This is a genomic window from Pelagimonas phthalicica, from assembly GCF_004364805.1.
Lineage (GTDB): Bacteria > Pseudomonadota > Alphaproteobacteria > Rhodobacterales > Rhodobacteraceae > Pelagimonas > Pelagimonas phthalicica.
Genome location: NZ_SOAP01000001.1, coordinates 394,420 through 451,240, shown reverse-complemented (window position 1 = coordinate 451,240; position 56,821 = coordinate 394,420). Strand labels below are relative to the sequence as shown.

Below are 56,821 nucleotides of genomic sequence, written 5' to 3'. Positions count from 1 at the left end.
ATTTACCTGATCTTGCCCCTGAACTGCGTTACATCACCTTGAAATACAACCAGTATTTCTGCGTCGATGTGCCTTGTCAGAAACAAGATCAGGTAAACCAGTGGCGTCAAATCAATGCATCCTGACCCTAGGGATCGCCTGGGGGGCTTTGTCTTGTATCTTGGTGAAGGCCGCTATGGCGTTGCGCGAATGGTGATATCGGCGGGCAGGGGGGCGTCTTGGATGGCGCGGGCATTGACCAGATCGTTCTGATTGGCGCGGGCAATCGCCTTGTCCTTGCTCAGCCCATGATCGAGCCAGCGCTGGATCAACCGTGTCTCGAGCACATCCATGGGGATGTCGAGGCGCAAGGACAGATCCCAAAGCGGCGCGAGGTCCCGCCAGATCGGCGCATCAAAGAGCAGGTAATTGCCTTCGATGATCACCGTTTCACAATCCGGGCCAATGCGGCCCGCCGCGGCAATGGCAATGTCACGGGCGCGGTCGAAATCGGGGTAGAACACCTCTTCTTCGTCGGGCAGACGGCGCACCAGGCTGAGAAAGCCCATGCTGTCAAAGGTATGCGCTGCGCCTTTGCGATTGAGCCAGCCGCGATCCGCCAAGGTGCGGTTGTGCAGGTGGAACCCATCCATTGGCACCACCTGAGCGGTTTGCCCCTGATCGCGCAGCTGGTCGGCCAGTTGATCGGCCAGCGTTGACTTGCCGCTGGCCGGGGCCCCGGCCAACGCGATGAGGCGTCGCCGGGTGCGCAGGGGTGTTGACAGGATACGCTCGGCCAGTTCGGGCAGAGACGGGGAGAGGGTCGTCATGCTGCTTGCGGGGCCTCTTTGGCACCGGTCATGAAGGCCACCGCGTCGGACATGGTGTAATCTTTGGGGTCGATGACGCAGAGCCGTTTGCCCAGGCGATGCACATGGATGCGATCCGCCAGTTCGAACACATGGGGCATGTTGTGGCTGATGAGGATGATCGGAATGCCACGGGATTTCACATCCTGGATCAGTTCCAGCACCTTGCGGCTTTCCTTGACCCCCAGCGCGGCGGTGGGTTCATCGAGGATGATCACCTTGGAGCCAAAGGCGGCGGCGCGGGCCACCGCTACCCCCTGGCGCTGGCCGCCTGAGAGGGTTTCGACCGCCTGGTTGATGTTCTGAATGGTCATCAGCCCAAGCTCGGTCAGCTTGTCGCGGGCGAATTTTTCCATCGCGGGGCGGTCGAGCTGGCGCAGATAGCGCCCGCGCCAACCGGGGCGGCGCAGCTCGCGGCCCATGAACATGTTATCGGCGATGGAGAGGGCGGGGGACATGGCGAGGGTCTGATAGACGGTCTCGATCCCGGCCTCGCGGGCCTCGATGGGGGAGGAGAAGCGCACTTCTTGCCCCTCAAGCGTAACGGTGCCCTCATCGGGGGTGACCGCGCCGGAGACCGCCTTGATCAGGCTGCTTTTACCGGCGCCGTTATCGCCAATCACCGCCAGGATTTCACCGGGCATCAGGTCAAAGTCGCAATGGTCCAGGGCGGTGACTTTGCCATAGCGTTTGACAAGGCCGCGGGCTTTTAAAATCGGTTCCATCAGGCGGCTACCTTTCTGATCCATTGGTCAACTGCAACGGCGGCGATGATAAGCGCACCGATCAAGAGGAAGGTCCATTGGGCATCGGCCCCAAGCAGGCGCAGACCCAGGGTAAAGACCCCAACGATTAGCGCGCCAAAGAAGGTGCCGAGGATCGAGCCGCGCCCGCCAAAGAGCGAGATGCCGCCAATCACCACGGCGGTGATGCTTTCGATATTCAGGAGCTGGCCGGAGGTCGGGGAGACCGAGCCGATACGGCCAATCAGGGCCCAGCCGGCAAAGGCGCAGATCAGGCCAGCGATGGCGTAGACCGAGATCAGCGTGCCTTTGACATTCACACCGGAAAGCTCGGCGGCCTCGGGGTCATCCCCCACCGCATAGACATGGCGCCCCCAGGCGGTGTGGCGCAGCACATAGGCCAGGATCAGCACAAGGCAGAGCATGAAGATCACGCCAACGGTGAACACGGCCCCGCCGATTTTGAATTTGGCCCCAAGCAGCTGCAAGAGCGGCGCATTGGCGGCGATGTCCTGGGAGCGGATGGTTTCATTGGCGGAATAAAGGAAGTTCGAGGCCAGAACGATCTGCCACATGCCTAAGGTAACGATAAAGGGCGGCAGCTTCATCGCGGCGACGAGCCAGCCATTCAGCGCGCCAATCGCGGTACCAAAGGCCAGGCCACAGGCGATGGAGATCTCGACCGGCAGGCCGTAGCGAAAGGTGAATTGCCCCATCACGACCGAAGAGATCACGGCGATGGCTCCAACCGAAAGGTCGATCCCGGCGGTGAGGATCACCAGGCTTTGCGCGGCGGCGACAATGCCGACGATCTGCACCTGTTGCAGGATCAGGGTCAGCGCGAATGGCGAAAAGAATTTTGATCCCAGAAGCAGGCCAAAGATGATGATCGCCGCGACGAGCACGATCAGGGGCACAAGGGCGGGGGTGGTGTGGAGCGCGTGGTGAAAGCGGCCGACAAACCCTTTGCGCGTATCTTCGAACGAGGCGATTTCGGATTTGCTGCCGCTGGCAACCGCCTCATACTGGTCCGTTTGGGACATTTTTTCCTCCTGGAAAGGTGTGATCGGGGGCGATCACGGGGGAAGCTGTGATCAGGGAGTGATCACGGGGGATGTTGTGATCAGGGAGTGATCACGGGAAAGGCGTGATCTGGACGGATCAGGGGGAGGTGTGACCCGCAAGACCCGCGCAACAGGCGCGGATCTGTGACGATCCTTGGTCGGGGGAAAGGCAGGGAGTGACCTGCCTTTCCCTTTCAAAGGTTTAGCTGCGGGTTAGCCCCAGCAAAGATCAGTGCCCTTGGCGCTGTCAATGCTTTCTACACCATCGGCTGGCTTGTCGGTGATCAGGGCAACGCCTGTATCAAAGAAATCCTTGCCATCGGTGGCGGCGGGCTTGGTGCCGTCCTTGGCCCATGCGGCAATCGCTTCGATGCCCTTGGAGGCCATCAAAAGTGGGTATTGCTGCGATGTGGCGCCGATCACGCCGTCTTTGACATTGGCCACACCGGGGCAGCCGCCATCGACGGAAACGATCAGAACATCATTTTCACGACCAATCGACTTCAGCGCCTCATAGGCACCGGCGGCGGCGGGTTCGTTAATGGTGTAGACCACGTTGATCATCGGATCTTTGGCCAGAAGGTTTTCCATCGCCTTGCGGCCACCTTCTTCGTTGCCCGCTGTCACGTCATTGCCGACGATGCGCGGATCGGTTTCATCACCCCATTTGTTAGGATCACCCAGATCGATGCCAAAGCCCTTGAGGAAGCCCTGATCGCGCAGCACACCCACGGTTGGCTGGCTGACGGCCAGGTCCAGCATGGCGATTTTGGCGTTTGCGGCATCGTCACCCAAAGCAGCAGCGGCCCATTGGCCAATCAGCTCACCCGCCAGGAAGTTGTCGGTGGCAAAGGTCATATCCGCTGCGTCAATCGGCTCAAGCGGGGTGTCCAGAGCGATGACCAGCAGGCCCGCATCACGCGCCTGTTGAACGGCTGGCACGATGGAGCTGGTATCGGATGCGGTCAGCAGGATGCCCTTGGCACCGCTTGCGATGCAGGTTTCGATCGCGGCCACCTGCGTTTCGTGGTCACCGTCAACCTTGCCCGCAAAGCTGGACAGGGTCACGCCCAGTTCAGCAGCCTTGGCCTCGGCACCTTCGCGCATTTTCACAAAGAACGGGTTGGTGTCGGTCTTGGTGATCAGGCAGGCCCCGACTTCGTCAGCCGAAGCTGCGCCAGCCATGGCTGTCAGTGCGATTGCGGATGTAGCGAGAAATTTCTTCATATTGTCCTCCCATAGATAAAAACGGACTGATCCTTGGACTGACCAGCACGCAAACCTGAGCGCCTCCTCGCGGCAGGTTGGCCCTAAGGAAGCCTGATTCCAACGCGGCTGTCAATAAATAAATAAACTTGATTTATTAATAGGCGGCAGGCATCTTTCCTATTGTGGAGGAGACAAGTATGGTCGGCATCATGGATGGCGAACATGTCAGAGAACGTATCGGAGGCGTGAACCAAAGCGGGGTTCGCGACTATAACGAACGTCTGCTTCTTTCTATGTTGCAAAGAAACGGTCCGGCGGCGGGGGGCGACATGGCGCGCCGCGCTGGGCTGTCGCCGCAAACCGTGTCGGTGATCCTGCGCAAACTGGAACGCGACGGCATCGTCAAACGGGGCGAGCCGGTGCGCGGTAAGGTCGGCAAACCCTCAATCCCGATGGAGCTGAACCCGGATGGGGTGTTTTCCTTTGGGCTCAAGGTGGGGCGGCGCAGTGCGGATCTGTCCCTGTTGGATTTTACCGGGCAGGTGCGCAAGCAATTGCACTTGTCTTATACCTACCCGATGCCGCAAGAAGTGTTTGGTTTTCTCGAAACCGGTGTGGCGCAATTGGCTGCGGATTTGGACGAGGACGCGCGGGCGCGCCTCTGTGGGATCGGCATTGCTGCGCCCTTTGAGCTTTGGAAATGGCATGATCTGGTCGGCGCGCCCGAGCAGGATTTCCTGTCCTGGCGCGAGCTGGATATCGCTCAGATTGTTGGCCAGTTCAGCGACCTGCCGGTCTTTGTTGTCAATGACGCCACCGCCGCCTGTCGTGCAGAACATCTTTTCGGAAAAACAAAGGATTACCGCGATTACGCCTATTTCTTTATCGGCTCGTTTATTGGCGGCGGGGTGGTGCTGAATGGCACTGTCTATGAGGGCAATCAGGGCAATGCCGGGGCGCTGGGCTCGATGCGCAGCACCGGGCCCTTGGGCGAAAGTCGCCAGTTGATTGACGTGGCTTCTATCCACTTGCTCGAACGCCGCCTGGTCGAGGCGGGGCTGGATACGGATATGCTTTGGGGCCATCCGCAAGATTGGAGCCAGTTGTCGCGTTACGTCGACCCCTGGATCGGGGAAACCGCGCAGGAGCTGGCCAAGGCGGCGCTGTCGATCTGCTCGGTCATCGATTTTGAGGCGGTGGTGATCGACGGGGCCTTTCCTGAAAATGTGCGCGAAGAGCTGGTCGAACGGGTGCAGCGCTATCTGGCCAATCAGGATGTGCGCGGGCTGATCCCGCCTGAAATCTGCGAAGGCAGTATTGGCGAAAACGCCCGCAGCATGGGTGCCGCAAGCAGCCCGATCTTTACGCAATTCCTGCTGAACACAAATGCCGGGCTGTCGTCGATTTAGCGCCTAGGCTCTCAATCGCGGAAGACCGGGTTCAACCAGGCGCGTTTGCCCGCACTATCAATGATGCTGACCCGCAGCCATGGTGATTTGGCGAAACGCTGCAACAGAAGACCTGGCCGGGCAGGGCGAAAAAGTCGGTTGTCCTATGGGGCTCTTCTTCTCGCGTAAGTGTCGCGAAACTGTTGCAACCCGCCTGTAAAACCCGTGTGAAAACGAGGCAGGATATGGCAGATTTATCGGCATTGCCCTCCTTTCTGCAGGCGCAGGATTGGGAGAAGGCAGAACAGCTTTTGCGCCGCGCGGCCAAGGCCGAGGCGGCCCCGGCTGAGGTGTTTTACAACCTCGCCAAAGTGCTGGAAGCAGCGGGTAAACCCCGGCAGCGCAAGGTTTGGCTGCAACGGGCGATACAGGCGCGCCCTGGCTATGGGCTTGCCTGGTTTGAACTGGGCCGCATCAGCCTCGAAGAAGACGATCTCGAGGCCGCCTGGTTGGCGTTTTCCCGTGTGGCGGCGCTGGATCCCAGCGATGGCGATGCGCGTCGCAACCTGGGCCGGGTCGCTTTGCGGCTGGGCTATTGGGACGATGCGCGCCTGGCCTTTATGGGGGCGACGGATCGCGAGGCCAAAGAGGCGCAATACCGTATCGCTTCGGAAATGGGCGAAGACACCACCGCCCTGCGCGATGAATTGCTGCAAGACAAGGAAAACCGCGCCGAGACCCTGCGCAGCCTGACCCGCGCCTCAAAAGGCAGCCTGCCTTTGCGGCTGTGACGAAACTTCAGGGTTTCTTTGGACTAAAATATCCCGGGGAGTCCCGAGCTTGCTCGGGGCGGGGCAGCGCCCCTCCCACCTCTTGACAGATATCCCACCTGCGATAGGTGTTGCGATACACCGGTTTCCAACTCGATCTGCTTTTGCACCGGGGGGAGCTGGGCAATGGGGGTGCCCTTGGCGATCACTCCCTCAAATTCGCGCAACTGATGGGCCGGAAAATGCACATGGCCGTCCCGAAACCGCTCCGTATCCACCACGCCGGTCAAAGTGGTAAAGGGCAGGTCTGGATAGCCAATCGGATGTTGCACCAGCAGGAACCAGCCCGGCGGGGTCAATAGGCGAACACCTTGACGGTGCTGGACAAGGTCAGCGCGTCGCTAGCTTTTGGGATGGCATGCGGTCCTATAAAACCGTTGAGCGCGGTCCTACGTACCTTCGGTTGAATGTGACATAACCTCAGGTTGCGTTACAAATGTGCAGCAAATCTTTAATCTTCGTGATTCATTTCTGTCACGTAAGAGACATGCACCCCCCGTACTTCGCCCCAAGAAGTTTTGGGGGCGTATATGCTGAAGATCGACAAACTGACCAAGCGCTTTGGTGACAAGACCGCCGTTGATAGCGCCAGCTTTGACGTCGACAAACCGGCGATGATCGGGATTATCGGGCGCTCGGGGGCGGGGAAATCCACGCTGCTGCGCATGATGAACCGCTTGTCCGATGCCAGCGAAGGCAGCATCACGTTCAATGGTCAGGAAGTCACCACGCTGAGCGGTTCCGCCAAGCGCGCCTGGCAGGCCCGTTGCGCGATGATCTTTCAGCAGTTCAACCTGGTCCCGCGTATGGATGTGGTGTCGAATGTGTTGCATGGCACGCTGAACCGCCGCTCGACCGTGGCGACCATGTTCAACCTCTATCCAACCGGCGACATTCACAAAGCGATCGAGATCCTTGATCGTCTGGGCATTGCCGAACATGCCGCCAAACGCGCCGAAGCCTTGTCAGGTGGTCAACAGCAGCGTGTCGCCATTGCGCGCGGGTTGATGCAGGACCCCGAGATTATTCTGGCGGATGAACCCATCGCCTCGCTTGACCCGATGAATGCCCAGACCGTGATGGAGGCCCTGCGCCGCATTCACGAAGAGGATGGCCGCATGGTCATCGCCAATCTGCACACGCTGGACACGGCGCGCCGCTATTGCGACCGCGTCATTGGTATGCGCGATGGTCGCATCGTCTTTGACGGCACGCCTGCGCAGCTGACCACCGGCGTGGCGCGCGACATTTACGGCGCGGGCGCGGATTTTTCCGAAGCCGCCACCAGCACCGAAATCGAAACACTCGACAGGTCGGAACCCGTTCCTGCGTGATTTGGCCTGATTTCGTTTGAAGACCCGAACCTCTCTTTCCAACCCGGAGAAAACTCATGAAAAACGCAATTGCTCTGGCTCTGTTCGCCTCGACCGCTCTGGTCTCGGCTGCAAGCGCTGAAGGTATCAAAGAATTCCGCATCGGCATTCTGGGCGGCGAAAACGCCCAGGACCGTATGAATTCCTACCAGTGTCTGGCGGATTACACCACCGAAGCGCTGGGCGTCGAAACCAAGCTGTTCGCCCCTGCCGACTATAACGGTGTGATCCAGGGCCTGCTGGGCGGCACCATCGATATGGCATGGCTGGGCGCGTCCTCTTACGCGGCGACCTTTATCCAGGATCCAGAAGCGGTTGAGCCTGTTCTGATCAAGGTCAATGTTGATGGTTCTATCGGCTACCACTCCATCGGTTTTGCCCGCAAGGATGCGGCGATTGCCTCGCTGGACGACATGCAGGGCAAGGTCTTTGGCTTTGGTGATCCAAACTCCACCTCCGGCTACCTGATCCCATCCATCGAGATCCCTCAGTACAAAGAGGGCATCACCATGGACTCAGGTGACTATTTCGGTGAGGTCAAATTCACCGGCGGTCACGAGCAGACCATCGTTGCTGTGAACAATGGCGACATCGACGGCGGCGTGACATGGGCTGACGGTCAGGGCAACTGGGAAGACGGCTATAACTCTGGCGCGCTGCGCAAGGCGGTTGATGCGGGTCTGGTTGACATGAACGACCTGGTGCAGATCTGGAAATCTGCTGTGATCCCGGAAGGCCCAATCGTTCTGCGCAAATCCCTGCCAGCCGATGTCAAAGCCAAAATGACCCAGCTGGTTGACGAGCTGCACGAAAACGACGCCGATTGCGCCTATGGTGTTGCTGCGGGTGAAACCCTGGGCTTCCAGCCGGTGACCCATGACACCTATGTGTCCATCGTTGAGGCCCGCAAGGCCAAGATGAAGAACTAATTCCTAACAATTCAGGGCCATCCGCATCTCTGTGGGTGGCCCTTTGCTATATCGAGCTTTCCCATGACCGACGCCACTGCACAGATCAAAGCCAACTATATGGCTTTGACCAGTCGCCGCCGCCTTTATGGTGGTTTGACCCTGCTGATCTTTGTGCTGCTGATGGCCAGCGGCTTTTCAATTGCCGAAGACCGCAATGCGGGTGGGTTTTGGGAAGGCTTGCATCGCCTTGGGGATTACCCCGCCGCGGTTCTGTCCGAGGCGTGGGAGAAACGCGCCGATCTGCCGATGCTGCTGGTCAAATACCTGCCCTCGCTGATCGAGACCATCAATATCGCCGCCGTGTCGACCCTGATCGGGGCGATGGGGGGCTTGGTCCTGTCGCTGCTGGCCACCCGAGGGTTGGCGCGCTGGCCCTGGGCGATCCCGCTGGTGCGTCGGGCGCTGGACATCATGCGCGCCGTGCCCGAGATCGTCATCGCGCTGGTGCTGATCTTTGTCCTGGGCGGCGGGCCGGTGCCTGCGATGATCGCCATTGCCATTCACACGGTCGGCGCGCTGGGCAAGATGTTTTCCGAAGTCGCGGAAAACGCCGATCTGAAGCCAGTTGACGGGTTGAAATCCACCGGCGCAAGCTGGTCGCAGCAGATGTTGCTGGGGGTGATCCCACAGGTCGCGCCCAACTATCTGAGCTATACCCTGCTGCGCTTTGAAATCAATATCCGCGCCTCGGCCATTCTGGGCTTTGTTGGCGCGGGTGGCATTGGGTACGAGCTGCGCAACTCCATGGCCTGGGGGCCGGGGCGCTTTGACGAAGCCGCTGCGATTTTCATCCTGCTTTTCGGCACCATCGTTTTGTTTGACCAAGTGTCGAGCCGCTATCGCAACCGTCTGACCGAAGGAACACAGTGATGGCCGATCTCAGCCTGTTGCAACAAGAAACCGACGCCCTGTTCAGCCGCAAGAAATGGATCGGCTTTGCCGTTCCTGCGGTGATCCTGACCTATTTTGTCTATGTGTTCTTTGCCTTTGACATCCCCGGCCTCGCACAGCGGGCCAAGATGGAAAACGCGGTGATCCTGGCCTCGGATAGCTGGAGCTACAAGACCCATGTCACCCGCTCTCACCGTGATGGTGCGATTGATTACGCCATCGAGGGCGAGCGCAAGGGTCGCTATCCCGAGGGCACCCGCCCGGATTGGGTGAGCGGAGAGGATGAGGTTGTGGTTGATTTGGGGGACGGTGCGATCGTGACCTTGTTCCCGGACAATTACACCGAGATTGACGTGCCCGGCTTTGGCAAGATCGAAGCGCAGCTGGAGGGCGGCAAGATCACCACAAATCGCGGCAATGACGTGCCGGATTGGATCAAGGCCGGTCCGCGCCGGGTGAGTGTGTTCACCGAGAATGGCCGCGTGACCCTGACCCGCTCCAAGACCGAGATTTTCCGCTATGCGGGCGGTTGGGAGCTGTTCTTTTTCACGCTGGCCTCGCCTTATCATGGGGTTGGGCTGGGCAAGATCCTGTTTGGCGATCAGATCGACCCGGAGCGCAGCAATCTACAAGGCGCGTGGCAGGATTTTTGGGGCAACCCCATGTGGCGCCATGGAGATGTTTTGTGGGCCATTGGCGAAACCATCCTGATGGCGTTCCTGGGCACCTTTGGCGCCGCCATGGTCGCCTTGCCACTGGCCTTTCTGGCGGCGAAACGCTTTACCCCGATCCTGGCCTTGCGCTTTGGGATGCGGCGGATCTTTGACTTTGTACGTGGGGTTGACGGGCTGATCTGGACCATCGTTCTGGCCCGCGCCTTTGGCCCCGGCCCTATGACCGGCGCACTGGCGATCCTGATCACGGATACCGGCACCTTTGGCAAGATGTTCTCAGAAGCCTTGGAAAATGTCGACAACAAGCAGATCGAAGGCGTCTCATCGACCGGGGCCAAGCCGCTGCAACGCTATCGCTTTGGCGTTATTCCACAAATCGTTCCGGTTTTGATTGCTCAGGTGTTGTATTTCCTTGAATCCAATACACGATCCGCGACCATTATTGGCGCGATCACTGGCGGCGGGATCGGGCTGCTGCTGACCCAGGCCATGCAGACCCAGAAGGACTGGGAAGAGGTCGCCTATTACATCGTGCTGGTGATTGTGATGGTCATGGTGATGGACTGGCTGTCAGGCTGGTTGCGCGGGCGCTTGATCGGAAAGAAAGACTAGTGGCGAGGACTCTGCTGACCGGAGCAAACCGGGGAATTGGGCAAGCGCTGGCCGAGGTTGCGCGGGCCCGTGGCCATGAGGTGATCGGCACGACCCGGGACGGGCAGGGGGATACTCTGGCCTTACAACTGGATGATCCTTCGACAGTTTCGGCGCAATTGGCGGAGCAGCTTAACGGCCTTGGCCCGCTGGATGTGGTGATCAACAATGCCGGGGTGATTGGTCCGGAGCGCCAATCCCCGCTGGACATGGATTTCGACGGCTTTGCCGAGACCTTGAACGTCAACACGCTGGCCCCTTTGGCGGTGGCGCAGGCGGCTTTGCCTGCTTTGCGGAAGGGGGGCGAGGCGAAGATCATCACGATCTCTTCGCAAATGGCCTGGATGGGCTATCGCAAAGCGGACCGGATCGCCTACCGCGCCTCAAAGGCGGCGGTGAACAAAGTTATGCAGGGGCTGGCCACGATGTTGGAACCCGAAGGCATCACCGTGGCTTTGGTCGATCCCGGCTGGGTGCGCACCGATATGGGCGGCGCGGAGGCGGAGGAAGACCCGGTCGCCGTGGCCGAAGGGATCATGGATGTGATCGAACGCCTGACACTGGCCGATACCGGCAAGTTCTTTCGCTTTAGCGGCGAAGAAAGAGAGTTCTGATATGGCCCGTCTCAAGGCTGATACACCGTTTTTGCACGATGATGTTGACCTGACAGAGGTGCGCTTTGGCCGCTATTGCGAGATCGGCAAAGGGGCGCGCATCGCCTATAGTGACATCGGCGATTACAGCTATTGCGACCGCTATGCCGATATCGCCAATGCCACAGTGGGCAAATTCGCCAATATCGCCAGCTTTGTTCGGATCGGCGCGACGGATCACCCGTTGCACACCGCCTCTTGCCATCATTTCCTCTATCGTTCGGGCGATTATTGGGAGGACGCCGATACGGATGAGGCCTTTTTCGCCCATCGCAAATCGCGCCGTGCCTTTATCGGCCATGACACCTGGATCGGTCATGGCGCGATGATCAAACCCGAGGTGAGCATCGGCCATGGGGCGGTTGTGGCGTCGGGCGCGGTGGTGACCAAAGATGTGGCACCCTATACGATTGTGGCAGGCGCAGCGGCCACCAAACTGCGCGACCGCCAGCCGCCCGAGATTGCCGAGCGCATCATCGCCTTGGCCTGGTGGGATTGGGAACACTCGCGCTTGCGGGAGACCCTGACAGATTTTCGCGCGCTTCCGGTCCTTGAGTTTTTGGAAAAATACGGCGGTTAAAGGCGTAACGCTTTAGGTTTCTTTGGGCCAAAAGCGTTGTCGATTAAACCTGAACCACTGAACGCTGCCTGAAATCAAAGATTTCAACGCGTTAAGTGGTGCTTGTCATTTCAGGAAAATCGAAACGCTATAAGTATCCCGGGGAGTCCCGAGCTTGCTCGGGACGGGGCAGCGCCCCCAAATTCCGTGCACGGAATTTGCAAAAGTTTTAGTTAAAACTTTTGTTCCGCCTGCCGCGCGCTTGGGACAAGCCCTCAATCGGGGCTGTCAAAGGTCAAGGTCACGCGATCTGCCGCGAACCAGGTCTGACCAAATTCCACCGGAGTTCCGTCAGGATCGACATTCACCCCGGTCGTATAGATCAGCGCCGCGCCTTCCTGGGTGTGCAGATGATTGGCCTGGGTTGCGGTGGCGATCCGGGCGCTGATGCGGGTCGAGATGCGGGTGTAATCCGACACCCCACAGCGTTTCAACGCCTCGGTCACACCAGAGGTTTCACGCAGCGCGTCGGCCATGCCGGGCAGCAGTTCCGCCGGGAAATGGCTGCTGAACAGGGCAATCGGATGATCATCGGCCAGCGAGATCCCATGATACACCACCAGCGGTGCGCGCAGCGGCAGTTTCAGGGCCTGTGCCTCACCATCCGAGGCGGGGCGGTGGTCGATATGCAGGATCCGTTTTTGCGGGGTTTGCCCCCCGGCCAGCACGTTTTGGTGGAACCGCACGCGGCGGCCAATCGGGTAGTCCGTGGGGGCGGCGGTGACATAGACACCGGCCCCGCGCCGACTGCGCAGCAATCCGTCCTCGATCAGTGATTTCAAGGCGTGCCGCACCGTGTGGCGATTGACTCCAAACCGCGCGGCCAGCTCGGCCTCGGTCGGCAGTTTGTCGCCTTCGGTATAGATTTTCTCAGCGATATCAGCGCGTAACGCGCGTGATATCTCTTTCCAGATCGGGGTTTTTCGGGGAGCTGTCATGAGAGTTTCACAAATTTCCTATGGTCGAATCTGCGCGGATTTGCCATGATGTGTCTAGTTGTATAGTATCTGAGAAGGTTGTCTAGATGCTCGATCAAACAACAGACACGGCGCGGCGCGATTGGCTGAGCCTGCTGGCAAAATCGCCCACCGGACGGGCAAGAGACTTGTTGTCGGCGCTGGATCTCAGCCCGTCTCATGAGCTGTTGCGCGCCCCCGAAATTGGCAGCGTCATGGTGCGCGGTCGGGCCGGGGGCACGGGGGCTCCGTTCAATCTGGGCGAGATCACCGTGACCCGCGCCAGTCTCAAGCTGGCGTGCGGAACGGTTGGTCATGGCTATGTGCAGGGGCGCAGCAAAGAGGATGCGCTGAGCGCGGCCTTGATTGATGCGCTGATGCAGACCGAGGCTGCGGATCACATCGCCGACGCGGTGCTGGCACCATTGCGTCAAGAGATGGCGACACGCCGCGCGACCCGCGCCGGCAAGGCTGCCGCCACCAAAGTTGAATTCTTTACGATGGCGCGAGGGGAAGATTGATGAACAGTGCAGCACTCAGCGGCGGTTTTGCCAATCCGGCCCAGGAGGCCGCCCACGGGTTTCGCGCCTTGATGAACGCCATGGCACGTCCGGGCGAGATCTTTGAGGTCAGCGGCGGGCAGGGGCCCGCACCGCTGTCGATTGGCGCGGCGGTCACCCTGTTGACCCTGTGCGACGCCGATACTGGCCTCTATTTGGCCCCGAGCTTTGACAGTGCAGAAATGCGCGGCTGGGTTGCCTTTCATTTCGGCGCGCCCCTGGTTCCGGCCGAAAGGGCGGATTTCGCGCTGGGGCGCTGGGAGGAGTTGCTGCCACTGGAGCAATACCGGATCGGCACCGCCGAATACCCGGATCGCTCGGCCACCTTGATCGTGGAAAGCGATAGCCTGACGCAAAATGGCGCAACCCTGCGCGGTCCCGGGATCAAGGACAGCGCGGCACTTTCTCTGCCCGAAACCACCGCCTTTCAGGCCAATCACACCCTGTTTCCCTTGGGGCTGGACTTTGTCTTTACCGCAGGCGCGCAACTCGCGGCCCTGCCGCGCAGCACGGAGGTCAACTGATGTATGTGGCTGTAAAGGGTGGCGAACGCGCCATTGAAAACGCCCATGCCTGGCTGGGCGAAGAACGCCGGGGCGACAGGGATATTGCCGAGCTGAGCGTTGCGCAGATCCGCGAACAGCTCAAGCTGGCGGTCAATCGCGTCATGGCGGAAGGCTCGCTTTATGATGCGGATCTGGCGGCGCTGGCGATCAAGCAGGCGCGCGGCGATATGATCGAGGCGATCTTTTTGATCCGCGCCTATCGCACAACTTTGCCGCGCTTTGGTGGCAGCCTGCCGCTGGACACTGCTGAGATGGCCTGCGAGCGGCGCATTTCGGCGACGTTCAAGGATCTGCCGGGTGGGCAGGTCTTGGGGCCGACCTTTGACTACACCCACCGTTTGATCGATTTTCAACTGGCCGCCAATGGCGAGGTGGCCGAGGCCCCAAGTCGCGAGACCAGCGCCGATCCCGTGCCCCATGTCACCGGATTTTTGAACCGCGAAGGGCTGATCGAAGAGGCGGGCGAGGGCGAGGACACCCCACCGGATCTGACCCGCGAGCCGCTGGAATTTCCTGCGGACAGGTCGCTGCGCCTGCAGGCCCTGACCCGCTCGGATGAGGGGTTTGCCCTTGGCATGGCCTATTCCACCCAGCGCGGCTATGGCCGCAACCATGCCTTTGTCGGCGAGCTGCGCATTGGCGAGGTTGCCGTTGAAATGGAGATCCCCGAGCTGGGTTTCGCCATCGAGATTGGTGAAATCACCCTGACCGAATGCGAGACCGTGAACCAGTTCACCGGCTCAAAAACCGAACCGCCGCAGTTTACCCGCGGCTATGGGCTGGTCTTTGGTCAGTCTGAACGCAAGTCGATCTCTATGGCTTTGGTGGATCGGGCGCTGCGTTGGGAAGAGCTGGGCGAGGACAATGTTGGCGCGCCTGCGCAGGATGTGGAATTTGTGCTGAGCCATGGTGACAATATCCAGGCGACAGGGTTCCTCGAACATATCAAACTGCCCCATTACGTTGATTTCCAATCGGAATTGGAGCTGGTGCGGACCCTGCGCAAAGAGGTGGAAGAGGCCCGCGCAGCTGCCGACATGGCAAACCAAGTGCCGGAGGCCGCGGAATGAAACCCTCGGTCGTGGTGTTTGATATTGGCGGTGTGCTGCTGGATTGGCAGCCGCATCTGGCCTGGCTCGACGAGCTGGGCAGTGTTGAGGCCGTGCAGGCGTTTATGGAGCGCGTGGGCTTTGCCGAGCGTAACCTGCGCGCCGATGGTGGCGAACGCTTTACCGATCTGGCGCTGGAGATTGACGATGCCCAGGATCGCGCCCGGTTGGCGGGTTATGTCGGGCGGTTTGATCGCACGATCCAGACCAAGCTGGACGGCAGCTGGGAATTGCTGCACCGCCTGCAGGCGCGCGATGTGCCGCTGCATGCCATCACAAATTGGTCGCTTGAGACCTGGCCGGTGGGCTGCAACCTGCACCCCGAGCTGAAAACCGCCTTTGGTGTGACCGTGGTGTCTGGCGAAGAGCAGATCATCAAGCCCGATGCGCGGATCTATGAGATCCTGTGTGAGCGCGCTGGCGTTCAGGCCAGTGACTGTGTGTTTATCGATGACAGCCCCAAAAACGTGACCGGTGCCAAGGCGGCGGGGATGGATGCGATCCATTTCACCGGGGCCGAGGCCTTAGAGGTCGAGTTGATCAAGCGGGGTCTGCTGTGATGTCAATCGCCGCCGCCCCCGCCACCATCGCCGCCCCCGTCAGAGCCGCCATCATAACCTCCGCCGCCGGGTTCATTGTACCAATCGCCGCCTTTTTCTTCGGGATGGGTGCGCGAGCTGCGGGTGGAGCCGTCAAAATCGGTCCAAACCCAGGTGCCGCTGCTGTCCTGATGCAGGCTGGCGCGGCGGCGTTTGCGTCGGCGGCTGTCCCAGATCACCGTGCCGATTATGGCCGCAACCACGGCCGCCATGAAGAACGCAATCACTGTGCCGTTCATGTCTTCACCTCACTCGGAAAAGGACTGTTCCATGAGTGACTATAACTTCGCCTATCTGGATGAACAGACCAAACGTATGATCCGCCGCGCGATCCTCAAGGGGTTGGCGATCCCCGGCTATCAGGTGCCTTTTGCCAGCCGTGAGATGCCCATGCCTTATGGATGGGGCACCGGTGGGGTGCAGGTTTCGGCGGCGACATTGACGCCCGATGACACGCTCAAGGTGATCGATCAGGGCGCGGATGACACCACCAATGCGGTCTCGATCCGCAAGTTCTTTGAGCGTACGGCGGATGTGGCCACCACCAGCAAAACCGCTGAGGCCACGGTGATCCAGACCCGCCACCGCATCCCCGAAGAGGTGCTGAGCGAGGATCAGATCCTTGTCTATCAGGTTCCAATCCCCGAACCACTGCGTTTCCTTGAGCCGCGCGAGACCGAGACGCGCAAGATGCACGCGCTTGAGGAATATGGTCTTATGCACGTGAAGCTCTACGAGGATATCGCCCGCCACGGCCATATCGCCACCTCTTATGCCTATCCGGTCGAGGTGCAGGGGCGTTACGTGATGGACCCGTCGCCGATCCCGAAATTCGACAATCCCAAGATGGAGATGGCGGCGATCCAGCTTTTCGGGGCGGGGCGTGAGCAGCGCATCTATGCGCTGCCCCCATACACCAAAGTGGTGAGCCTTGATTTTGACGATCACCCGTTTGAGGCGTCCAAGGCCCCCCATGCCTGCGCGCTGTGCGGGGCCGAGGATTCCTATCTTGATGAGGTTATCACCGATGATCAGGGCGGGCGGATGTTTGTCTGTTCGGACACTGATTATTGCGAAAGCCGCCGCGCGGCGGGGCATGTTGGAAAGGATGCAGCATGACACCTTTGCTATCCGTGCGGGATATCCGCAAGACCTATGGCAGCCATGTAGGCTGCACCGATGTGGCGTTTGACCTCTATCCGGGCGAAGTCATGGGGATCGTTGGGGAAAGCGGCTCGGGCAAGACCACATTGTTGAACTGTCTGGCAGGGCAATTGACCCCAGATCAGGGGCAGGTGGTGTTTGGCACGCGCGAGGCTGGCCCGCGCGATACCTTGCAGATGAGCGAGCCAGAGCGGCGCATGTTGCGCCGCACCGACTGGGCCTTTGTCCATCAACATGCGCGGGACGGGCTGCGGATGAATGTCAGCGCTGGCGGCAATGTCGGCGAGCGGCTGATGGCCGTGGGCGCGCGCCATTATGGTGATATCCGCGACAGTGCCGCCGACTGGCTGGGCCGGGTGGAGATCAGCGAGGCACGTATCGACGACCGCCCGACCACCTTTTCCGGCGGTATGCAGCAACGTCTGCAAATCGCGCGCAATCTGGTGACCAATCCGCGTCTTGTCTTTATGGATGAACCCACCGGCGGCCTTGATGTCTCGGTTCAGGCGCGCCTGCTCGATCTGCTACGCGGGCTGGTGCGCGACATGGGCCTGTCAGCGATCATCGTTACCCATGACCTGGCTGTTGTGCGCCTGTTGGCGGATCGCTTGATGGTGATGAAAGACGGGCATGTGATCGAAACCGGGCTGACCGATCAGGTGCTGGACGATCCGCAAGAACCCTATACCCAGCTGCTGGTCAGCTCTGTTTTGCAGGTGTAACACCATGATTACAGTCGAAAACCTCTCCAAAAGCTTCACTCTGCACAATCAGGGCAGCGCCGTGATCGACGTGATGCGCGGGGCGAACCTGTCGGTGGCGGCGGGGGAATGCGTGGCGCTGACCGGGCAATCAGGGGCGGGGAAATCCACCCTGATGCGGATGATCTATGGCAATTATTTTGCCTCCTCCGGGTCGATCCGCATTGGTGATCTGGATCTGGTTGGGGCCGAACCACGCCAGATCCTGGCCCTGCGCCGCGATACATTGGGCTATGTCAGCCAGTTCCTGCGCGTGGTACCTCGGGTGGCGACGCTGGAAGTGGTGGCCGAGCCGCTTTTGGCGGTGGGGCAGGATCGCGAGGCGGCCCGGGCCCGGGCCGAAGAGCTTCTGCGCCGCTTGAACATTCCACAAACGCTCTGGTCGCTGTCGCCCACGACGTTTTCGGGGGGGGAGCAACAGCGGGTGAATATCGCGCGCGGCTTTGCCTATGATTATCCGGCCATGCTGCTGGATGAACCCACCGCCAGCCTTGACCCGGTGAACCGCGAGGTCGTGCTGTCACTGATCAAAGAGGCCAAGGCCCGTGGCGCGGCGATTATCGGCATTTTCCACGATGCCGAGGCGCGCTCGGAAGTGTGTGATCGCGAGATCGACCTGTCTGGCTTTGGTGTCGGAGCGGCGGCATGACACCGGGAAGAGTCATAGCTGTCGTCGGCCCGTCGGGCGTCGGCAAAGACAGCGTCATGGCTGGGCTGATGGCGGCTGATGGCTCTTACCAACTGGTCAAGCGCGACATCACCCGCGCAGCCGAACTGGGGGGCGAGGATTTTACCCCGCTCAGCCCGGCGCAGTTTGCCGAGCGACAGGATGCGGGGGGCTATTGTCTGTCCTGGCAGGCGCATGGGCTGTCCTATGGCATCCCGGCACGGGTGCAGGAACAGGCCAATGCCGGGCAGAATTACCTGATCAACCTGTCCCGCGCGGTTCTGGCCGAAGCGCATGAGGTCTTTGCCGATTTTCGCGTGTTGAACCTGACCGCCAGCGGCGAGGTCTTGGCCAAACGTCTGGCCGGGCGGGGGCGTGAAAGTGCCGAGGATATCGCACAGCGGCTGGCACGCAGCGGTGCGGATCTGCCGGGGCATCTGCGCGTGGTGACGGTGAGCAATGATGGTGCCCTTGCGGACACTATTGCAGAGGCGCGCGCTTTGCTTCAGCCGGAAAGGGTGTAGCGTTGGATCGTTTCAAACCGACCATCCGGGCGTTCGCCCACCAGTCCAACCTCTTTGATTTCAAAGGGTTGAGGCAGGTCGGGCAGAAGGCGCTGCAAAGCCTCGCTTGCGATGCGGGCCTGCGGTTTGGACAGTTTTCCGGTCAGGGTCAGGTGAAATTTGAACTGATCCAGCACGTAAGGGTAACCCCATTTCAGCAAATGCGCCTCTTGCTCGGGCGAGAGGTTGGCCTTGCGACGGCGCGCCAGTTCCGCCTCGGAGGCGGGGGCGCGAAACCCGTCGAGTTCTTGCACCAGACGCGCAGCGAGGGCGGCCAAATCGCTGGTATCGCCAGAGGGCACCAGCGCCATGAAACGCCCCAGCTGCGCCAGTTCCAGCCCGTCAATACTGACCGGTTTTTGGGTGGCGCAAAGCGTGGTCAGCGCGGATTTCAACCCTTCCAGATCAGTGCCCACAGCCAGCACAAAAGGCGGTTTCAGCGTTCCGTGAAAGCCATATTTGCGCGGTGTCATGGTAATGTCATCAATCTCGGCCACATCGGGCAAATCGCACGCTGTACCGGTCTCGACATCCCAGCCCAGCCACTGCGCGCCAAACGCCGCCAGAGCCCCGTTTGGGGGCAGATAGTAAATTCCGAAACGAGAGTAGTCTGACATGAATTCGCCTTTCACTCCAACGCTTTTGCCGCAAACCGATGACGGTGATGTGACAGAAAATCTCTGCTTCGCCAATGCCAAGGTTGTGACCCGCGATCAGGTCTTTACCGGCGCTGTCAGTGTCTCGCAGGGGCAGATCGTGGCGATTGAGGAAACCGGGGATATTCCGGTGGGGGCGATGGATTGCAAGGGGGATTTTCTGATCCCCGGTCTGGTCGAGCTGCACACCGATAATCTTGAGCGTCATATCGAGCCGCGTCCCGGTGTGGAATGGCCCCATGCGGCGGCGATTGTGGCCCATGATGCCGAGCTGGCTTCGACCGGGATCACCACGGTTTTTGACGCGATGCGGGTGGGGTCGATCGCCAAGGAGAATACCAAAGGTGGCTATTCGAAATATGCCCGCAACCTGGCCAGTGAGATGCTGGAATTGCGCGCGGCGGGGGCGTTAAAGATTAGTCATTTCTTGCACTTACGCGCTGAGGTTTGTTCTGAAACGCTCTTGCAGGAATTGGCGGAATTTGGACCGGATGATCGGGTTGGCATCGTGAGCCTGATGGATCATACGCCGGGGCAGCGCCAGTTCCGCGATATCTCAAAACTCAAGCAATATGTGGCCAAGAAACGCGGCATGAGTGATGCGGAGTTTGAAGAGCATGTGGCGCATCTCAAAGGGTTGCGTGAGGCGCATGGGGATGCGCATGAGGCGGGTACGGTGGCCGAGGCAGCGCGCTTTGGCGCGGTGCTGGCCAGCCATGATGACACCACCGCCGAGCAGGTCGCGGTTTCGGCGGGGCATGGCATTCATCTGGCCGAGTTTCCCACCACGGTTGAGGCGGCAAAAGCCTGTCATGACAAAGACATAGCCGTGATGATGGGCGCGCCCAATATCATGCGCGGCGGGTCGCATTCCAACAATGTCTCGGCGTTGGAACTGGCAGACATGGATCTGCTCGACATCGTGTCTTCGGATTACATCCCAGCGGCTCTGCTGCAATCGGCGTTCAAATTGGCGAGCGTTTGGAAGGACTTACCCCGCGCCATTCGTTGCGTGACAGAAAGCCCGGCAGTGGCGGCTGGCTTGCAGGATCGCGGCGTGATCGAGACCGGCAAACGCGCCGATCTGGTGCGCATCCGAATGGTGGGCGACACGCATCTGATCCGCTCGGTTTGGAGCCATGGGCGACGGGTGAGCTAGGGTCAGGATGCATTGATTTGGCGTCACTGGCGCAGGAAGAGCAATAAAGCAGGGGCTTTGGACGCGCAGGAACTGGCCGGGTCAATTGCAAGCGGTCAAAGCCGCAGCTTTGCAGCGCTTCCTGCGTCGGGACGATTTGCCTGTCTTAGCCCCTGATCTGCGTTACATCGCCTTGAAATACAACCAGTATTTCTTTGCCGATGTGCCTTGTCAGGGGCTAAGACAGGCAAACCAGTGATGCCAAATCAATGCATCCTGACCCTAACCCAGCGTTCGGTGGTGGTAACGGTCCGTTCGCGGCTTGCGCAACGGGGGTATTGGTACAAAACACCGCCTGTTTAGGGGGGATTGCCTGGGGCAATTCGGGGCCCCGGAATAGGGATTTGGCGCGGGTTGCGGGGCAATCTGTCTGATTCTGGCCGCGTTTTGTAGAGATTGGGTGTTTGGTTGGTTTGCGGGGCGGCTGTTGGGCCGGGTTTTTGGTTAAATTCGATTAATTTGCGTTAATTAGGGGGTGCCGAGGTTCGCACCCGGACCCGAGGGCGGCTGTCAATTTGTCCAGTCTGGTGGGCCAAGAATTTGGGTCGTCGGCGGTTGAGCCGATGGAGTTTCGCACCCGCCCTGGGGGGCGGGGTCGGGTGCGAACCGGATTGCAAGCAATCCGGAAGGAGAATTTTTCCAAATCAGATTTGCAGTATCGTCACTCACGCGTCTTCGTTCGGCTTTGCTCTGTCACTCAAAGCGTCCCCTGCACCTCACGAATAATCGCCGCCATGCCCTGAAAATGCCCCGCAAGCGGCGAGGATTTTCGCCAGACCATGCCGATGGTGCGGCTGGGGCGGGGGGCGGTGAAATGCGCGGTGGAGACCTGGGCGGAGCGGGTCTCGGAGGCGATGGCCATTTCCGGGATCAGGGTCACACCAAACCCGGCCTCGACCATGCGCACCAAGGTCGAGAGCGTCGTGCCATCCAAAGTGCGGGCACGTTGCGAGGCGGGGATGTTGCAAAAGGCCAGCGCCTGGTCGCGAAAACAATGACCCTCTTCCAGCAGCAGCAGGCGCATCTTTTGCAGGTCGCTGGGGTCGGGGACGGGCAGGGTGGCTTCGCCCTCGGGGCGGACCAGAACAAAGCTTTCGTCGAACAGAGGATGTTCGCTGAGCCACGGTTCCGAGATGGGCAAAGCGAGAATAGCGGTGTCCAATTGCCCATCCGAAAGTTCCTGAATCAGCACCGGCGTCATCGTCTCGCGGATATGGATATCGGCATCGGGAAAGGCGCGGGTCAGCGGGTCAAGAATGGCGGGCAAGAGATAGGGGGCGATGGTCGGGATGATCCCGATGCGCAACTGGCCTTGCAGGCTGGATTGGGCGGCGCGGGCGAGGTCTTCGAGCTCGTCCACCGAATGCAGGATGGCGCGGGCGCGTTCCAGCATTTCTATGCCGAGATGCGTCAGTTGAACCCGGCGCGGTTCACGCAGGAAAAGCGGCCCGCCCAGGCGCATCTCAAGCTCTTTGATCTGAACGGACAGCGCGGGTTGCGACACGGCGCAGGCATCCGCCGCCTGACCAAAATGGCCCAACCGGGCGAGGGCTTCGAAATAGCGTAGCTGTTTCAAGGTGATATTGCTCATAATTTGAAATTATTAGAACCATTCGAAAATGCAATTTCTTTTTATGAAAATACCCGGCTAGGCTGTGAAGGAGCCAAGTCGCCACGTCAGCTAGGGAGAGATTTTATGGACGGTAACAGCATGGGCAAATGCCCGGTCGCACATGGGGCAACCAATGTCAGCATGCGCTCGAACAAGGATTGGTGGCCCAACCAGCTGAACCTGCGCATCCTGAACCAGAACACCTCAAAGACCGACCCGATGGGTGAGGGTTTTGATTACGTTGAGGCGTTCAAAGGGATTGATTACGAAGGCCTCAAGGCGGATCTGACCGCGCTGATGACCGACAGTCAGGAGTGGTGGCCCGCCGATTATGGCCATTATGGTGGCTTGTTCATCCGCATGGCCTGGCATTCTGCCGGGACCTATCGCACCGCTGACGGGCGTGGCGGTGGCGGCACCGGGCAGCAACGGTTTGCGCCGCTGAATTCTTGGCCCGATAATGGCAACCTGGATAAGGCGCGCCGCTTGCTTTGGCCGATCAAGCAGAAATACGGCAATGCGATCAGCTGGGCGGATCTGTTCATTCTGGCGGGCAATGTGGCGATTGAAAGCATGGGCGGGCGCACCTTTGGTTTTGCCGGTGGCCGTGCGGATGTTTGGGAGCCTGAAGAGGATGTCTATTGGGGGGCAGAGACCGAATGGCTGGCCCCGGATGAGAATGAGAACAGCCGCTATAGTGGTGAGCGGGATCTGGATAACCCGTTGGCTGCGGTGCAGATGGGGCTGATCTATGTGAACCCCGAAGGGCCGAATGGCGAACCGGATATTCTGGCCTCGGGGCGCGATATCCGCGAGACGTTTGCCCGCATGGCGATGAATGATGAGGAAACCGTGGCGCTGGTCGCCGGGGGGCATACCTTTGGCAAGGCGCATGGTGCGGGTGATCCGGCCAAAGTCGGGCCAGAGCCGGAAGCCGCGCCGATCGAGGCCATGGGCTTTGGCTGGATCAATTCACACGGGTCCGGCAAGGGAGGCGACACCACCACCAGCGGGATCGAAGGCGCGTGGACCGCGAACCCGATCCAGTGGGACAATGGCTATTTCGATCTGCTGTTTGGCTATGACTGGAACCTGACCAAATCCCCGGCGGGGGCGTGGATCTGGGAGCCGGTGAATGTCAAAGAAGAGGATATGGCCCCGGCAGCGCATGATGCCTCGCAAAAGGTCAAGACCATGATGACCACCGCCGATATGGCGATGCGCATGGATCCGATCTATGGCCCGATTGCCAAGCGCTTCCATGAGAACCCCGAGGAATTCGCCGAGGCCTTTGCCCGCGCCTGGTTCAAGCTGACCCATCGTGATATGGGCCCTCGCGTGCGCTATGTCGGGCCGGAGGCGCCGAGCGAAGAGCTGATCTGGCAGGATCCGATCCCGGCCAGTGAGACCGATCTGAGCGACGGCGATGTGGCGGCGTTGAAGGCCGCGGTTCTGGAGGCCGGGCTGAGCGTGTCTGACCTGGTGAAAACCGCCTGGGCCTCGGCCTCGACCTATCGTGGGTCGGATATGCGCGGCGGGGCCAATGGGGCGCGGGTGCGACTGGCTCCGATGAAGGATTGGGCCGCCAATGAACCGGCTGAGCTGGACCGGGTGCTGAGCGCGCTGGAGGGTGTCCGGGCGAGCAGCGGCAAAGCTGTCTCCATGGCGGATATGATCGTCATTGGCGGTGCGGCTGGCATCGAGGCAGCGGCCAAGGCCGGTGGTCACGATGTTGAGGTGCCGGTCACCCTGGGCCGGGGCGACGCGACGCAGGAGCAGACCGATGTGGAAAGCGTGGGCTATCTGGAGCCGGAGGCGGACGGGTTCCGCAACTTCCAGAAGCAGGCCTATCGTGTGTCCCCAGAGGAGTTGCTGATTGACAAGGCGCAGCTGTTGACCCTGACCGCGCCGGAAATGACCGTGCTTGTGGGTGGCTTGCGGGTGCTGGGGGCCAATCATGGCGGCAGCGCGCATGGGGTGTTCACGGATCAGGTTGGTACGCTTTCGAATGACTTCTTTGTCAATGTGCTGGATATGGGCACAAGCTGGTCGGATGCCGGGGACGGGGTCTATGAGGGCAAGGCCGGTGGCGAGACCCGCTGGACGGCAACCCGCGTCGATCTGGTCTTTGGCTCCAACTCGCAACTGCGCGCGCTGAGCGAGGTCTATGCCCAGAGTGACAATGAGGGCAAATTCATCTGCGACTTTGTCAACGCCTGGACCAAGGTCATGAACGCGGATCGTTTTGATCTGTGATCACTGGTTGGAATTGAAGGGAAGAACGGGGGCCATTCGTGGCCCCCATTTCGTTTTGAACAAGTAAACTGTGTATTTCTGGACACAATTGACAACTGACAACGCTTGCTGAGCAACTACGGGCCGAAGCGACGCAATCGGACCGCAATAACTTAACCTCATCTGACCTGTCGGTTTCATCGATTATCAATCAATGATATTTCGTTGCAAATAAGTCTGCCCTTTAAGTTGAAGTTTCTTAGTCTCTCTGTTTACTTTCAAAACGTAAACCTCAGTTCAGAGGTTGAAAATTTTGATAGGGAAGAAAAGTATGCCTAGTTTGACTTGGGGTGATTACCGTTTTGAGTTTCAGGATAATGGACTGGTTTACATTTATTATGAAGGAAGTGGGTTCGTAAATGAGGTAGATGTTAACGAATTGTGGGATGATTTTCGGGCAACAACCCTCTTCCAGAATAGTGCTTACGCTACAACGCATGATGGTTGGAACGCGGCCTTAAGATTCTATGGATCAGATAGCGACGATCACATTATTCGAGACAGCCGAGGAGGTGTCTGGGGTGGGGGTGGAAATGATCGGATCGATACCTTCGCCGTTAACAACAACTCTCATGTGCATATTTATGCTGGCGATGGTGACGATACCATCAACATGTTTTTTGACAATATAACATCGCCCTTTGCGGATGGGCACCATGTGCGCGGGGACGAAGATCACCCTAAGACGCTTGCACCAGGCGAGACGGTTTTATCAGCGTCACTCGGCAGCGATGTTTTCAACTTTGGAAACTTGGATCAAATTGCGGCTGGTTCGGTTGTTGTCGGTCGGATCGAGGATTTTGATCCCTCTCGGGACGAGATTGCCATTGAGGGAAACATTATTGACCTCAACAATTTGCCAAGCAACGTACGGGTTGTCTCTTACAACGGTGATCACCTCGATCCTAACGCGGATCCCCAGCAGTGGCTCTTGATTACAACTGCAAATGGTGCGCGTGTCTTTTACGCCCTAGAAGGCGCTCGTGTGGATGGTAGTGATGTCGGTGGTCCCGGTGGTTTGCAAGAATCACATTTTATCGGGGATCAAAATGACCCATCTACTTACCCAGATTTCGACAACCTGCCAGATGTAAGCTTTGTCGACCCTCAAAACGTCGTTCCTAATGGTGCCGCCCCTGCAACCAATGGGTATTATATCAATGATTACGACGATACACCGGCCGATGTAGCTGCTGTGATATCCGGATCCGCTTATGGAGATGTTATTGCGGCCGGTGTCAATTCTGACTCAGTCCAAGCCGGTGGTGGCAATGACACTGTTTGGGGTGGCAGTGGACATGACACGATCATCGGCGGCGATGGTGCGGATAGCATTTTCGGAAACACCGGGAATGATAATTTGAATGGTCAGACCGGTGCGGATGTCATGTATGGTGGCAGCGGCAATGATTTTCTTTGGGGGGGAGGCGGTGCCGACAGTGACACTTTGCATGGTGACAGTGGCAACGACACGCTAAGAGGTGTGGGCGGCAACGACGCGCTCCATGGTGGAACCGGCAATGACAACTTGCAGGGCGATGATGGCAATGACAGCCTGTATGGGGGCGAAGGTAACGACACCAGCACCGGCGGCCAAGGCAATGACCTTTTGCTAGGTGGGGCCGGGAATGATCGGCTGCACGGAGATAACGGCAACGACTTTCTGCATGGCGAAGGCGGCAATGACACCATCGTTGGCGGCAATGGCGACGATCGTATCAACGGGAATTCTGGTGATGATCGGCTGAACGGGAATGCGGGTGCTGATACCTTTGTATTCCATGGCGGGTCCGGAGATGACCGGATTGCGGATTTCGATCCGAATGAAGGTGACAAGATCGACCTGTCGGGCCTGTCTCATATCACTGACGCGCAGGATTTCATTGACAATAACATTACCGATACGGGAACTGGCCTGTTGCTGGATCTTGGCAATGGAAACAGCGTGATTTTGGAAAATGTGGCGAGCGTAAGTTTGCTCGATGTGGATGATTTCATTCTGTAACGGGTGTGCGTGTTTCAGGTTGTTTTGGCCATAACACCTGACACTAGGCTCTGTTGACACAACCCAGCCATCACCGGCGCGTGTCAGATTTTGCTTCTGGCAAGCTGATTTGACCGCGGCGATCTGGGTGATCGGAAGGGCAAATCAGGGCAGTCAGAAGCAAAATCTGCCGCGTCGCTTGCGATTTCGCCAAATTTTGCCAGCGCGTCGTTGTTTCCGCTTGCAAGGAGGCCACCCTAGCTGCGCGAAAACGCCTAGCGCTGACAAAATTTGGACTGAAACCGGTGGTGGCTGGGTTTTGTCAACAGAGCCCAAGCGACATTTGAAAAAGGCGGGGTGTTGGCCCCGCCTTTTTTACTCTGTGACCTCGTCCTGTCGGATGCGGAAGAAGACCGCGTAGAGGGTGGGGACGATGATCAGGGTCAGGATGGTTGCAAAGCTCAGGCCGCAGATGATCACCACCGCCAGCGAGGCAAAGAACGGATCCCAGATCAGTGGGACCACGCCCAGCACCGTGGTCAAAACCCCCAACATCACCGGGCGCACGCGACTGACCGAGGCATCGACAACCGCCTGCATGCGCGCTTTGCCATCGGCGATTTGCGTATCCGTCTCGTCGATCAGGACGATGGCGTTCTTGATCAACATCCCGGTCAGCGAGAGCACGCCGAGAATGGCCATGAACTCCATCGGGGTGTTGGTGGCGACCAACCCCCAGACCACGCCGATCAGCGCCAGAGGCACGGTGAGCCAGATGATCAGCGGTTGGCGCACAGCGTTGAAGAGCAGAAACACCACGAGGATCATTGCACCAAAGCCCAGCGGCATGGTTTGCGCCAGACCGGCATTGGCCTCGGCGCTGTTGCCGGCCTCGCCCTTCCAGACCAGTTCATAGCCGGGGGGGAGGGGGATGGCCTCAACAGGGGCGCGCACCTGTTCGAAGAGGTCGCCGGACAGCACACCGGGGGCGTTATCGGCCTGGGCGGTGATGGCGAGCTTGCGGTTGATGCGGCGCAGATTGCCCGCCTCAAACACCAGATCAAAGCGGTCAACCACCTGCGAGATCGGGATATAGGCTCCGATGGAGGGGCTGAAGATCTGCACGCTGTTCAGCATCTCGATATCATCGCGCGCCGAGGCCAGGGGGCGCATGGTGATGTCCAGCAGCTCATCACCCTCGCGCAGCACGCCGATATTAGTGCCGTTGAAATGGGCGTAGATGGCGCTGGAAATCTCGCCCTGGGTTAGGCCAAGCCGGCGGGCGTTTTCCGTGTTGATGACCGGGCGCATGACCTGGATCTGTTCGCGCCAGTCATCCTTGATGGCGACGGCCCCGGCCTGGGCAAAGATGGTTTTGGCCTGCGCGGCGAGATCACGCAGCACCGCCGCATCGGGGCCAAAGAAGCGCGCTTCGACCTTGGAGCCGCCACCGGGGCCGAGGATAAAGCGCCAGACCTTGGCATTGGCCGAGGGGTAGCGGTCATCGATCCAGTTTTGCAGCGTGCCTTCGAGATCGGCGATTTGGGTGAAATCCTCGACATCGACCAGGATCTGACCATAGCCGGGATTGGAATCTGCTGCCTCGTAGATCAGCATGAACCGGGTATGGCCGCTGCCGATGGTGAGGTTCGTGCTTTGCACGCCGCTGAGCCCGCGGACATGAGCGTCGATCTCGAGCAGGTCCGCCTTGGTTTTGCTGATATCGGTGCCCTCGGGCAGGGTGTAGTCGATGACAAATTGCGCCCGGGTTGAGGCCGGGAAAAAGCCCGGAGGCACGAGGCTGAACCCGGCTATGGCCGAGCCAAACAGCGCGACGACCAGCAGGACGGTCAGATAGCGCAGCCGGATCGCGGTGCCGAGCAGGCGGCGATAGAGGCGCAGAACGATGCCTTCCTTGGCGGCCTCGGCCCCGTCTTCCTTGTTTTCGGCGCGCAGCAGCAAGGTGCAGAAATAGGGCGTTAGCCAGATGGCCACCAGCCAGGAAAACAGCAGGGCAATGGCGATGGTCCAGAACAGGCTGCCCGCATATTCACCGGTATTGTCCGGCGAAAACCCGATGGGGGAGAAGGCGAGAAAGCCAACCACGGTGCCGCCCAAAAGCGGCCATTTGGTCTGGTTGACCACCGCGATTGAGGCGTCGCGCGGGTGTTCGCCCTTGTGGACCCGCACCAGCGTGCCTTCGACCACCACAATGGCATTATCAACCAACATCCCCAACGCGATGATCAAGGCACCAAGCGAGATACGCTGCATATCCAGCCCATAAAGCAACATGCCAAACAGGGTGCCCGCAACCGTGACCAAAAGGATGCCGCCCATCAGCAGGCCCGAGCGGATGCCCATGAAGACAAGCAACGTGCCAACAACGATGATCAGCGCCACCACAACGTTCATGACAAAGTCATTCACCGAGGTTTCCACCGAGACGGATTGATCCGAGATTGGCAGGATCTCGATGCCGATGGGGCGTTCACTGATCAGCTGGTCCATCCGCTCTTTGACCGCCTTGCCCATATTGACGACATTGCCGCCGATCTGGTTGGAAATGCCGATGCCAATGGCGGGCTGACCGTCGCGATAGAGCAGGTTTTGTTCCGGGTCGATCAGACCACGGGACACGCTGGCAATGTCGGAGAGGCGAAAGGAGGCCCCGGTTTGTGGGTTCGAGATCACCAGATTGCTGATGGCTTCAACTGAGTCCACGGCGCTTTGTGGTCGGAAAGTGATGCGGCGTTCGCCCGCCACCACGGAGCCACCGGGAACAACCAGATTCTGACCCTCAAGCACCTGGCTGATTTGAGACGGGGCAAGGCCCAATTCGATCAGACGGGCGGGGGCGTATTCGACATAGATGACCTCATCCTGGACACCGTTCAGCACGACCTTGGACACGCCTTTGACGGTGACCAGCTCGCGTTGGAGCTGTTTGGCATAGGCGTGCAGATCGGGCATGGTATAGCCCTCGCCGGTGATGGCGAAATAGAGCGCATAGACATCGCCGAAATCATCATAGACCTGCGTTTTCAAGGCATTGGGGGGCAGGGTGTCCTGAATGTCGTCAATCTTGGCCCGCATCTGGGCAAAGCGTTGATAAAGCGCGGGATAATCGCGCGCCGAGGCGATGGTGAACTCGACCGAGACATTCGAGAGGCCGGGGGAGGAGACGGAGCGCACCTCTTTCACACCCAGCAATTCCTGCAGGGCGTTTTCAACCACTTCAGTGACTTCTTCGGCCACCTCTTCGGCGCTGGCACCGGGATAGGGGGTGATGATCTGCGCCTGACGGATGATGAATTCCGGGTCTTCAAAACGCGGCAGGCTGGTATAGCTGAAATAGCCCGCGACCAGAATAAGCAGCGAGAACAGGGCCGAGATCACCCGCTTTTCAATAGCGAAACGTGCGAGATCCATGGGTTAGCCCCCGACCTTGGTGATGGGGCGAATGGCCATGCCTTCCTGGAGCTTGTTGGTGCCCGCGATGACGACCATATCGCCATCCTTGAGGCCGCTGAGCACTTCGATAGAGGCGCCCGCCGCATCGCCAAGGGTGACAGCCATGGTCGAAACGGTTTTGGCGTCAGGGTCGACAAGCCAGACAATCGGGTTGCCACTGCTATCGGCGGCAATGGCGGTGAGCGGGACTGTCAGGACCGAGCGGTTATCGGTTTCAATCGAGGCCTCGATCTGGCCGACCATGCCGGGCAGGATCGTCAGATTTTCCGGCACAGTGACCGCAACGCGGGCGCGATAGGTCTGCGTGGCCGCATCGGCCTGGGTTGAGAATTCGACGAATTCTGCCGGGATGTCGGTATCGGGCAGGGCGTCAAAACGGACCACGGTTGTGGGGGTGCCAAAGCGCGACAGGGCGGTGACATCGACGCCGGGCACGTCAAAGGCGAGGTCGATGACCGAGAGCGTCTGGAGCAGCGCTACCTTGTCCCCGGCGCGCACATTGGTGAAGTTTTCAATGTCGCGCCGTGCGATCACTCCGTCAAAGGGGGCGGTCAGGGTGGCATCGTCAAGATTGTCACGCGCGGTGTTGAGCTGGGTTTCCAGCCCGCGCAGGGCGGCCTTGGCGGCCTCGACATCTTCGGTGCGGCCGCCCGATTGACCAATCAAGAGCTGCTCTTGCTGAGCTTTCAGATTGGCTTCGGCAACGCGCAGCGATGCAAGATCCTGATCAAGGCGGGCCTGGGCGGCGACCCCGCGATCGGCCAGTTGTTTGGTGCGATCCGCCTGTTCGCGGGCCTGATCGACCTGGGCCTGGGCCGAGGCGACAGCGGCCTCAAGCGCGCCGATCTCTTCGTCACGCGCCCCGGATTCCAAGGCCTTGAGCTGGGCCTGGGCCTGGTCACGCTGGCTTTCAAGCCCGGCAATGGCGGCTTCGAAATCGCGCGGGTCCAGTTTGGCGATCACATCGCCCTTTTTGACCTGATCCGCGCCGCGCACCGGCAATTCGATCACCCGGCCTGAGACGCGAAAGGACAGTTCGACCTCTTGCGAGGGGAAGACCACCGCCGAATAGGTGCGGCGCAGGACGGTTTCGCTGGCCTCGACCGTGTAGACCTTGGCCGGGCGCGGCGCGCTGGCAGTGTCCTGGGCGTAGAGGATGTTGGAAAAGCTCAGCAGGCCCGCCACGGCCAGAGATGTCGCGCGCAAGGTTTTCATGGTGTCCACCTTTGAGAAGAGAGGTCCGCCCGAAGGGGAATCCCTACAAGCTGACAGATTGCGTCATTTTTGTCGTTAGCTACCCGGAAAGACAGAATGATGCATCCCGAATAAGCGTTAGTATACGCAAACCTGCCCCGCTATTGGCGCACAGATCAACGGAATATGTGTCTTCGCTAGGAATTACATTGCTGGGATTTCGCGCGGGGACATACACATTGGAGAAACATTCCGGGTTCGAGGTCAAGCGCGTTTCCAGAGAATACATGCGTCTTGAACCTAATTGGCATTGATTAAGAGGAGCGTGTTGCGGCATATCAAACCCCAAGAATTGAAAAGGTGATTGAGATGTTTAAGCCATTGGGTTTGTTAGCTGTTGCTTGTGTTTTCCTTGCAGGATGTTTGTCTGAGAACGGCGCAAGAACGGCGAGTAAAACACCCGCATCACCTGAGGTCATGGGGGTGGCTAGAATGGCGGCTCAAACGTGTTCACGGCACGCGCCAAACCTTTTGCAGATTGCTTCAAGATTGAAGTCTGCTGGGTTTTCGTCTTCCTCGCATCCGCGCATTGAAGGGACCCGCGCAAAGCTGACCGATAGCCAGCGCCTAGAGTACTTGGTGTCTGAGTCGGGAATCGTGGTTTTTCTGCGCTCCAACTCCGCCGAACAAAAGAGCCTTTTTTGTTCGGTAAGCGTGCCTGACATGACCGTTCCTCAGGCGCGGCAACTGGCACAGATTTGGATTGAGCGCTACGGCGCGACGGACAAGACCTTGTTCAAAGAAACCCCTTTGAAGGGCGATTTGTTGGGATGGCAGGCGGTTCTGGATCGCAGCTCCGTCAAGATCGGGATGTTGTCTTCCATTGGCTATCTCGACGGCCCCGGCGCGGCAATTGTGCTGCAATATGCCACGAAACCTGCAGGGGCCGCAGTTCAAGGGCCACGGATAATTATCAAAAAGATGCGCTGAGTAAGGTCGCTGAAGACCTCACCCAGCTGGAAGGGGGCAAGCTAGTGGTCAGATGGTCTTGGCCTGTTGGCGCAGGGCGAATTTCTGGATTTTGCCGGTGGAGGTTTTGGGAAGCTCTTGGAAAACAACGGCTTTGGGGGTTTTGAAGCCCGCCAGGCGTTCACGGGCAAAGGCGGTGATTTCCTCTGCGGTGGCGCTGTGCCCGTCCTTGAGTTCGATAAAGGCGCAGGGCACCTCGCCCCATTTGTCGTCCGGTTTGGCGACCACGGCACAAAGCAGCACGGCTTCGTGATTCATCAGGCAGGATTCGACCTCGACCGAAGAGATGTTTTCGCCACCTGAGATGATGATATCCTTGGCGCGGTCGGCGATCTGGATATAGCTGTCAGGGTGTTGAATGGCGATATCGCCCGAGTGGAAATACCCCCCGGCAAAGGCTTCGTCCGTGGCGGTGGGGTTTTTCAAATAGCCTTTCATCACCCCATTGCCGCGAAACATGATTTCGCCTTTGGCTTCGCTGTCGCGGGTGATGTCGGTGAGGGTTTCATCGGTGACGCGCACCTCTTCGATAAAGGGCATGGCGACGCCCTGACGGGCCTTGATCGCGGCGCGCTCATCGCCCTCAAGCCCCTCCCAGCGGGCGTTCCAGGTGCATTCGGTGGCCGGGCCATAGACCTCGGTCAGCCCATAGACCTGGGTGACGTTGAATCCCATGGGTTCGATCTTGGCCAGGGTGGCGGGGGCCGGGGGGGCACCGGCGGTGAAGACCTCGACAATATGGTCGACGGGGCGTTGTTTTTCGGGCTCGTTCACCAGCATGTTCAGCACGATGGGCGCGCCGCCGAAATGGGTGACACCCTCATCCGCGATGGCGTCAAAGATCGCCTGAGCGGTGATGTCGCGACAGCAGACCACTGTGCCGCCAAGCGCGGGCATCATCCAGGTGTGGCACCAGCCATTGCAGTGAAACAGCGGCACGATGGTCAGATAGACCGGGTGCAAGGTCATGCGCCAGGACAGGACCTGCCCCATGGCATTCAGATAGGCCCCGCGATGGTGATAGACCACGCCCTTGGGCTTGCCCGTGGTGCCGGAGGTGTAGTTGAGCGCGAGGCTTTCCCATTCATCCTCGGGCATGATCCAGTCGAAATCGGGATCACCGGTGGCGAGCAGGGCCTCGTATTCCATGTAATGCCCATGGGCGTGCACCCCGGCCTGATCATCGGCGACCTCGATGATGGTGGGTTTGGGACCAGTGAGTTGGTCCAGAGCCTCAGCCAGGAACGGCAAGAATTGCGGGTCACAAAGCACCACCTTGGCCTCGCCGTGATCGAGGATATAGGCGATGGTGTCGACATCGAGACGGGTGTTGATGGCATTCAGCACAGCGCCACAAGCGGGCACGCCGAAATGCGCCTCGGCCTGGGCGGGGATATTGGGCAGGATCGAGGCGACCACATCGCCGGGCTGAACGCCGAGTTTGTTGAGAGCCGAGGCGAGCCGGGTCACGCGGGTGATGTAGTCGGCATAGCTTTTGCGATAGGAGCCATAGACCACGGCGGGGTGATCGGGCCAGATGGTTGCGGCGCGTTTGAGAAAGGAAAGCGGGGTCAGGGGCACATAGTTTGCCGCGTTTTTGCCAAGCCCGGTTTCGTCGCGCATCCAACCCATGGTGATCCTCCCTGTCCATGATGGTGAGAGGCACTATGCGCAGGGAAGGGGGCGGAGAAAAGGGGATTCGGAGTCTCAAATGCAGGTGAGCAGTCACGCGGAATCAAGGCCGAAGGCCGCCGCGTGATCGCCCTCCCGCCCCCCGGGTGGGCGATTTTGCTAACGTCTTGCTGAACACGGGGGTAGGAAAGAGTTTGGCAAAGATTAAGTGGCAGAAACGGATGTCTTTACGCCAACCCGCGGGAGGGCGATCACGCGGCTTTGCAGCGATGGTAGAAGACCCGTTTCCATTTCCATTTCAAAACCATAGACTTGCCCCATGATCATCTCGCCGGGCCGCAATTTCATCTTTGTGCATATCCCCAAGACCGGGGGGACCTCGATGGCCTTGGCGCTGGAGGCGCGGGCGCATCGGGATGATATTCTGATCGGTGACACGCCCAAGGCGCGCAAACGCCGCGCGCGGGCGGAGCGGTTGCAGTCCAAGGGGCGGATGTGGAAACATTCCAATCTGGCGGATCTCGACGGGGCCTATAGCCCGGAACAGATTGGCGAGATGCTGTGCTTTACCCTGGTGCGCAACCCCTGGGACCGGGCGGTGAGTTACTATCATTGGCTGAAGGAGCAGCGCTTTGACCACCCGGCAGTGGGGTTGGCCAAGCAATTGGAGTTTGCCCCGTTCCTGCAGCACAAATTGACCATCTCAACCATGCTCGCCTGGCCCTATGGGCGATATATGCGCGATGTGACGGGGCAGGAGCATGGGGTGTTTCTGCGCCTTGAACATCTGGAACAGGATATGGCACCGCTGGCGGCGCATTTGGGGTTTGTGCCGGAGCTGCCACATGAAAACCGCTCGGACCGGGCAGAGTATCGCAGCTATTACGACGCTGATCTGCGCGACTTGTTGGGGCGACTTTGCGCCGAGGATATCGCGCGGTTTGGTTATACTTTCTAGGGATCTAATCCTAAATCAGCCGGTATCTGAAACGATTATGTCAGAATTTTCCTGTTCCGGGATCGACGGGTAAGCCGCTGTTTTGTTAGCGAAAACAGGTATGCGCCGATCGCGCCCCTTCGATTCTTTTCGTTTGTCTTGATCTGGGTCAAGAAATCGCTCGCCAAGCTTGACCTAAAGAAAAGATACGCAAGGGGGCAGGTTTCAATGACACCGCATTTGGCACAGGTTTTGGCAAAGGGGCCGCTGTTTCAACAGTTGCCGCCAAAGCTGTGCCAGTGTCTGATCTCCAAAGCGCAGCCGCGCAGTTACGGGCGTGGGGCGGTGATTTGCCTGCAAGGGGAGCAGGCGCGGACCTTGAAATTGGTGCTGGATGGTTGGGTCAAGCTCTACCGGCTCTCGGGCTCGGGCGAAGAGGCGGTTTTGGCGACGTTGCAGGCGGCGGATAGCTTTGACGAGGTCGCGGCCTTGCAGGGGGGGATTTCACAGGCCTCTGCCGAAGCTGTCAGCCCCTGTACGGTGTTGCATCTGGACCTGCAGGCGATCTGCGCCTGTGAGCGAGCCAAAGAACATTTGCAGGCGGCGGTTTTGCATATGGCCAGCCACCACCTGGATGGGATGATGGCGCAGGTCGAGGGGCTTAAGGTGCAGACCGGCGCGCAACGGCTGACCCGCTATTTGATCGACCTTTACGAGGCCGAAGGCGGCGCGATCGAGTTTGAGCTGCCCTTTGAAAAGGTCATTTTGGCGGGCAAGTTGGGCATGAAACCCGAAAGCCTGTCCCGCGCCTTTGCGCGGCTGAAACCGGTTGGCGTTTCCAGCAGCCACCGCCTGGTGTCGATCCGCGATATGTCGAAATTGCGCGCCTATGCCGAGGCGACGGCGGCGTGAAGGAAATCAAAGACGATCTGACGTGTCGCTGGGATCAGCAATAAGGTCACAAGCACGAACTGCAACAGAACAATCATGTTAAGATTGCGCGCAAACGGGTGTTTGCGCGTCTTGTGGCGAAAGTATCTTTGCCCCAGTTTTGCCCCTAAGCTGCCACCTATAAGGGCCCAAAACAGCAAGGTTTTCTCGGGAATACGGCTGCCGCCTTGGCGCGCTTGTCTTTTGTCCCAAAAGAATTGGCCAAAGCTGAACAAATTGATCAAGGCATAGGACAGCAGCCCAACTGTCAGCAGGGATGTCGTCGGGATAACACTCACGAGAACCTTACCGGATCGGTTCGAATTTGGCGTCTTTCAGCGCGCAATCCTTGATCACGTCGCGCCCGCAGGGGACCGGTTGCAGGTCTTTGGACAGGCAGATGCGCGCCTCAGAGATATAGCCATCGCGGCAGGTGATGGTGAGATTATCGGCCGACCAATCGGGGTTGGCCTTGAGAAAGGCTTCTTCGATCACCGAGGCGGGCAGTTTCACGCTTTTGTCGAGTTTGCGAAAGATCTCGGGGCGGGTGACGCTGTCATAGGCCTCACGCGACAGGTCAAGATAGGCGCGGCCCGACAGGCCGGTGCAGGTGCCGTGTTTCTTCCATTGGTGCCAGGCGAGGCCAGAGGAGCCCATGATATCAACCATTTCAGAGGTCATGCGGCGCGAGGGCGCACGTTCCACTGTGGGGCAATAGCTGGGCCAGCCGCGATGGAATTGCGGCCAGAGACCGTGCATGACCCAGCCGTAATCATGGCGGGTGTCACATTGTTCCGAGCCTTTGGCATCGCCTTCGACCTCGCACCAGTTCGACGACCAGCTGAGGGCGAGGACATAGTAGTCAAACACACCCGCTTTTTCGCCATCGGCGGCGGCCGGAGCGGCCAAGGACAGGCAGGCGGCGAGGCCCATAAGGGCGGTTTTGATGTTTGACATGATGCACTCCCGAAATTGGCCGCGATTTGGCATGTGGCCGGTTACCCGCGCCTTGCTACGCGACTGACGGCGCAGCGTCCAGCATTTGCTAGGGAGAGCAAGTGCTAGCCCCCAGGTTGGCCCGGGGCCAGCCCCAGACGGGCGGCATGCCAGGAGGCCTCGGCCCGCGAGGATATGCCCAGTTTGCGATAGATCGATTTGATGTGATGGGCGACGGTGCTTTCGGCCATGGAGAGCTGCTCGGCCACATCGACATTGCGCATGCCACGGCTGATCAGGGCCAGTACCTCTTTTTCGCGCCCGGTCAGGTTGGCGTCGGGTTCGCCGACCGGGCCGGTATATTGGAAATGCTCCATGATCCGGCGCGCAATGGACGGGGACAGGGCGGGGATGCCATCGGCGAGCTGCGACAATTGCCGCACGATCACCTCGGAGGGCTGTTCCTTGAGCAGATAGCCATTCGCCCCCGCCGACAGAGCGGCCACGATCCAGGCGTCATCCCCCATCACAGTGGTGATCACACAGAGGGTTTCCGGGCGCGATTGGCGCAGGCATTTCAACACGTCGATGCCGCTGCCATCGGGCAGGTTGAGATCGATCAAAGCCACATCATAGCTGTTCTTGCGGGCGGCACCCAACGCGGCGCGCAGGGTGGCGGCGGTCTCGATCTCGTGCGGGGCGTCAAAGGCCTTTTGCGCGATGCCGGTCAGCCATTTACGAATATCCGCGAGGTCTTCGACGATCAGGATGCGGGTCATGATGCCCCCATATCAACAAGGGGAATATCGGCGCGGATGACAAAGCCGGTTGCGGCGTTTTCCCAACTGACCGATCCGCCAAGCGCCCCGACACGGGTTTCGATATTGGCCAGGCCGCTGCCGCCGCTTTCATGGCCGGGGTCGGCCGGGGCAGGTGTTGCGCCGGTACCGTCATCACGATGAGCCAGGCTGAGGCTGCTTTCATATAGTTGGAACTTGATCGATGCCTTTTGCGCCCCGGAATGGCGGATGGTGTTGCTGACGGTTTCGCGCAGGATCGAGCGCAGGGAATGGATGAGATTGGGCGCAAGGGGCAGGTCACGATTTGCGTCGCCCTCTTCGATCCAATCAAGGCCAATATCAGCAAGGGCGAGGCGTTCACGGGCCTCGAGCTGCATATCGGCCAGCAGATCACCCAGGGTTTTGCCGCCTTGGGCGTTGTTATTGATGATGTCGCGCAGGTCCGAGATGGTCTGGCGGATCAGTGTGTCCTTGCGGTCAAGTCTGTCGCTATGCAGGGCGGATAGCAGCTGCGCGCCAAGGTTGTCATGCATGTCGCGGGCAATGCGGGTGCGTTCGGCTGAGGCCCCCACTTCCTGAGCGTCGCGGCTGGCAATGGCATGGGCCAGCATGGCGCAAATCTCATCAGCAAAGCGTTTGTCCCGCAGGCTGAACAACCGCCGCCCACCATGGGCATTGCGCAATTGTACTGGGGCCTGCGCCGGGCAGGGACAGGGCAACGCCCTCCTGGTGGATTTCCGGGGCGGAGGGGCCGGGTTGTTCTGTCTGGGCGAGGTTCAGAGGCTGGTACACATCGCGCAGGATCTGGTGCCAGCCTTGTTCTTGGTCCAGCCTGTCCGTGGTCAGCGCCACATCGACGATCCGGCGAAACAGGTCCTCTCGGTTCACGTTTCTTTTCCGGGTGATCAGCCGGGCCAGCCAATCGCGACTGGGAAGATAGGTCAGGGCGATCAACAAAAGAGACAAGCCAAAGGCCGGAGCGCGCTCAAAGGCGACAAAGGCGATGAGAATGGCATCCAGCACCAAAAGCAAAAGCACGCCGACAAAGTAGAACAGGATCGAAAACGCCCAGCCTTCGAGTTCGAACAGCCGGTCGCGTGCAACGCCCACAGCGACCCCGATAAAGAGCGGCACAAAGAGCAGGAAGGCATAGCCCTGGGACAGGGTCGGGGCAAAGCCAATGAGATTGGGAACGATGATGAGCAGTACAAAGGTGCCGGCCCCCAAGATCACCGCCAGGGCAAACCAGCGCAGCGCTGCCCGTGCGACAGGATCGCTGCGCGAGGTCCAGAACTGGGCAAGCGCCCCGGCCAGGATACCCAGCATCAGGATCACGACGGGCAGATGGATGGCTTGGGCCGGGCCGGGGCTGAGGATGCGAAAAACCTCCATCACCCAAACGACAGCAAAAATCGCGGTGATCACCCAAAGCACAAACGCAGGAACAAGGCGGCGGGGATAGGTCAGAAACAGCGACACCATGGCAACGCCAAAAACCAGCGTGCCAAAGTGGTTGATGGCAGACAGCGTGCGAAACAAGGCCGAGGGCAGGGCGAGCTCTCGGGCGGAATAGATCGCGGCAGGAAAGGCGGAGAGGGCGATGCCGATACCGGCCAGCGCCAGCAGTTGCGGGGCCAGCTGGGTTTGGCGCAGGCACCAGACCCAGACACCAACAACCACCGAGATCAGGCCGACAACGATCTGGACCCAAAAGACCAGAGGCAGGTCGCGGATCGGGCGGCTTGGCGCGGGAGCGACGTCGGCCTGGGCCGCATGGGGCTCGGCGATGGTGAGCGTCACGCTGGGGGCGCTGATCAGGGCGTAAAGCTGTTCCTGTCGCTCAAGGAAATCCTCTAATTCGGCATAGCTTGGGGCGGTGTCGGATTCTTCGACCAGATCAAATGGGCGCAAGGAGATCGGCCCAACACTGTCGAGCGGGGCGCCGGGTCGCACCTGTGCGGCGGGGCCATCCGGGTCCACATCCGCGATCCAGACAAAGCCCAGTTCCGGTTGTGGTGACAGGGTGAGGCCCAGATAGGGCTGGCTGAGCGAAATGGCGAGAACCCCCCATATCGCTGCAAGGCCCAGCAAGGTGGCCGCAAAAAGAAGGGTAAAGGGTGTTGGTTTCAAATCTACCTGCCTGACGGGCCAATCCGAAGCGTGTTTGCACAGTATAGCAAGCAAAAGGGGCGCAATCTCCCCCGAACAGGGGATGGGAGGCCATTTTCGCAAATCTTAATCTTTGGCGCGAGTGAGGCCAAATTGGGCAAGGAGACTTCGAGCCATGATTCATTTCAATCACAAGCGCGGCTCGCTGCTGATAACAACATCGATCACCATGGCATTGGCCTGTGTCGCCCCGGCGCAGGCGCAGGTCGTGACCCTTGGTGATCCTGCCATCGCCTTCGACGATGTCGGGGCCACATCCGGCCCGCTTTCAGAAGAGGGGTTTGCCATTTCGGCGGATGGGTCAACGGCTTTGGGCCGCAATGGTGACCAGAACATCCTGTGGACCGATACCGGAGGGTTTTCGCCCTTTACCTTTGGCGGCACGATTTCGGGATTGTCGATGGATGGTAGCGTCATGGCGGGCTGGACCCGCGGTGCCAATGGGCGCGACAGCGCGGTGCGTTTGACCGGAACCGGGGCTGTCGAGGTGCTGCCCTATCTCAGCGGGGATGGCACCGGGTTTATCGATTCTGCTGTGGCCTTTGACATCTCGGATGATGGCAACACGATTGTCGGCTTCTCCAATGCCGGGGCGTCGTTCAATTTCAACGTCCATGCGGTGCGCTGGACCAGTGCCGGGATCGAAAGCCTGGGCACGCTTGACCCGGGCACCAATACCGGGATCGGCTCGGTGGCCTATGGGATTTCCGGAGACGGGTCGACCATTGTCGGAGCATCGGGAGAAGGCGCGCGACTGGGCATGACCGCGTTTCGCTATACGGATGCGACCGGCATGGTAAGCCTTGGACGACTGAACGAAGGCTCGGTTTCCGAAGCCTTTGCCGCCTCACAGGACGGATCAGTCATTGTCGGGCAAGCGGCGGATGGCAATGCGTTTAACGGCTTGCGCGCCTTTCGTTGGACTGAGGCGAGCGGGTTGGTGGCGCTGAGCGCCGCCAATATCAATTACACCGCTGCGCGCGCCAATGATGTCTCGGCGGATGGTTCCGTAGTTGTCGGAATTCTGGGGACCGGCGAAACAACCGGCCCGCGTGCCTTTCGCTGGACCGAGGCGACGGATGCGGTGACCATCGAGAACTGGCTGCGCTCTGCCGGGGCGACGATTGCCTCGGAAATCACCCGCGAAGCCCATGGCGTCAGCGCGGACGGGACCATTGTGGTGGGGGAAACGCAGGACGGGCAGATGTTCATTGCGCGTGCGACCACCACTGCGCCGACACCTGACCCGACGCCGACGCCTGATCCAACACCGACGCCTGATCCGACGCCGACACCTGACCCAACACCGACACCCGATCCAACCCCCACACCCGATCCGGGACCGGGGCCGGGGATCATCACGGTGGCAGATTTGAACCAGAGCCTTGTGGCTGGCTCTACGGCCAATGTCGCCACCCTGACCGGGGCCGGGCTGGCCATGAATGGCGCGGGCTCGCGCCCTCTGGACAGGCGGGCGTCTGACGGTAAGTCGATTTTTTGGCTTGGCGGCGATTACGGGCTGGATCGGCATGGCGATCGTGACGGCAGTCTTGGTCTGGGCGAGCTCGGCTTTGGTCATAATTTCGGGTCGGTTCAACTGAATGCCACCATCGGACGCAGCAATCTCGATCAGGACACGTTTCTGGGTGGTCAGACCAAAGCGGATGTGAATTTCGTCAAGCTTGAGGCCCTGTCAGAGCTTTACAGCGCCGGAACCGGCAGCCTGTGGCTTATTCTGGGGGGGATCGGGATGCGTGGTGATGCGGATATCACCCGCAACTATCTCGACAATGGTGGGCTGGTCGATTCTTCTGTTGGCAGCACCAAGATCGAAGGGTATGGCCTGCGCGCGCGTTTGCAATGGGAGCAAGTGTCTGAACAGTTGCGCTTTTCACCCTATGGGGAACTGTCGCATATGCGCACCTGCATGGACGGCTATACCGAAACCGGCGGTGCCTTTCCGGCCCGTTTCGACAAGCTCTGTGATGATGTGACCGAAGCGCGGCTGGGCTTTGATGCGACTGTGCCGGTCTCTTCCGGCTTTCGTCTGAACGGCACGCTGGAAGGGGTGCATCGCTTTCAGGGCAAGGGCAGCGACGTGACCGGGCAGGTGATCGGCCTCAGCGATTTCAGCATCGCGCAATCCCACTATGAGCAGAATTGGCTGCGCGCCGGGGCTGGGTTCGAAGTTGATCTGGCCGGATCGACCCTGTCCCTGATGGGCAATGCCACGACCAAGGGCGAAACCTCGGATGCGTGGGTGGCGATCAATTGGAAGATGGAGTTCTAGAGGTAGGACCTTAGGTTCTGATCCGCAGGCCCGGCAGGCCCCGCTTTGGGGAAGGCCGGGCCTGATTGCGTGTGGGTCGGCGTGAACCAGCCAGAGAGAAAGCCGAGGTATAAAAACTTTGCTTCGCACCGGAAAACAACCTTATGTTGAAAGCGGCTTTCGAGTCTTTTTACAAAAGTTGTTACCGGAGTAGGAATTATGAAACGGATCCTGTTGGGTGCTGCGGCGCTGATCTTTGGCCATGCCTTGCCGGCATATTCCCAAGAGCCTTTGGAAGGCTGGTTTATCGCGACCGAGCAATGTGAGGCCTATCAATCCAAGAACCGCCTGACCAATCCGGGCGATATCGTTCTGATCGACCATGTGGCCTATGATATGATTGGCATTAATCGCCCGGGCGGTGATTGGTATCAAATCCGCATTGATGATGCGCCGGTCACAACGGTGCGTTGGGTGAACAAGACATGCGGTGTGCATGTGGTTGCCGCGGACAGCGGGGGCGGTAGTGGCGGGACTGCGCCGGTCGAGGATTTTGAACCGCAGGAGGGCGTGGAAGCAACCGATCTGTTGCTGGCGCTGAGCTGGCAACCGGCCTTTTGTGAGATGAAACCGTCCAAGACCGAATGCGTGCAGGTGAATGACGGGCTGTTGCCGATCACCGAGACCCAGCTTTCGCTGCACGGGCTGTGGCCGCAACCGCGCGGCAATGATTATTGCGGCGTGTCTGACGAGATCCGCCAATTGGACAAGGACAGACGCTGGAGCGAATTGCCCGCACCGGAGCTGGATGACGATACCCGCGAACGGCTGGCAGTGGCGATGCCGGGCACGGCCAGCTTTCTGGATCGTCACGAATGGATCAAGCACGGCACCTGCTTTTTCGGTGACCGGAATGGTGACGAATATTATGACGACACGCTTTATGTGTTGGAGGCGATCAACAGATCAGAGGTGGGTACGTTGTTTGCGCAGAATGTCGGCGGGACGGTGACGGCTGAGCAAATTCGCGCTGCCTTTGATACGAGTTTTGGGGCCGGTGCGGGGGAGCGGGTGCAGATCAACTGCAAAGGCGACCAGGGCCGTGTACTGATCCAGGAGCTCAAAATCGCCCTTGGCGGTGAGATCACAGAGCAGAGCGATGTCGGTGCGCTGATCCGCGCCGGGACGGTGCAATCTGTCGGCTGCCCCTCGGGCGTGGTGGACCCAGCCGGGCTGCAATAACGCGTTTTTTGCTGCTTACGGCTGTAGAGCGAGGGGGCTTGGCCCCTTCGCTTTTTGTTTGGCATTGTAATAAACGTCCTGACGTTCGGGGCGTGTGTCACACAGGTTTCATGCGCGCGTCACGTGGCTTTCATATGAAATCGACATTCGGTTCATATGAATGAAACCGCGACACATATGCCTCTTTCCGCTTTGGCCTCGGGCTCTTCCCATGGCTCGCAGCGCCAGGCCCAGATTGCCGAGATCGTGCGCGATCAGGGGGAGGCCAAGGTTGACGACCTTGCCACGCTCTTTCAGGTCTCAACCCAGACTATTCGCAAAGATATCAATGTGATGTGCGAAAAGGGTCTGCTGCGCCGAGTCCATGGCGGGGTGGAGTTGGCGCGCGGCACTGCCGAGCATTATGACCTGCGTCGCATCCTGAATTTCTCGGCCAAAATGAAGATCGGCCAGGCCGCGGCGCAGCTGATCCCCAATGATGTCACCCTTGCGGTTTCCATTGGAACCACCCCGGAACTGGCGGTGAGCTGTCTTGATCATCATCAGGGGCTGCGGGTGTTTTCCAACAATCTGCATGTCGCCCTGAGCGCGCATAAATTCGGTACGGCCGAGGTCACGATTCCCGGCGGGCGGTTGCGCGCCTCTGAGGCGGATATTGTTGGCCCGTCCGCGGTGAGTTTTTTCGACGGGTATCGGTTTGATATCGGGCTGTTTGGTGTTGCGGCGGTGGCCGAGGATGGCGCGTTGCTGGACCTGTCGGATGAAGACGCCCATGCGCGTGAAGCGATCACCCGCAATGCCGAGACCAAGATCCTGGTACTGGATTCCAGCAAATTCGGGCGGCGCGCCCATACCTGTAGCGGGCATGTGAACAAAGTGGACCATGTGGTCTGCGATGCCCGCCCACCTGCCGCAATCTGCGCGATGCTGGACGAGGCCGGGGTGCAATTGACCATTTGTGATGAGGCCAGGCTGTGACAACGGGCAAATCCATTATGTTGCGCGGCTTGCGCAAGGCCTGGGGCGAGACGGTCTCGCTCAAGGGGATCGATCTGACCATTCCTGAGGGCAAGTTCACCACGATCCTCGGCCCGTCCGGCTGCGGCAAATCCACGACGCTGCGCATTATTGCCGGGCTGGAAGAGGTCAGCGCCGGAACGGTTGAGATCGGCGGTGAGGATGTGACTTCGCGCCCCGCTTCGGGCCGCGATATTGCCATGGTGTTTCAATCCTACGCGCTGTTTCCGCATCTGTCTGTGGCGGAAAACATCATCTTTGGCCTGCGCGTGCGCCGCATGGGCCGGGCAGAGCGTGACGCCAAACTGACGGCGGCGGCGGATATGCTGGGCCTGTCGTATCTGCTGGATCGCAAGCCTTCGCAACTCTCTGGTGGGCAACAGCAGCGGGTGGCGCTGGGCCGTGCGATCGTGGCCGAAAAGTCGATCTTTTTGATGGATGAGCCGCTGTCGAACCTGGATGCCAAACTGCGCGCCGAGATGCGCGAAGAGATCCGTGATTTGCAAAAACGACTGGGCGTGACAATGGTTTACGTCACCCATGATCAGGTCGAAGCGGTCACCATGGCGGATCAGATCGTGCTGATGAACCAGGGTGAGATCGAACAGATCGGCTCCCCTCGTCAGATCTATTCCCGCCCCGAAACCCTGTTCACCGCCAAGTTTATCGGCACCCCGCCTATGGGCACCTGTTCCGCCCGCGCGCTTGGGATTGCGCGGGATGACATCACTGTCGGCATTCGCCCCGAAGCCTTGGTGTTGGATCAAAACGGGCCGATCCGGGCCAGGGTTGGGCATGTGGAATATCTGGGCGCGGATGCCATGGTCGAGTGTCGCGTCGGGGATGAGACCTTGCCCTGCCGCATCTCGGGCCGGACCGAGTTGACCCTTGGGGCAACGATCCGCCTGAGCGTTGCGCGTGATGATCTGCACGCCTTTGACAGCGCCAGCGGGCAACGGCTCGACACGCTTCCTCCAGAATTTGCGGCGCTGAGCGCGGCGCAAACAACCGCCCCTTTGGGGTCACACGCCTCGTCAACCGAAAGGTAGCACTATGTTTGCCAATTTTCTGAAAACTGCCAGTGTTGCGGCTCTCGCAACTGTGGCCTCATTGAACCCGGCCTATGCCGTTGATCTGGAATTCTATTTCCCCGTTGCTGTGGGTGGCGCAGCTGCTGACACCATCGAACAGCTGACCGCCGAATATGCGCAAGCCAATCCGGATGTGAACATCACCGCGATCTATGCTGGCTCCTATTCTGACGCCGGTCAAAAGGCGCTGACCGCCGCGCGCGGTGGCACCCCTCCGCAGCTTTCGGTTCTGCTGTCGACACAGATGTTTGCCCTGATCGACGAAGACGTGATCGTGCCCTTTGATGACTATCTGAGCGAAGAGGAAAAGGCCGACTGGATCGGCGGTTTCTACCCGTCTTTCATGGAAAACAGCCAGACCGGTGGCAAGACCTATGGCATCCCGTTCCAACGCTCGACCCCGGTTCTGTACTGGAACAAAGAAGCGTTCAAAGCCGCAGGGCTTGACCCAGACGTGGCCCCGGCCAACTGGGATGAGATGGTTGAAATGGGTAAGGCCCTGACCCTCAAGGATGATGCCGGCAATGTCACCCAATGGGGTGTGCGCATTCCGTCTGCGGGCTTTCCTTACTGGCTGTTCCAAGGCCTGTCGACGCCAGCGGGCGCGATCCTGGCCAATTCGGATGGCAACAAGGTGAACTTCAACGACGCCAAAGTGGTTGAGGCGCTGGAATATCTGGTCGACCTGTCCAAGACCCACGAAATCATGCAACCCGGTTCCATCGAATGGGGCCCGACGCCCAAAGCCTTTTTTGAGGGCGAAGCGGCGATGGTATGGACCACCACCGGCAACCTGACCAATATGCGCAACAACGCGCCGTTTGACTTTGGTGTCGCAATGCTGCCCGCCAAAGAACGCCGTGGCGCGCCAACCGGTGGTGGCAACTTCTATCTGTTCAAGGACTCGTCGGATGAACAGAAAGAAGCGGCTGTCGATTTCGTGCAGTGGATCACCGCGCCCGAGCAAGCGGCCACCTGGTCGATCGCAACCGGCTATATCGCCCCGCGCGCCGAGACTTGGGAAACCGACAAGATGAAGGCCTATGCCGCTGATTTCCCACCGGCTTTGGTGGCGCGCGACCAGCTGGAATTCGCAGTGGCCGAGTTGTCGACCTTTGAAAACGGCAAAGTGACCCAGGCGTTCAACGACGCGCTGGCGGCTGCAATTGCTGGCGAGATGACCGCTCAGCAAGCGCTGGATGAGGCGCAGGCCAAGGCCGAGCGCATCCTGAAACCTTACCAGTAAGCATTGCCAAGAACTCCTGCCCTGTCCGGTCCGCCGGGCAGGGTTTGCCTCGACAAGGACATCAAAATGGAAACCGCCCGCCGACAATGGATCTATGCCTGGCTGATGTTGAGCCCAGCCATGGCGCTGTTGATCCTGTTCACCCATTACCCGGCGGTGCAGACCATTGTGAATTCGTTCTATTCCACCCCGCGCGGGCGGCGCAAAGCGGTGTGGATCGGGCTGGACAACTACCAGACGCTGATCCTGGATGACGTGTTCTGGAAAGTGTTGATGAACAATTTCTGGTACGCGGTCTGGACCATCCCGCTGTCGATCCTCCTGTCGCTGGCCATGGCGCTTTGGGTGAATGACAAGATCCGGGGGCGGGGTTTTCTGAGGATGGCCTATTTCACCCCGACAGTGCTGCCGCTCATCGCTGTCGCCAATATCTGGCTGTTCTTTTATACGCCGGGTTTCGGCCTGATCGACCAGATCCGCGGGCTGTTTGGGCTGGCGGAACAGAACTGGATGGGCTCGCCTGACACTGCGCTTTATTCGATGATCGCCGTGGCGATCTGGAAAGAGGCCGGGTTCTTTATGATCTTCTACCTCGCCGCGCTGCAAACCATCCCACCCAGCCTGCGCGAAGCTGCCGATATCGAGGGCGCATCACGTTGGTATTACTTTCGCCGCGTGCTGTTTCCGCTGTTGATGCCGACAACATTGTTTGTGTCGATCAATGCGGTGATAAATTCCTTCCGTCTGGTCGATCATATCTTTGTCATGACCGAAGGCGGGCCGAACAATGCCTCTTCGCTGCTGCTTTTCTACATTTACGAAGTGGCGTTTGACTATTGGGACACCGCCTATGCCGCCACGCTGACCGTGGTGATGATCGCGATCCTGATCCTGCTGGCGATTGGGCAATTCTTCCTCTTTGACAGGAAGGTGCATTACAAATGAGCTATGATCGCATCCTGAACACCACCGCCGCCTGGCTGCTGGCGCTGTTCTGGCTTTTGCCGCTGGCCTATGCCATCTGGACCGCCTTTCATCCGGCCGCGTTTGAGACCCGTTTCGAACCTTTGGCCCCGCTGACCTTGCAGAACTTTGTGCAAGCCTGGTCCGAAGCGCCCTTTGCGCGCTATTTCCTCAACACCATGATCTTGGTGACCGGGATCGTGGCGGCGCAATTCACCTTGTGTACGCTGGCGGCCTTTGCCTTTGCCCGGTTCGAATTTCGCGGCAAGGGGCTGATGTTTGCGCTGGTGCTGATGCAGCTTTTGATCATGCCCGACATCCTGATTGTCGAGAATTACCGCACCATGAGCCAGCTTGGCCTGATCGACACAATTGCGGCGATCGGCTTGCCCTATGTTGCCTCGGCCTTTGGGATTTTCCTTTTGCGCCAAACCTTTATGACTGTCCCGAAAGAGCTGGATGACGCGGCGCGGGTCGAAGGCTGCAGCTATCTCGGCATTTTGTGGCGGGTCTATATCCCTTTGGCCAAGCCGACTTTCCTTGCCTATGGGCTGGTCTCGGTCAGCCATCACTGGAACAATTTTGTCTGGCCGCTGATCGTCACCAATTCGGTGGAAACCCGGCCGCTGACCGTGGGCCTGTCGATCTTTGCCGTGACCGATAGTGGCATTCAATGGTCGGTGATCAATGCAGCGACGCTGATGACTTCGGGCCCGCTGCTTATCGCCTTCCTCCTGTTTCAACGCCAATTCGTGCAGAGCTTTATGCGCGCTGGCATCAAGTGACCCCCGCTGTCCCGAGATCGGGTAGGGGTTTGAAAGGAATACACAATGTCTGAGCTTCCCATTGTCGGCGCGGCACTGTCGCTGGATCAGTTTGTCGAAATGCGTGATGTCATGTTTGACAAGGATCGCGACCTGGAGCTGCAGGATTTCCATAACCCGCAGACCCTGGACAGCGATTACAGCGGCTTGGTCGATCGCGCCAAGGCGGCGCTGGAGGGCTATCAGGGGCGGCATGGCATTCATGGCCCGTTCTGGGACTTGCCCTTGGCGACCTGGGATCCGAAGATCCGCGAGGTGATCCATGATCGCATGTTCAAGGCGCTGGGCATCTGCGAGGCCTTGGGCAGCACGCATATGGTGGTGCACAGCCCCTATCTGGAATGGGATCACCGCAACATCATGCATTACCCCAATGCCAAAGAGGGGATCTTTGAGCGGTTTCAGGCCACCATGGCCCCGGTGGTCAAACGCGCCGAAGAAGTGGGGACCACGCTGGTTCTGGAAAACATCGCCGATATTGACCCGCATTTCAGGGTCGAGCTGGCGGCGTCTTTGGCGTCGGATGCGTTGCAGATCTCAGTCGATACGGGGCATGCGCATTACGCCCATGGGGTCTGCGGCGCGCCGCCAGTAGACTACTTTGTCAAAGCGGCAGGAGGTCGGTTGCAGCATGTGCATTTGCAGGATGCAGACGGCTATGCGGATCGCCATTGGGCGCTGGGCGAAGGCACGATCCGCTGGGATGCCGTGTTCCGCGCGATTGGCCAACTCAGCAGCAAGCCCCGGCTGATCATCGAGGTCTACGGGGATCAAAGCGTTGAGAGATCAATAACTTATCTGCAAAAAGCCGGGTTGGCGCAGTAAAGCCTAACCCCAGCTTTGTACGGGCGGTTGATAGACCTGCAAACAAGACTAATCTTACCCTTGGTGCGGATCCCCGTGCCAGGGGTTTTCTGTTTGTCGGATCGCCAATCAACCGCCATGCCTTTGGCAACCTTGGAGATACGCGGCGGCAGGAGAACCCATTACACAGTCGCCAGGAGTTCAAGAATGACCCAAGCCGTCCCGATCATCGCTGCCAAGTCACCTGCCATGGTCACTTTGGAAGAGGGCAAAGACTATTACTGGTGCCAATGCGGGCGATCAAAATCGCAACCGTTTTGTGATGGCAGCCATGCGGGAACGGGCATCACTCCGTTGAAATTCACCGCAGAGAAAAGCGGCGACGCGGCACTGTGCCGGTGCAAATCCACCGCCAATGGCCCGTTTTGTGACGGCTCGCATACGCGGTTGGGCGCGGCAGAGGTGGGCGATGCCGCCCCTGCGCCAAAATCAGACGTGCCCCAGGCCACGCCAACCCCCGAGGAACCCACAGTGGCCCGCATTCACGCGTTGGCCAGGGATGGGTTGAGCAAGCTTGGCCATCATGGCGAGATGGGGGCCATGGGTGTTCCGCGCAAGGATCTGCCGCATTGGGATGACATCCAGATCCTGCCCGCTCAGATGGCGCGCAAACCGTTGCTGGACGGGGCCGAGGTAGCGACCTCGGTCATCATTGGTCCGCGCGCGGCCAAGCCGTTGCAATTGAATATCCCATTGTTCGTTTCGGATATGAGCTATGGTGCCCTGTCCGAAGAGGCCAAGACGGCCCTGTCGCGCGGGGCGCAGCTGGCCGGGACGGGCATTTGCTCCGGTGAAGGCGGGATGCTGCCCGAGGAGCAGGCAGAGAACAGCCGCTATTTCTATGAACTTGCCTCGGCTCAGTTTGGCTGGTCGCTGGATCATGTCACCAAGGTACAGGCCTTTCACTTCAAGGGCGGGCAGGGGGCCAAGACCGGCACGGGCGGGCATCTGCCCGGCGACAAGGTGCAGGGCAAAATCGCCGAGGTGCGCGGATTGGAACCGGGGCAATCAGCGATCTCGCCTGCAACCTTTCCAGAGCTGCACAGCCCGGCGGATTTCAAACGGATTGCCGATCAGGTGCGCGAACGTTCGGGCGGCATTCCCATTGGCTTCAAACTCTCGGCCAATCATATCGAGGATGACATTGATTTTGCGCTCGAAGCCTCGGCTGATTACATCATTCTGGATGGGCGCGGCGGCGGCACCGGGGCGGCGCCTTTGATCTTTCGCGATCATATCTCGGTTCCGACCATTCCCGCCCTGGCGCGGGCGCGCAGGCATCTGGATGCCAAGACAGGGCGCGAGGTCACGCTGGTCATCACCGGCGGGTTGCGGGTGGCCGAAGATTTCGCCAAGGCGATGGCGCTGGGCGCGGATGCAATTGCGGTCTCAAACTCGGCCATGCAGGCGGTGGGCTGTATCGCGGCGCGCATGTGCAATTCCAACAATTGCCCGGTTGGGGTGGCGACGCAGAAACCGGAGCTGCGCAAGCGATTGGATGTGCAGGTCGGGGCGGAAAAGCTGGCGCGCTATTTTGGTGCCTCGGTTGAGCTGATGCAGGTTTTGGCCCGTGCCTGCGGCCATGACAGCCTGTCGGGATTTACGCCACGCGACCTGACCAGCTGGAAACGCGAGACCGCCGATCTGAGCGGCGTGCGTTACGCGGGGGTGATTTAGTTCAAATTCGAGTGTTGGGATGCAGAGGTTTCGGCCTATGCATTCATTGAGCGCCGAAGGGACCAGTCGAATTTTGCGCAAAATCAGCGCCGAATTGCCCAATCGGGTCTGAATTCAGCGTGAAAGCGCGGTTATCCCCTTGCATTTTCTCTTTCCTCAGCCCGGTTCTGTGCCTATATACATCGCCAAGTTTCCCTAAAACGGTTACCCGCCCCGGCATCTCCGGGGCCGCCCTTGGCCCAAGCCTCGGGCGGGGCAAGATGCTATTGCCGGGCCAAAAGACGCAAGGAGTTTATAACATGGCAAAGCTGCTTCATCCCAAAGCAACCGCTGTCTGGCTGGTGGATAATACCACGCTGACCTTCAAGCAGGTCGCCGATTTCACCGGCTTTCACGAGCTGGAGATTCAGGGCATTGCTGACGGGGATGTGGCTGTTGGCGTGAAAGGGTTTGACCCGATTGCCAATAACCAGCTGGTTCAGGAAGAGATCACCAAGGCGGAGAACGATCCGCTTTACAAGATGAAGATCAAGTTCAACCCGGCGGCGCATGACGAAGAAAAGCGCCGTGGCCCGCGCTATACGCCGCTGTCCAAGCGTCAGGACCGCCCGAATGCGATCCTGTGGCTGGTCAAGTTCCACCCGGAACTGAGCGACGGTCAGATCTCGAAACTGGTGGGCACCACCAAGCCGACCATCCAGTCGATCCGCGAGCGCACCCATTGGAACATCGCCAATATGCAGCCGATCGACCCGGTTGCGCTGGGCCTGTGCCGCCAGTCCGAACTGGACGCTGCTGTGGCCAAAGCCGCCAAGTCGATGGACAAGGTGATGAGCGACGATGAGCGCCGCAAGCTGGTTTCGACCGAGCAGAGCCTTGAGATGGAGACCGAGCCGCGTCTGCCAAGCTCGATGGAAGGTTTGGAGAGCTTTAGCCTCTCTGATCCGCGTGGCGATGAAGAAGAGAAGCCAGAGGCCGATTATTCGGATGCGGACAGCTTCTTTAACCTGCCCGGTGGCAGCGATGACGACGAAGATGAACAGCCCTGATTGCGGCGCTGATCTGTGATTTCAGGACCCCCGGCTTGGACGAGCCGGGGGTTTTTGTTTTTGGGAGAAGGGGCGCTGCCCCTCTTGCTCGCGGAGCGAGCAATTCACCCCGGGATATTTTTGGCCCAAAGAAACCTTGGGCCGCCTGGTTGTCGATGGCGCCCCCCAAAGTGGCTGCTTTTGTTGGCAGAGGTCAGGCTTGCCAAAAAAGGTGGGGCCGTTTTAGGGTTGAGGCATAATTTTGCATTTCATTGACCGGGTTACGTTCTGAAACATGTATGAGAAACTCAACTCCAGACTGGGGCGGGTGTTTGGCGGCCTAAGCGCGTTGATTGTGGCGGCGCATTTGGCGACCGGGGCTCAAGCGGTTGAAGACTGTCGCTTTGATTTTGAAGTCAAACATGAATCCTCGGCCTTTCATGCCTTGGTCGAAGGGGCGCAGACCCGTGGCGGGTTTTGGCGCCCGATCCATGAGGCCCCCGATGATGTGCGCGCCTTGGGCAAGTTTATCGGCCGGTTGGATATCTGTCTGATGACCCCGGATGGGCAGCCCCGTCCGATGCGAATGGCCAATGGGGTTACGCGCAGCAAGAGCGTGTTCACGACCTATTGCACGGCGGCGCTGTTGCCGGGCAATCGCCTGCTGACCAATCGCCACTGTTTCTATGATGACGTCATCCGCGATGCCGGGTTTACGGTGGTGCGCGAAGTGCGGGTCAATTTCAACTATGTTGATCGTGATCTGACTGAAACGGTGGAGACCTTTTTGGTTGATCCGCGCGAATTGGCGGTTTCCGAAGATTTTGACGCGATGATCTTGCGGGTGTTTGGCGACGCTAATGGCGTGCAGGGCGGACATTTTCCCATGGTGATGGAGGCAGAGGCCACGCCCCGTCGTGCCTTGACCATGATCCACCACCCCGGAGCCGCGCCGCAGCAGTTTTCCAGTGGCACTTGTCAGATTCATGAGCGCCAAAGCGATGTGCCGGACACCTCCAGCAAGTTGCGCCATAAATGCGAAAGCACTGGGGGCTCTTCGGGGTCGTTGCTGCTGGATGCGCGCACTTTGGCCATTGTCGGGCTGCACAATCAGGGCGGGCTGAACAAGCAGGGGGGCTTTAACGGGGGGCATCGGATTGGTCCGATCAATGAGGCGTTGAACCTTGGGCTGCAAACGCAGGAAGGGCAACAGGATGATGACGACCTGTCAGAGTTGGAACGCTTGCGTGCCGAGATCGAAGAGTTGCGCAAAGCAGCGAAGAAGGACAGCGCGCTGACCACTGCGGCGCGGATTGTGCTGGCGGATCGAGAGAAAAGCAGCCTGGTAAAGCGATGCGACGCTTTGGCAGGGATGTCGGAACACCCGGATTTTCTGTCTGGTAAGGCTGAGCAGGTGGGCGTGCTTCTAGCTGATATTGATGTTGAATCCGCCATCACGGCTTGTCTGAGCGCGGTGTCAGCTTTTCCGATCCATGCGCGGATGTCTTACAATCTGGGCCGGGCTTATTATGCCGCGAAACAGTATGAGGAGTCTCAAGAGGCGTTCTTGAAATCTGCCAAGTTGGGCGACCGCCAGGCGATGACCCATCTCGGGTATAACTATCGCCTCGGATTGGGCACGACGCAATCGGATATCGAGGCGGTCAGGTGGTATGAAGCCGCTGCGGAATTGGGTGAAGTTGCGGCACTCCATAATTTGGGCGTTTTGTATGAACGGGGCGTTGGCACCGCTCAATCCTATGAGAAAGCTGCCGACATGTATCAGAGGGCGGTGGATCAGGACCATGCTGGCTCCCACAATGCCTTGGGAGCGCTTTATGAATTAGGCAACGGTGTTGCACAGGATTACGAACGCGCGGCTGAGCTGTATGTGCGCGGCGCGGAACTGGGTGTGCCCGAGGCCATGACCAATCTAGGCCAGCTTTATGAATTTGGGCGGGGTGTGGAGCAGTCAAACGCAACTGCGCTGGACTATTACCGCCAGGCGGCGGATTTGGGCTTTGCCAAGGCGCAGCGCAATGTCGGGCTTTTCTATGCGGATGGTCGGGTGGTTGCGCAATCACATCAAGAGGCTCTGCGATGGGCGGAACTGGGGGCGCGGCAGGGCTATTCCTATGCGCAATTCGATATGGGGTATGCCTATCACACGGGACGGGGCGTCGCGCAGGATTTCGCAGAGGCGGTCAAATGGTATCGCTTGGCATCGGCTCAAGGCCTGGCTGATGCACAGAAAAACCTGGGCGGGATGTATGCGTTTGGGCGCGGTGTGCCGATCAATTACGAAGAGGCCCTGAGCCTGTTCCAACTGGCTGCGGAGCAAGACCATGCGCCTGCCCAATACGAGATGGGCCGGGCCTATCAAAACGGGCGTGGTGTGCAGCAATCAGATCTGAGAGCCGCTCTCTGGTATGAAAAATCCGCAGCAAAAGGCTATTCCTACGCGCAAAACGCCTTGGGGACGATGTATTTGCAGGGCAAAGGGGTCGATAAATCCGTTTCTGAAGCGCTGTTTTGGTTCAGAAAGGCCGCAGATCAGGGCAATCTTTATGCGCAATACAACCTTGGGTCGCATTACGAGGCGGGCAGTGGTGTTTTGCAAAACAGCGAGATGGCGCTGTCCTATTTCAAGGATGCGGCCCATCAAGGCGATTCAGAGGCGCAATACAAGGTCGGCCGGTATTATGAGATCGGGTTGGGGACGGAAAAGAACCTGACGACAGCGCGCCAGTGGTACAAGCTTTCTGCAGCGCAAGGATTTGAGAAAGCCAAGGAGGCTTTGGCGCGGCTGGACCAGTAGCTGAGGTAGGTTTCGGACGCTTGCCGCGCGCAGAGGGATGCCGCGTTTTTGTAAACTTTTGCTGGAGAGGAATGGTGGCGTGGGGGAGACTTGAACTCCCGACCTATCGATTATGAGTCGATCGCTCTAACCAACTGAGCTACCGCGCCGGACCGTGGGCGGTGGATAAGGCTGGGCTGCAGAGTCGTCAAGCGCAAATCGACAAGAAAATGTCAAATTTTCTGCCTTGGGAGGTCTGGCTCCAAATTCGCCAACCAGGTTTTCGGAGACGCCCCCATCAGGCGGAGAAACTCGCGGTTGAAATTCGACTTAGTGTTGAAACCGCTGGCAAAAAGAACCTCGGTCACCGGCTGGCCGGCGCGCAGCAAATCGCAGGCGTGGCGGATGCGGAACCCGTTCACATAGCGCGAGACGTTTTCGCCGGTATGGCGGTTGATCGTGGCCGACAGCTGCTTGATCGGGACATGCAGACGTTTGGCCAGACGCGACAGGGTGAGGTCGGGTTCGAGGAAGAGTTGCTCTTGCCTCAGCAGGGTTTCAAGGCGCTGCATCAGAGCGGCATCATTGGCGGGGTCGATCTCGGGCTCTTCGGGTCTGTCCTGGGGCTCGGGTTCGGCCACGTCTTCGCGGATCAGGGCAAGCCCGGCAATGACCAGCATCGAGAGCGACCAGATTACATTGACCACGACATAGAGCCAACCGATTTCTCCGCGTTGCAGGGCAAAGAGGATCAGAAGATCTCCGAAAGAGGCGATGACAAAGATGGCTCCGATCCCCTGCCAGACACGCCTTGGCACCGGGCCCGCGGCCAGACGGGCGAGGGGGAGGTCGGCGCTGGGGCGCAGGGACCACAGGATGGCGCTGCCATAGCCAAAGGTGGTGAGAAAGATCACAAAGTCGAGCGTTTGCGAGGCAAAGAGCAGGCAAAAGAGCGAGAAGCAGGCGGGCAGGGCGTGGGGCAGCGCGGTCTTGATCGAAAAGGGCGCGATCAGGGTGGCGCGAAAGGCGATCCAGGCCATGGCGGGCAGCGCGCAGGCTGACACAGGCAGGACCGGAAAGACCGCCTGCACCCCATAGTAATGCACCAGCGCGACGATCAGCGATTGAAAGGCGCAAAGCACCAGCAGCGTATGAAACACCCGCCAGTGGCCTAGTTCACGCAGGTTATGGATCAGCAGAAACAGAATAATCAGGCAAAAGATCAACGGCAGGGGCAGGGCAATCATCAAAGCGCTCGGGTCGTGAATATTGGTGTTGTGGTAGTGCGAAATCCGGTTCCTGACGACCGAAAACCGGTTTCAGGACGAAAAAGGGCCAAGAAAGGCGCAGGTGAGGGGCATCGAAACAAGAAACCTTGAAAAGGAATGATGATGACCCGCCTGTTGATTGCCGCCCTGATGGCCAGCCTCGTGACCCCAATGATGGCGCAAAGTGACAGCCCCGATATCGGCGTGCCGGGATATGATCGGATGGATGTCAAAAGCCCGCATCGCGCCTGGCCCATTGCGGCCTCGGTCTGGTATCCGGCAGGCAGCAAGACCTATTTTGCCCGCATTGGCGACAACCCGATTTGGCATGGTATGCCGGTCTTGCAGGCCCCGCGCGTGGCTGAGGGAAAGCACCCGCTGATCCTGTTTTCGCATGGATCGGGGGGCAATATGGATGGGATGGCCTGGTTGCTGTCCGGCTTGGCGCAAGAGGGGGCCATGGTGCTGGCGGTGAACCATCCGGGTAGCACGTCGGGCGACAGCTCTCCACGCCGGTCCATGCGGCTGGATGAGCGCGCACAGGATCTGAGCGCGGCGCTGGATGTGCTGCTGGCGGAACCTGCTTTTGCCTCTTATGTGGACTTGAATCGGATTTACAGCGTTGGGTTTTCCCTGGGTGGCGCGACGGCGCTGAACCTGGCCGGGCTGCAATTTGATGCCTCCGCCTATGCGCCCTATTGCGGCAGCAGCGCCGAGATGCAGCGCCTGGATTGTCAGTTCTTTGCCAAAGGTGGCGTGGATTTTGCCAACCTGCCTGCCGGGTTTTCCGCGGATATGCGCGATCCGCGCGTGTCCAAAGCGGTCGCGAT

At 59.4% G+C, this 56,821-nt stretch carries 52 protein-coding genes and 1 tRNA gene (1 of these 53 cut by a window edge); 34 read left to right on the top strand and 19 right to left on the bottom strand.

Annotation, left to right across the window (positions count from 1 at the left end):
- Nucleotides 1-173: 173 nt before the first annotated feature.
- From CLV87_RS02265 to CLV87_RS02250, 4 genes are all read right to left on the bottom strand, one after another.
- Nucleotides 174-809, bottom strand: a complete 636-nt coding sequence (locus CLV87_RS02265; protein WP_099243729.1) for a nucleoside/nucleotide kinase family protein — start codon at nt 807-809, stop codon at nt 174-176.
- Complete coding sequence (locus tag CLV87_RS02260) at nt 806-1,573, bottom strand: ATP-binding cassette domain-containing protein (RefSeq protein WP_099244880.1); 768 nt, start codon at nt 1,571-1,573, stop codon at nt 806-808. Before CLV87_RS02260 ends, CLV87_RS02265 begins: the two co-directional genes overlap by 4 nt.
- On the bottom strand, nt 1,573-2,634 hold the full coding sequence (locus CLV87_RS02255; RefSeq protein WP_099243731.1) for an ABC transporter permease: 1,062 nt from the start codon (nt 2,632-2,634) through the stop codon (nt 1,573-1,575). The genes CLV87_RS02260 and CLV87_RS02255 overlap by 1 nt, the downstream gene beginning before the upstream one ends.
- 234 nt (nt 2,635-2,868) lie before the next feature.
- Complete coding sequence (locus tag CLV87_RS02250) at nt 2,869-3,882, bottom strand: sugar ABC transporter substrate-binding protein (protein ID WP_099243733.1); 1,014 nt, start codon at nt 3,880-3,882, stop codon at nt 2,869-2,871.
- 191 nt (nt 3,883-4,073) lie between these two features.
- On the opposite strand from CLV87_RS02250, the gene CLV87_RS02245 reads away from it, so the two are divergent.
- Nucleotides 4,074-5,273, top strand: a complete 1,200-nt coding sequence (locus tag CLV87_RS02245; protein WP_099244882.1) for an ROK family transcriptional regulator — start codon at nt 4,074-4,076, stop codon at nt 5,271-5,273.
- 224 nt (nt 5,274-5,497) lie between these two features.
- Nucleotides 5,498-6,043 carry a tetratricopeptide repeat protein gene (locus CLV87_RS02240; RefSeq protein ID WP_099243735.1) on the top strand — a complete coding sequence of 182 codons (546 nt, stop codon included), beginning with the start codon at nt 5,498-5,500 and terminating at the stop codon, nt 6,041-6,043.
- Nucleotides 6,044-6,066: 23 nt separating this feature from the next.
- Here CLV87_RS02240 and CLV87_RS02235 read toward each other — a convergent pair whose 3' ends face one another.
- Nucleotides 6,067-6,381, bottom strand: coding sequence for a hypothetical protein (locus CLV87_RS02235; RefSeq protein WP_099243737.1), 315 nt, complete (start codon nt 6,379-6,381; stop codon nt 6,067-6,069).
- A gap of 231 nt (nt 6,382-6,612) precedes the next feature.
- Here CLV87_RS02235 and phnC point away from each other — a divergent pair, with 231 nt between their 5' ends.
- The 6 genes from phnC (at nt 6,613) to CLV87_RS02205 (ending at nt 11,875) form a co-directional block, all read left to right on the top strand.
- Nucleotides 6,613-7,416, top strand: coding sequence for a phosphonate ABC transporter ATP-binding protein (phnC, locus tag CLV87_RS02230; RefSeq protein ID WP_099243739.1), 804 nt, complete (start codon nt 6,613-6,615; stop codon nt 7,414-7,416).
- A 56-nt stretch (nt 7,417-7,472) separates the two neighbouring features.
- Nucleotides 7,473-8,384: a phosphonate ABC transporter substrate-binding protein gene (gene phnD, locus CLV87_RS02225; RefSeq protein ID WP_099243741.1), complete on the top strand. Its 912-nt coding sequence runs from the start codon at nt 7,473-7,475 to the stop codon at nt 8,382-8,384.
- A gap of 63 nt (nt 8,385-8,447) precedes the next feature.
- Nucleotides 8,448-9,296: a phosphonate ABC transporter, permease protein PhnE gene (phnE, locus tag CLV87_RS02220; RefSeq protein ID WP_099243743.1), complete on the top strand. Its 849-nt coding sequence runs from the start codon at nt 8,448-8,450 to the stop codon at nt 9,294-9,296.
- Nucleotides 9,296-10,603 carry a phosphonate ABC transporter, permease protein PhnE gene (gene phnE, locus CLV87_RS02215; protein ID WP_099243745.1) on the top strand — a complete coding sequence of 436 codons (1,308 nt, stop codon included), beginning with the start codon at nt 9,296-9,298 and terminating at the stop codon, nt 10,601-10,603. The genes phnE (CLV87_RS02220) and phnE (CLV87_RS02215) overlap by 1 nt, the downstream gene beginning before the upstream one ends.
- Complete coding sequence (locus CLV87_RS02210) at nt 10,603-11,256, top strand: SDR family NAD(P)-dependent oxidoreductase (RefSeq protein ID WP_099243747.1); 654 nt, start codon at nt 10,603-10,605, stop codon at nt 11,254-11,256. Before phnE (CLV87_RS02215) ends, CLV87_RS02210 begins: the two co-directional genes overlap by 1 nt.
- 1 nt (nt 11,257) lies before the next feature.
- A complete protein-coding gene (locus tag CLV87_RS02205; RefSeq protein WP_099243749.1) occupies nt 11,258-11,875 on the top strand; it encodes an LbetaH domain-containing protein in 618 nt (205 codons plus the stop codon).
- Between the two features lie 254 nt (nt 11,876-12,129).
- Here the strand turns inward: CLV87_RS02205 and phnF are convergent, their stop codons facing one another.
- Complete coding sequence (gene phnF, locus CLV87_RS02200) at nt 12,130-12,852, bottom strand: phosphonate metabolism transcriptional regulator PhnF (RefSeq protein ID WP_099243752.1); 723 nt, start codon at nt 12,850-12,852, stop codon at nt 12,130-12,132.
- Between the two features lie 86 nt (nt 12,853-12,938).
- Between phnF and phnG the strand changes: the two genes are divergently transcribed.
- From phnG to CLV87_RS02180, 4 genes are read left to right on the top strand one after another with little or no spacing between them, the layout of a single operon-like run.
- On the top strand, nt 12,939-13,391 hold the full coding sequence (gene phnG, locus CLV87_RS02195; protein WP_099243754.1) for a phosphonate C-P lyase system protein PhnG: 453 nt from the start codon (nt 12,939-12,941) through the stop codon (nt 13,389-13,391).
- A complete protein-coding gene (phnH, locus tag CLV87_RS02190) occupies nt 13,391-13,954 on the top strand; it encodes a phosphonate C-P lyase system protein PhnH (RefSeq protein ID WP_099243756.1) in 564 nt (187 codons plus the stop codon). The genes phnG and phnH overlap by 1 nt, the downstream gene beginning before the upstream one ends.
- Complete coding sequence (locus tag CLV87_RS02185) at nt 13,954-15,066, top strand: carbon-phosphorus lyase complex subunit PhnI (protein WP_099243758.1); 1,113 nt, start codon at nt 13,954-13,956, stop codon at nt 15,064-15,066. The genes phnH and CLV87_RS02185 overlap by 1 nt, the downstream gene beginning before the upstream one ends.
- Nucleotides 15,063-15,665 (top strand): HAD family hydrolase, encoded by a 603-nt coding sequence (locus tag CLV87_RS02180; RefSeq protein ID WP_099243760.1) that lies wholly within the window; start codon nt 15,063-15,065, stop codon nt 15,663-15,665. The genes CLV87_RS02185 and CLV87_RS02180 overlap by 4 nt, the downstream gene beginning before the upstream one ends.
- A 2-nt stretch (nt 15,666-15,667) precedes the next feature.
- Here CLV87_RS02180 and CLV87_RS02175 read toward each other — a convergent pair whose 3' ends face one another.
- The gene (locus tag CLV87_RS02175) at nt 15,668-15,943 is read right to left on the bottom strand and encodes a hypothetical protein (RefSeq protein ID WP_099243762.1); all 276 of its coding nucleotides are present in this window, start codon (nt 15,941-15,943) and stop codon (nt 15,668-15,670) included.
- A 31-nt stretch (nt 15,944-15,974) separates the two neighbouring features.
- On the opposite strand from CLV87_RS02175, the gene CLV87_RS02170 reads away from it, so the two are divergent.
- The 4 genes from CLV87_RS02170 to phnN are packed head-to-tail and all read left to right on the top strand — an operon-like array spanning nt 15,975 to nt 18,820.
- On the top strand, nt 15,975-16,823 hold the full coding sequence (locus CLV87_RS02170) for an alpha-D-ribose 1-methylphosphonate 5-phosphate C-P-lyase PhnJ (RefSeq protein ID WP_099243764.1): 849 nt from the start codon (nt 15,975-15,977) through the stop codon (nt 16,821-16,823).
- Nucleotides 16,820-17,590 carry a phosphonate C-P lyase system protein PhnK gene (gene phnK, locus CLV87_RS02165; protein WP_099243766.1) on the top strand — a complete coding sequence of 257 codons (771 nt, stop codon included), beginning with the start codon at nt 16,820-16,822 and terminating at the stop codon, nt 17,588-17,590. The genes CLV87_RS02170 and phnK overlap by 4 nt, the downstream gene beginning before the upstream one ends.
- Before the next feature lie 4 nt (nt 17,591-17,594).
- Nucleotides 17,595-18,278, top strand: coding sequence for a phosphonate C-P lyase system protein PhnL (gene phnL / locus CLV87_RS02160; RefSeq protein WP_099243768.1), 684 nt, complete (start codon nt 17,595-17,597; stop codon nt 18,276-18,278).
- The gene (gene phnN, locus CLV87_RS02155; RefSeq protein ID WP_099243770.1) at nt 18,275-18,820 is read left to right on the top strand and encodes a phosphonate metabolism protein/1,5-bisphosphokinase (PRPP-forming) PhnN; all 546 of its coding nucleotides are present in this window, start codon (nt 18,275-18,277) and stop codon (nt 18,818-18,820) included. Before phnL ends, phnN begins: the two co-directional genes overlap by 4 nt.
- On the opposite strand, the gene CLV87_RS02150 is transcribed toward phnN, so the two are convergent.
- A complete protein-coding gene (locus CLV87_RS02150) occupies nt 18,802-19,476 on the bottom strand; it encodes a DUF1045 domain-containing protein (RefSeq protein ID WP_099243772.1) in 675 nt (224 codons plus the stop codon). The genes phnN and CLV87_RS02150 overlap by 19 nt on opposite strands.
- On the opposite strand from CLV87_RS02150, the gene CLV87_RS02145 reads away from it, so the two are divergent.
- Nucleotides 19,475-20,674: an alpha-D-ribose 1-methylphosphonate 5-triphosphate diphosphatase gene (locus CLV87_RS02145; protein ID WP_099243774.1), complete on the top strand. Its 1,200-nt coding sequence runs from the start codon at nt 19,475-19,477 to the stop codon at nt 20,672-20,674. The two genes, CLV87_RS02150 and CLV87_RS02145, sit on opposite strands and share 2 nt — an antisense overlap.
- Nucleotides 20,675-21,410: 736 nt before the next feature.
- Here CLV87_RS02145 and CLV87_RS02140 read toward each other — a convergent pair.
- Nucleotides 21,411-22,304, bottom strand: coding sequence for a hydrogen peroxide-inducible genes activator (locus CLV87_RS02140; protein ID WP_099243776.1), 894 nt, complete (start codon nt 22,302-22,304; stop codon nt 21,411-21,413).
- 105 nt (nt 22,305-22,409) lie between these two features.
- Between CLV87_RS02140 and katG the strand changes: the two genes are divergently transcribed.
- Nucleotides 22,410-24,581 (top strand): catalase/peroxidase HPI, encoded by a 2,172-nt coding sequence (gene katG / locus CLV87_RS02135; RefSeq protein WP_099243778.1) that lies wholly within the window; start codon nt 22,410-22,412, stop codon nt 24,579-24,581.
- 310 nt (nt 24,582-24,891) lie between these two features.
- Entirely contained in the window at nt 24,892-26,625 is a 1,734-nt protein-coding gene (locus CLV87_RS02130; RefSeq protein ID WP_099243780.1) for a calcium-binding protein, read from the top strand.
- Between the two features lie 354 nt (nt 26,626-26,979).
- Here CLV87_RS02130 and CLV87_RS02125 read toward each other — a convergent pair whose 3' ends face one another.
- Together CLV87_RS02125 and CLV87_RS02120 are read right to left on the bottom strand one after the other, a co-directional pair.
- Nucleotides 26,980-30,036: an efflux RND transporter permease subunit gene (locus CLV87_RS02125; protein ID WP_099243782.1), complete on the bottom strand. Its 3,057-nt coding sequence runs from the start codon at nt 30,034-30,036 to the stop codon at nt 26,980-26,982.
- A 3-nt stretch (nt 30,037-30,039) separates the two neighbouring features.
- The gene (locus tag CLV87_RS02120; RefSeq protein ID WP_099243783.1) at nt 30,040-31,293 is read right to left on the bottom strand and encodes an efflux RND transporter periplasmic adaptor subunit; all 1,254 of its coding nucleotides are present in this window, start codon (nt 31,291-31,293) and stop codon (nt 30,040-30,042) included.
- 348 nt (nt 31,294-31,641) lie between these two features.
- Between CLV87_RS02120 and CLV87_RS02115 the strand changes: the two genes are divergently transcribed.
- Nucleotides 31,642-32,262, top strand: a complete 621-nt coding sequence (locus CLV87_RS02115) for a hypothetical protein (protein ID WP_133840665.1) — start codon at nt 31,642-31,644, stop codon at nt 32,260-32,262.
- A gap of 48 nt (nt 32,263-32,310) precedes the next feature.
- Here CLV87_RS02115 and CLV87_RS02110 read toward each other — a convergent pair whose 3' ends face one another.
- Nucleotides 32,311-33,933 (bottom strand): AMP-binding protein, encoded by a 1,623-nt coding sequence (locus tag CLV87_RS02110; protein ID WP_099243787.1) that lies wholly within the window; start codon nt 33,931-33,933, stop codon nt 32,311-32,313.
- 319 nt (nt 33,934-34,252) lie between these two features.
- Between CLV87_RS02110 and CLV87_RS02105 the strand changes: the two genes are divergently transcribed.
- Together CLV87_RS02105 and CLV87_RS02100 are read left to right on the top strand one after the other, a co-directional pair.
- Nucleotides 34,253-34,891, top strand: a complete 639-nt coding sequence (locus CLV87_RS02105) for a sulfotransferase family 2 domain-containing protein (RefSeq protein WP_099243789.1) — start codon at nt 34,253-34,255, stop codon at nt 34,889-34,891.
- Between the two features lie 207 nt (nt 34,892-35,098).
- Nucleotides 35,099-35,782 carry a Crp/Fnr family transcriptional regulator gene (locus CLV87_RS02100; RefSeq protein WP_099243791.1) on the top strand — a complete coding sequence of 228 codons (684 nt, stop codon included), beginning with the start codon at nt 35,099-35,101 and terminating at the stop codon, nt 35,780-35,782.
- On the opposite strand, the gene CLV87_RS02095 is transcribed toward CLV87_RS02100, so the two are convergent.
- The 5 genes from CLV87_RS02095 to CLV87_RS02080 form a co-directional block, all read right to left on the bottom strand.
- On the bottom strand, nt 35,758-36,099 hold the full coding sequence (locus CLV87_RS02095) for a DUF1294 domain-containing protein (RefSeq protein WP_235871810.1): 342 nt from the start codon (nt 36,097-36,099) through the stop codon (nt 35,758-35,760). The genes CLV87_RS02100 and CLV87_RS02095 overlap by 25 nt on opposite strands.
- Nucleotides 36,100-36,106: 7 nt before the next feature.
- Complete coding sequence (locus tag CLV87_RS02090) at nt 36,107-36,757, bottom strand: ribonuclease T2 family protein (RefSeq protein ID WP_099243793.1); 651 nt, start codon at nt 36,755-36,757, stop codon at nt 36,107-36,109.
- A gap of 104 nt (nt 36,758-36,861) precedes the next feature.
- Complete coding sequence (locus CLV87_RS02085) at nt 36,862-37,515, bottom strand: response regulator (RefSeq protein WP_099243795.1); 654 nt, start codon at nt 37,513-37,515, stop codon at nt 36,862-36,864.
- Entirely contained in the window at nt 37,512-38,192 is a 681-nt protein-coding gene (locus CLV87_RS24030) for a sensor histidine kinase (RefSeq protein ID WP_208293320.1), read from the bottom strand. Before CLV87_RS24030 ends, CLV87_RS02085 begins: the two co-directional genes overlap by 4 nt.
- Nucleotides 38,161-39,666 (bottom strand): hypothetical protein, encoded by a 1,506-nt coding sequence (locus CLV87_RS02080; protein ID WP_208293319.1) that lies wholly within the window; start codon nt 39,664-39,666, stop codon nt 38,161-38,163. Before CLV87_RS02080 ends, CLV87_RS24030 begins: the two co-directional genes overlap by 32 nt.
- Nucleotides 39,667-39,820: 154 nt before the next feature.
- Here CLV87_RS02080 and CLV87_RS02075 point away from each other — a divergent pair, with 154 nt between their 5' ends.
- From CLV87_RS02075 to CLV87_RS02025, 11 genes are all read left to right on the top strand, one after another.
- A complete protein-coding gene (locus CLV87_RS02075) occupies nt 39,821-41,995 on the top strand; it encodes an autotransporter domain-containing protein (protein WP_099243797.1) in 2,175 nt (724 codons plus the stop codon).
- Between the two features lie 198 nt (nt 41,996-42,193).
- Entirely contained in the window at nt 42,194-43,216 is a 1,023-nt protein-coding gene (locus CLV87_RS02070) for a ribonuclease T2 family protein (RefSeq protein ID WP_099243799.1), read from the top strand.
- A 177-nt stretch (nt 43,217-43,393) separates the two neighbouring features.
- Nucleotides 43,394-44,194, top strand: a complete 801-nt coding sequence (locus CLV87_RS02065) for a DeoR/GlpR family DNA-binding transcription regulator (RefSeq protein ID WP_166652646.1) — start codon at nt 43,394-43,396, stop codon at nt 44,192-44,194.
- Nucleotides 44,191-45,282 carry an ABC transporter ATP-binding protein gene (locus tag CLV87_RS02060; protein ID WP_306438012.1) on the top strand — a complete coding sequence of 364 codons (1,092 nt, stop codon included), beginning with the start codon at nt 44,191-44,193 and terminating at the stop codon, nt 45,280-45,282. The genes CLV87_RS02065 and CLV87_RS02060 overlap by 4 nt, the downstream gene beginning before the upstream one ends.
- Before the next feature lie 4 nt (nt 45,283-45,286).
- Nucleotides 45,287-46,570, top strand: coding sequence for an ABC transporter substrate-binding protein (locus CLV87_RS02055; RefSeq protein ID WP_099243802.1), 1,284 nt, complete (start codon nt 45,287-45,289; stop codon nt 46,568-46,570).
- A gap of 66 nt (nt 46,571-46,636) precedes the next feature.
- Nucleotides 46,637-47,515: a carbohydrate ABC transporter permease gene (locus tag CLV87_RS02050; protein WP_099243805.1), complete on the top strand. Its 879-nt coding sequence runs from the start codon at nt 46,637-46,639 to the stop codon at nt 47,513-47,515.
- Nucleotides 47,512-48,318, top strand: coding sequence for a carbohydrate ABC transporter permease (locus CLV87_RS02045; RefSeq protein WP_099243807.1), 807 nt, complete (start codon nt 47,512-47,514; stop codon nt 48,316-48,318). Before CLV87_RS02050 ends, CLV87_RS02045 begins: the two co-directional genes overlap by 4 nt.
- A 45-nt stretch (nt 48,319-48,363) precedes the next feature.
- The gene (locus CLV87_RS02040; protein ID WP_099243809.1) at nt 48,364-49,182 is read left to right on the top strand and encodes a sugar phosphate isomerase/epimerase family protein; all 819 of its coding nucleotides are present in this window, start codon (nt 48,364-48,366) and stop codon (nt 49,180-49,182) included.
- Between the two features lie 186 nt (nt 49,183-49,368).
- Entirely contained in the window at nt 49,369-50,898 is a 1,530-nt protein-coding gene (locus CLV87_RS02035) for a glutamate synthase-related protein (protein WP_099243811.1), read from the top strand.
- Between the two features lie 299 nt (nt 50,899-51,197).
- Complete coding sequence (locus CLV87_RS02030; protein ID WP_099243813.1) at nt 51,198-51,947, top strand: DUF1013 domain-containing protein; 750 nt, start codon at nt 51,198-51,200, stop codon at nt 51,945-51,947.
- A gap of 274 nt (nt 51,948-52,221) precedes the next feature.
- Complete coding sequence (locus CLV87_RS02025; protein WP_099243815.1) at nt 52,222-54,744, top strand: bifunctional trypsin-like peptidase domain-containing/SEL1-like repeat protein; 2,523 nt, start codon at nt 52,222-52,224, stop codon at nt 54,742-54,744.
- A 72-nt stretch (nt 54,745-54,816) separates the two neighbouring features.
- On the opposite strand, the gene CLV87_RS02020 is transcribed toward CLV87_RS02025, so the two are convergent.
- Together CLV87_RS02020 and CLV87_RS02015 are read right to left on the bottom strand one after the other, a co-directional pair.
- A tRNA-Met gene (locus CLV87_RS02020) sits at nt 54,817-54,893 on the bottom strand.
- 63 nt (nt 54,894-54,956) lie between these two features.
- A complete protein-coding gene (locus CLV87_RS02015) occupies nt 54,957-55,970 on the bottom strand; it encodes a helix-turn-helix domain-containing protein (RefSeq protein ID WP_099243817.1) in 1,014 nt (337 codons plus the stop codon).
- A 144-nt stretch (nt 55,971-56,114) separates the two neighbouring features.
- Between CLV87_RS02015 and CLV87_RS02010 the strand changes: the two genes are divergently transcribed.
- Nucleotides 56,115-56,821: the 5' portion of an alpha/beta hydrolase family protein gene (locus tag CLV87_RS02010; RefSeq protein WP_099244888.1), read on the top strand. It continues 331 nt past the right edge of the window; the window shows 707 of its 1,038 coding nt (coding positions 1-707); it begins with the start codon at nt 56,115-56,117; its stop codon lies beyond the right edge, outside the window.

What these genes read in the sequence shown, in the direction of transcription:
- CLV87_RS02265 (WP_099243729.1), bottom strand. Translation starts at nt 809, where the DNA reads ATGACGACCCTCTCCCCGTCTCTGCCCGAACTGGCCGAGCGTATCCTG.
- CLV87_RS02260 (WP_099244880.1), bottom strand. Translation starts at nt 1,573, where the DNA reads ATGGAACCGATTTTAAAAGCCCGCGGCCTTGTCAAACGCTATGGCAAA.
- CLV87_RS02255 (WP_099243731.1), bottom strand. Translation starts at nt 2,634, where the DNA reads ATGTCCCAAACGGACCAGTATGAGGCGGTTGCCAGCGGCAGCAAATCC.
- CLV87_RS02250 (WP_099243733.1), bottom strand. Translation starts at nt 3,882, where the DNA reads ATGAAGAAATTTCTCGCTACATCCGCAATCGCACTGACAGCCATGGCT.
- CLV87_RS02245 (WP_099244882.1), top strand. Translation starts at nt 4,074, where the DNA reads ATGGATGGCGAACATGTCAGAGAACGTATCGGAGGCGTGAACCAAAGC.
- CLV87_RS02240 (WP_099243735.1), top strand. Translation starts at nt 5,498, where the DNA reads ATGGCAGATTTATCGGCATTGCCCTCCTTTCTGCAGGCGCAGGATTGG.
- phnC (WP_099243739.1), top strand. Translation starts at nt 6,613, where the DNA reads ATGCTGAAGATCGACAAACTGACCAAGCGCTTTGGTGACAAGACCGCC.
- phnD (WP_099243741.1), top strand. Translation starts at nt 7,473, where the DNA reads ATGAAAAACGCAATTGCTCTGGCTCTGTTCGCCTCGACCGCTCTGGTC.
- phnE (WP_099243743.1), top strand. Translation starts at nt 8,448, where the DNA reads ATGACCGACGCCACTGCACAGATCAAAGCCAACTATATGGCTTTGACC.
- phnE (WP_099243745.1), top strand. Translation starts at nt 9,296, where the DNA reads ATGGCCGATCTCAGCCTGTTGCAACAAGAAACCGACGCCCTGTTCAGC.
- CLV87_RS02205 (WP_099243749.1), top strand. Translation starts at nt 11,258, where the DNA reads ATGGCCCGTCTCAAGGCTGATACACCGTTTTTGCACGATGATGTTGAC.
- phnF (WP_099243752.1), bottom strand. Translation starts at nt 12,852, where the DNA reads ATGACAGCTCCCCGAAAAACCCCGATCTGGAAAGAGATATCACGCGCG.
- phnG (WP_099243754.1), top strand. Translation starts at nt 12,939, where the DNA reads ATGCTCGATCAAACAACAGACACGGCGCGGCGCGATTGGCTGAGCCTG.
- phnH (WP_099243756.1), top strand. Translation starts at nt 13,391, where the DNA reads ATGAACAGTGCAGCACTCAGCGGCGGTTTTGCCAATCCGGCCCAGGAG.
- CLV87_RS02185 (WP_099243758.1), top strand. Translation starts at nt 13,954, where the DNA reads ATGTATGTGGCTGTAAAGGGTGGCGAACGCGCCATTGAAAACGCCCAT.
- CLV87_RS02180 (WP_099243760.1), top strand. Translation starts at nt 15,063, where the DNA reads ATGAAACCCTCGGTCGTGGTGTTTGATATTGGCGGTGTGCTGCTGGAT.
- CLV87_RS02175 (WP_099243762.1), bottom strand. Translation starts at nt 15,943, where the DNA reads ATGAACGGCACAGTGATTGCGTTCTTCATGGCGGCCGTGGTTGCGGCC.
- CLV87_RS02170 (WP_099243764.1), top strand. Translation starts at nt 15,975, where the DNA reads ATGAGTGACTATAACTTCGCCTATCTGGATGAACAGACCAAACGTATG.
- phnK (WP_099243766.1), top strand. Translation starts at nt 16,820, where the DNA reads ATGACACCTTTGCTATCCGTGCGGGATATCCGCAAGACCTATGGCAGC.
- phnL (WP_099243768.1), top strand. Translation starts at nt 17,595, where the DNA reads ATGATTACAGTCGAAAACCTCTCCAAAAGCTTCACTCTGCACAATCAG.
- phnN (WP_099243770.1), top strand. Translation starts at nt 18,275, where the DNA reads ATGACACCGGGAAGAGTCATAGCTGTCGTCGGCCCGTCGGGCGTCGGC.
- CLV87_RS02145 (WP_099243774.1), top strand. Translation starts at nt 19,475, where the DNA reads ATGAATTCGCCTTTCACTCCAACGCTTTTGCCGCAAACCGATGACGGT.
- CLV87_RS02150 (WP_099243772.1), bottom strand. Translation starts at nt 19,476, where the DNA reads ATGTCAGACTACTCTCGTTTCGGAATTTACTATCTGCCCCCAAACGGG.
- CLV87_RS02140 (WP_099243776.1), bottom strand. Translation starts at nt 22,304, where the DNA reads ATGAGCAATATCACCTTGAAACAGCTACGCTATTTCGAAGCCCTCGCC.
- katG (WP_099243778.1), top strand. Translation starts at nt 22,410, where the DNA reads ATGGACGGTAACAGCATGGGCAAATGCCCGGTCGCACATGGGGCAACC.
- CLV87_RS02130 (WP_099243780.1), top strand. Translation starts at nt 24,892, where the DNA reads ATGCCTAGTTTGACTTGGGGTGATTACCGTTTTGAGTTTCAGGATAAT.
- CLV87_RS02125 (WP_099243782.1), bottom strand. Translation starts at nt 30,036, where the DNA reads ATGGATCTCGCACGTTTCGCTATTGAAAAGCGGGTGATCTCGGCCCTG.
- CLV87_RS02120 (WP_099243783.1), bottom strand. Translation starts at nt 31,293, where the DNA reads ATGAAAACCTTGCGCGCGACATCTCTGGCCGTGGCGGGCCTGCTGAGC.
- CLV87_RS02115 (WP_133840665.1), top strand. Translation starts at nt 31,642, where the DNA reads ATGTTTAAGCCATTGGGTTTGTTAGCTGTTGCTTGTGTTTTCCTTGCA.
- CLV87_RS02110 (WP_099243787.1), bottom strand. Translation starts at nt 33,933, where the DNA reads ATGGGTTGGATGCGCGACGAAACCGGGCTTGGCAAAAACGCGGCAAAC.
- CLV87_RS02105 (WP_099243789.1), top strand. Translation starts at nt 34,253, where the DNA reads ATGATCATCTCGCCGGGCCGCAATTTCATCTTTGTGCATATCCCCAAG.
- CLV87_RS02100 (WP_099243791.1), top strand. Translation starts at nt 35,099, where the DNA reads ATGACACCGCATTTGGCACAGGTTTTGGCAAAGGGGCCGCTGTTTCAA.
- CLV87_RS02090 (WP_099243793.1), bottom strand. Translation starts at nt 36,757, where the DNA reads ATGTCAAACATCAAAACCGCCCTTATGGGCCTCGCCGCCTGCCTGTCC.
- CLV87_RS02085 (WP_099243795.1), bottom strand. Translation starts at nt 37,515, where the DNA reads ATGACCCGCATCCTGATCGTCGAAGACCTCGCGGATATTCGTAAATGG.
- CLV87_RS02075 (WP_099243797.1), top strand. Translation starts at nt 39,821, where the DNA reads ATGATTCATTTCAATCACAAGCGCGGCTCGCTGCTGATAACAACATCG.
- CLV87_RS02070 (WP_099243799.1), top strand. Translation starts at nt 42,194, where the DNA reads ATGAAACGGATCCTGTTGGGTGCTGCGGCGCTGATCTTTGGCCATGCC.
- CLV87_RS02065 (WP_166652646.1), top strand. Translation starts at nt 43,394, where the DNA reads ATGCCTCTTTCCGCTTTGGCCTCGGGCTCTTCCCATGGCTCGCAGCGC.
- CLV87_RS02055 (WP_099243802.1), top strand. Translation starts at nt 45,287, where the DNA reads ATGTTTGCCAATTTTCTGAAAACTGCCAGTGTTGCGGCTCTCGCAACT.
- CLV87_RS02050 (WP_099243805.1), top strand. Translation starts at nt 46,637, where the DNA reads ATGGAAACCGCCCGCCGACAATGGATCTATGCCTGGCTGATGTTGAGC.
- CLV87_RS02045 (WP_099243807.1), top strand. Translation starts at nt 47,512, where the DNA reads ATGAGCTATGATCGCATCCTGAACACCACCGCCGCCTGGCTGCTGGCG.
- CLV87_RS02040 (WP_099243809.1), top strand. Translation starts at nt 48,364, where the DNA reads ATGTCTGAGCTTCCCATTGTCGGCGCGGCACTGTCGCTGGATCAGTTT.
- CLV87_RS02035 (WP_099243811.1), top strand. Translation starts at nt 49,369, where the DNA reads ATGACCCAAGCCGTCCCGATCATCGCTGCCAAGTCACCTGCCATGGTC.
- CLV87_RS02030 (WP_099243813.1), top strand. Translation starts at nt 51,198, where the DNA reads ATGGCAAAGCTGCTTCATCCCAAAGCAACCGCTGTCTGGCTGGTGGAT.
- CLV87_RS02025 (WP_099243815.1), top strand. Translation starts at nt 52,222, where the DNA reads ATGTATGAGAAACTCAACTCCAGACTGGGGCGGGTGTTTGGCGGCCTA.
- CLV87_RS02015 (WP_099243817.1), bottom strand. Translation starts at nt 55,970, where the DNA reads ATGATTGCCCTGCCCCTGCCGTTGATCTTTTGCCTGATTATTCTGTTT.